Raw genomic sequence first — 43158 nt, forward strand, 5'->3', positions numbered from 1 at the left:
TGAGGTCGCCGTGCGGGCCGCACAGCGCGAGCCGCTCCGGGCGGGCGGCGGCGGGCGCGAGGACGGCGGCGGCGACGGGCATCAGCGTTCCCCTGAACGCAGCCGCTCCCGGCGCACGGCGGGGACGGCGTCGGGGTAGGCGCGCTGGGTGCCGCGCACCACGATCGCGGCGACCACGGCCTTGGCCACGTCGCCGGGCAGGAAGGCGGCGCTGAGCAGCGCCGCCTTGCCCAGCGGCAGCCCGGTGACCAGCGCCTGCACCGGGATGCCGAACAGGTAGATCGTCGCGACGCCGCCCGCCAGGCAGGCCGCGAGCAGCCGGACCACGCCCGGTGAGCGCCCGGCCCGCTCGACGAGCCAGCCGGTCAGCGCCACGCCGGGCAGCCAGCCGAGCAGGAAGCCCGCCGACGGGCCGACGAACACGCCGAGCCCGCCGCGCCCGCCCGCGAGCAGCGGCAGCCCGGCCGCGACGAGCACGAGGAGGACGGCGACGGCCAGAGTGCCCCGCCACGCGCCGAGCACCGCCCCGGCCAGCATGACGCCGAGGGTCTGCAGCGTGATGGGTACGGCGTTGCCGAACACGTTGAGGGCGCCCGGCAGGCCGAGTACGGCGATCAGCGCGGCGAACACGCTGATCCGGGCCAGGTCCGCGGTGCGGATGCTGGTTCTCATCCTGCGATCCCACACCAGTTCGTCCGGTTCCCCCACTGTGCCTTCCCACAACAATCCGACGGCCGTTCGATGGACAATCTATGCACACCCGGACCCGTACGATGAACGCCATGGTCGCGCACGGTTTCACACTCACCGCCGAGGGGCCGTTCGACTTCGGCGCCACCCTGCGTTTCCTGGAGGACTGGCCGGCCACGAGCGCGCTCCCGCACGACGGGCGCACGCTGCGGTTCGCCTACGCGGCCGAGTCCGACTGGCGGCCCGTGGGCGTCGCCGTCACCGGGGCGCCCGGCGGGGTAGAGATCGTCACGAACCGGGCGGCCGGTCCCGGCCTGCGGGCCGAGATCGCGCGCATCCTGTCGCTGGACGTCGACGGCCGGGGCTTCGCCGCGCTCGGCGAGAGCGACCCGGTCATCGGCGAGTTGCAGCGCCGCGACCCCGGGCTGCGGCCGGTGTGCTTCTGGAGCCCGTGGGAGGCGGCCTGCTGGGCGGTCATCGTGCAGCGCTCGTCCATGCTGGTCGCCGCCAGTGTCAAGCAGCGCATCGCCGAGCGGTTCGGCGCCGAGGTCGAGATCGGCGGGCGGCCGTTCGCGGCCTTCCCGCCGCCCGCCACGCTGGTCGAGGCGGGCGGGTTCGGGCTGCCCGCGCAGAAGGAGGAGTGGGTGCGGGGGCTGGCGCGGGCGGCGCTCGACGGGGTCCTCACCACCGAGCACCTGCGCGGGCTCGACCCGGAGGACGCGCTGGCCGAGTTGCGGGCGCTGCCGGGGGTCGGGCCGTTCACGGCGGGTCTGATCCTCATCAGGGGCGCCGGTGCCCCCGACGCGTTCCCCGGGGACGAGCCCCGCCTGTTCAGGATGCTGCGCGAGGCGTACGGGCTGGCCGAGGACGCGCCGCCGGGGGCCTACCGGCGGCTGGCGGAGGGGTGGAGACCGTACCGGAGCTGGGCCTCGTTCCTGTTCCGCGCAGCCGCCTACACCGAGCGTTAGACCAGGGTCTCCTTGAAGAAGACGCTGGCCCGCCTGGCGCCGGCGGCGCCGGAGGCGAGGCCGAAGCAGAGCTTCGGGGCGCCGTTCTCAAGCTGGATGGCCATGCCCTCCGGCTCACGCAGGTCGAGCGACTTGCCCGCCTGGGTGAGGAAGCGCTCGACCTGTGCGCCGGTGCGCATGTCGATGGAGGTGACGTAGGTGTCGCCGGGCGGCGGGTTGGTGGTGCTGTAGCCGTGCCCGTCGAGCGTGTACACGTAGTTGCCGTAGGCGGTGTAGCCCTGGAAGTTGGCCAGGTCCACGGCGAGGGGCTCGGCGAAGTCATAGAGCTTGTTGTCCGTCCGGCCCGCCTTGAGGTCGTCGAGGAGATAGACGGCGAAACGCGCCTGGCCGTTCATGCGGTGCCGCATGATCAGCCGGTTCGTGGACGGGTCGATCGCGCACGTCAGGCTGGTGGCACCGGCGATCGGGGCGTACTTCGTCAGCTCGGCGGACGCGGTGGTGCGGGTCGCGCCGTTGACGAAGCGGAAGCGCGCGAGCTTGCGGCCCCAGGCGTTCTCGCCGTCGCTGGCGCCGTCGGTCTCGGTCCAGAGGTAGGCCGTGGCGCCCACGGGCTCGACGCCGATCGCCACGCCGTGGCCGAATCCCTTGAGGATCATGTAGCCGAGCTTGGTGCCCGTGAGGCTCAGCTTGGTGATGACGAGGTCGCCGTTCTTCGCGGTGGTGCTGCCCGACTGCACCTGCGCGGTGTAGATGTGGTTGTTGACGTTGTCGAAGGCCAGTGACTGCAGCACGGTGACGTCGTGCAGCGGGTTCTTCCACAATCGGTTGTACGACGGGGTGTCCAGAAGGAAGCGGCCCTCCGGGACCGCCGCCCTGGCCTGCCCACCGGCGAAGCCGGCTGCCGTGGTCGCGGCGGCCAGTCCGGCGCCGAACTTCAACAGGCCCCTGCGAGAGAGGGCCTGCCCTGCACTTTCCTGCAATCCAGACATGTCACAACTCCTTGTTGCTCGGCGCTTCAAACCACACGGCGGAACACACCGCACGACGGCGTACGGTGTTGGAATTGGCTGTTCGATTCGCGGAATGCACCGGGGCACCGGCCTGCGAGACCGGTCGGCGGCGGTGGCGGCGGACGTGACGCCCGGGTCGGGGCGCCTTGTCCGAAGCCCACAACTGAAGTATCGCCGAAATCGCGCCAAGATCCTTAATCCGAGCTGGCAGCTTCCTGCCAGGAGAATCCACCGCTCAGAAACGAGCACTTCTGTCAAGGTGTATGGCCATGGACCCCAACGACGCCATCCGGTTGGCGCGAGCGCTCCAGAACCTCCTCCACGACGCGCACGAGACGATCGAAGCCTCGAAACCGGTTCCCGAACTCGTCGCCCGGGTCACCGGGCATCTCGGGTGCGAGTTCACGCACATCGTGAACGTGGTCGAGACCCTCCCCACGTGGGAACACGCCAACCTGCAGCGCGGCGTCGACGCCTACCTCGCCGCGCACAGTCCTCAGGCCGAGTGGTACGGCATCAGTGGCCAGGGCCGCGAGCACGATGACTTCGTCAACATGCTGGCCGGCGCGGCCAGGGGCTGGTCGCACTACGAGCCGGGCGCCGTCGACTACACGACCGTCGCGATCGGGCCCGATGAGAGCACCGAGGTGATCGCGCTCGGGCTGACCCTCACCCGCGCACCCGGCGGCGCCCCCGTGGTCGTCGGGATGCGCGGCACCCCGCAGTGCCAGATCGTGGTCCTGGCCGAGGAACGCGCCGACGCCACCGCCACCCGCGACGAGATCACCCGCCTGACCCGCGAGCACGACGTCTACCGGGGGCAGATCCTCTCCTTCGAGTGGAGCGAGCACCGGGGCAACGACCTGGTGACCTTCCTGCCCCGGCCGAGCGTTCGCGCCGAGCAGGTCATCCTGCCCGAGGACGTGCTGCCGGTGATCGAGCGGCACATCGTGGGGATCGGCGAGCAGGCCGTACGGCTGCGCGAGCACGGCCAGCACCTCAAGCGCGGCCTGCTCCTGCACGGCCCGCCGGGCACCGGCAAGACCCACACGGTGCGCTACCTGCTGAGCCGGATGAGCGAGTGCACGGTCATCCTGCTGACCGGCTCGGCGATCAGGTTCGTCACCCAGGCGGCCGGGCTGGCCCGGCGGCTCCAGCCGGCGCTGGTCGTGCTGGAGGACGTGGACCTGGTGGCCCAAGATCGGTCGGTCACCGAGAACGGCAGTCCGCTGCTGTTCGCGTTGCTGGATGCCATGGACGGGGTGGGAGCGGACGCCGACGTGACGTTCCTGCTCACCACCAATCGCGCGGACGTGCTCGAACGGGCGCTGGCCGACCGGCCGGGGCGGGTGGACCTGGCCGTGGAGATCCCCAAGCCAGACGCGCAGGGCCGCGCCGCCCTGCTCAGGCTGTATGCCGGGGATCTCCGGATCGAGGCCGACCTGGAACCGGTGGTGACCAGGACCGAGGGCGCGACCGCGTCGTTCTTCAAGGAACTGCTGCGTCGTGCCGTTCTCACCGCCCTGCGGGCCGACGACGGCGTCACCGCGCTCACCGACGCGCATCTCGGCCACGCCCTGGACGAGATGCTCGACGAGCGGGCGACCCTGACCAGGGCGCTGCTCGGTTCGGGAGACGGTCCTGAGACGTCCGACATCGTCTCCGGACCGGCCCTGGACGAGCCGCTCGATGTCGGCATCGCCACACCCGGGGTCGCCCCACCCGGTGTCGGCGTGCTCCGGTACGGCGGCTGAGCCCGCTACCGGCGGGCTCTGCGCTCCTCCTTCCGCGCCCTGAAGGCGCGGTTGGAGGGCGGTAGCCAGACGATGACCAGGGCGACCAGCATGGCCAGCATCCCGGTGGCGTCCAGGATCCGGAAGATCGCCGGGACGTCGTCGACGACGTCGATCAGCCACATCAGGAAGGCGATCAGCGCGAACGGGATCACCGTGATGCGTGCCCAGTTCATCCGGGCCCAGATGAACGACCCGAAGATGAGGAACAGCACCCCGACGAACCCGAGCACCGACGTCCTGGCGGTGACCACGCCCTGGGCCTCCTCCAGGGCGAAGTCCATCATCGGCCCCTCGACGAGGCTGGCGGGCGAGTCGCCGAATTCCCTGGCGAGCGCGCCCGCCACCGCCTCACGCAGCAGTTCCTTGCCGCCGACCAGGTTGGCCAGCAGGCTGCCGACACCGGCGACCCCCGCCAGGAGGACGAGAATCGCGCCCGCCTTCAGCGTCCCCGGTAACGCCGGTTTCTGTGGCTGCACCTGGGCAGGCGCATAGGCATACTGCGAATCCATGTTCTACTCCTTGCTGATGAATGCCGCGACTCGGCGTCCGCAAATCGGGGGAAACCCCCGTGCGGCGGGAGTAGTCATGTTCTATGTTTCGATGACCGATGTCCATCTGAATCCGAAATTATCTTCGGATCAGTTCACCGGGAAACACGACCAGTTTCCGCGAGAAAAAGAAAGCAAGGAGGCGAGCCGACCATGTCTGTGCCGCTCCCCGACCTGATGCCGCCGGAAGACCCGGTCAGCGAGCTCCTCAGGTGCCCGACCCCTCTGTTCGACACCACGTTGGACCAGCTCAGGACACTGATCGTGGTTCAGAGCACCGGCTCGGCGCTCCAGGCGGCACGACTGCTGGGCCGGGAGCAGTCCAGCGTCCAGAAGCAGCTCGACACGCTCAACCGTAATTTCCAGTCGCTCTGTGGTGAGACACTGGTGAGCAAACGCGGCCGCGGCCAGGATTTCGTGTTCACCGGCACCGGCGAGGTCATTGTCGAGGGTGCGCGCAGCATGCTCGCACGCGCCGTGGAAGACGTCAGTGAAAGCCGTCGCCGCATCGGCCGCACATTGACCGTCGGCACCACGGAATTCACCCTGTGGATTCTGTCGCGGGCGTGGGAGTCGTTGGCCGGAGAATTCGACAGCCGAGGTATCGATTTCCGGATCGCGCACGTCCGCACCAAGGATTTCTGGGCCCGGCTCGACGGCGGCCAGGTGGACGTGCTGTGCGGCAGCGTCGTCATCCCGGTCGGCGGTGACCCCACCCACGCCAAGTACGACGTCATCGAGTGGCGGCGCGGCAGCCCCGTGGTGCTGACGAACCTCCCGGACGGCGAACTGCCCGGCCCCGCCGTACCGACGAGCGCGCTCGGCGAGCTGCCGCTGGTCGTGCCCATGAGCGGGCTGATCGCCGACTTCCTCGTGCACTGGTACGGCCCGGCGTTCGCCGAACGCGTCAACATCGTGGCCGAGATCGAGGACCTCCAGTACGGCATCGCCCTGCTCCGCTCCGGTCTGGCGCGCGGCTGCATGATCGTGACCAGGACGCTGGCCGAGCGTGCGGCGCAGGACACCGGCCTGCGCGTCGTCGAACTGGAACACGACCTGCGGCCCCGGGTGGAGATGGTCTCCGCGGTGTTCGCCCGCAAGGGCGAGCGCGAGCGGTACAAGCCCGACCACCCGCTGAACCTGCTCTGGGAGGCGTTGCGCAGGGAGGCCGCGGAGACCGGCACCGCGTGAGCGCGCGTCGGCGTTTCCCCGACAGCGGCGCCGGGGCCGGATGAACGCCGGTCAGCGGGCGCCCACCAGCGTCATCAGGCCAGGGTCGCCGGTCAGCGCCGCCATCCGGCGGCTGCTCGCCGCCGTCTCCTGCGCGATGTGGTGCTCGCCGCGCTCGGCGAGCACCCGCCCCAGCAGGTGGACGGCCCGGACCACGGACGGCGCCAGGTCCGCCGACAGGCGCAGCACCTGCCGGAAGGCGGCCTCGGCCTGGAACGACTGGCCGTGCTTGGCCCGCAGCAGGCAGCCCGCGGCGGCGTGCGCGTCGCGGGCCGTGTCGGGCACCCGTCGCCAGGCGTCCGCCGCGGCGTCGAAGTCGCGGTCGCGGATCCGCAGGGCGCCGAACAGGAACCAGGCCCTCGGCATCAAAGCCGCGTGCCCCACCTGCTCCAGCCGTTCGATCGCGGTCTGGGCGGCGGCCATGCCGCTGTCGGCGTGGAACAGCACGGCGACCCCGGCCGCGCCGGCCGGGGCGTGCAGCGGGTGGCCGGTGTCCATGGCGCGCTCGTTCGAGCGCATCACGCCCCTGAGGTCGCCCTCCTCGCGGAACCTGTCGGCGGCGTCGAGGGCCCAGCGTCCGACGAGGTCGGGGTCCTGTTCGCCGGGCTGCACCCGCCATCGGATGCCCAGCAGCATCTTGCGCGCCGTGGCACGCTCCTCGTCCGTGCCGACCGTGAGCGCGAGCACGAGCACCTGGTCCGCGCCGTCGAGATCGCCCTGGCCGAGGAGCATCCCCGCGAGGTCGTGGGCGGCCCGGCCGCTCACGCTCTCCTCCCGCAGGTCGAGCGCCTGCCGGTAGGCCCGCCGCGCCCCGTCGGGATCGCCGTTCCGCTGCAGTTGGCGGCCGAGACCGAACTGCGCGCTCGCGGCGACGAGCGGGATCGGGCTGAGGGCCTGCCGCCGGAGCACGGAGATCCCCTCGTCGAGCCGTCCGAGATTCTCGGCGAGGATGACGGCGGCCTGGACCTCGGTGAGAGAGGGGAACGGGCCCTCGCCGCGCCCGCCGCGCCTGAGCGCGTCGATCGCCTCCTCGGGTTGCCCCAGGCCCCTGCGGATCCCGGCGAGTTCGAGCGCGGCCTTCGCCGCCATCTCCTCGTCACCTGTGGCGAGCAGCCGTTCCAGTACCTCGATGGCCCGGTCGGGCTCGCCCGCCGCCGCCAGCGCCGACCCCAGGGAGAGGAGAGCCAGGGGGACGAGGTCTTCCGGCACGTACTCCAGGGCGAGCTCGCCCGCCTCGACGGCCTCCGCCGGAGCCTGCGCCGTGAGCGCGTACCAGCTCCGGTTGAGCGCCACCCGGCCGATCACCTCGTCGACGGTGACAGGAACCTCGCGGGGCGGCAGCCCGGAGGCGGCCAGCTCGTCCAGACGGAGGCGGGCCAGGCCGGCCAGCCTGCCCTGGGCGTTGGCCGCGGCATGGGCCCAGGCGGCCTGCGCGGTCTCGGGGAAGTCCGCCGCGAGTACTTCGCCCAGGCGCGCGGCCACGTAGGGGGCCCATTCGGGCTCGCCCCCCTCCAGGACGAGGGTGAACCAGTCGAGGGCCTCGGTGGTGGAGCCACCCACGAGCAGGGTCTCCGCGCATTCGACGAGCGTCTCGGCGCCCGCGCCGGTGTCGGCGATGTCGGCGGCCATGGCCAGGAGCACCTGGGTGAGGTGGCTGTCCGGTGGCAGGTTCGGACTCCTGCCGATCTTGCGTCTCATGCGGATCCTCTACGCGCGTGACAACGAGGCAGTGAGGTTTCTACCAAATCGGGCAGGCACGAGATCGGTACTTACGGTGATTGCCGGGAGATCATGTGAAGTGTCCCGGCGGACACTGTTCGGTGCGGCGCGGGGACGTGTCGAACGCGCCGGCCTGACCCTCTCCGGTGCGCGCGGGGAGCGGGCAAAGGCCAGGGGCGAATCCTGGGACGCATCCGAGCCCGGAGAGCCGCAGGTCAAAGGCTCGGGAAAAGCGCGCCCTGCAGGATTCGAACCTGCGACCGTTGGATTAGAAGTCCAATGCTCTGTCCAGCTGAGCTAAGGGCGCCTGAAACGGGTGATTGAGCAGCAGTTTTACCGCTCGCGTGGCACACTAGCATAGCCGCGCACCGATGAAACAGCATCGGATTTGGAGTACCGCCAGATGGGTAGATCCCCACTCCTCTCGCAGCTGATTCCCTCGTGGAAACGGGACCTGGACGCCTCCGCCAAGTCCCCTGGCACCGTCCAGAGCTACCTGTATACCGCCCGCCTTCTGATCACATACCTCGATCAGCATGACATGCCTGGCCAGATCCATCGGATCACCGCGAAACACCTGTGCGGTTTCCTGTCCGCGCGCACCCACGGCTGCTGGCAGGACGACGACCGTACCCGCCCGTGCGCCTGCGGGCAGACCCGGGGGCACTCCGAGGGCGACACCCACAAGCATTTCCGCAACCTCCGCCTGCTGTTCAAGTGGCTCGCGAGCGAGGGCGAACTGCCGGGCGAGTCCCCCATGACCGCCGTCGCGGCGCCCGCCGTCGCCTCGGAGCCGGCCGCGCCGCTCACCGCGGACGAACTCGCCCTCATGCTCGCGACCTGCGCGGGCGCCACGTTCGCCGACCGGCGCGATACCGCGATCATGCGGATCCTGCTGGACACCGGCATCCGGGGCGCCTGCCTGGAGGGGCTGCGCTACCACCCGGACGATCCGGACCTGACCGACGTGTTCCTCACCCATCACGTCGTCCGGGTCCTGCTCAAGGGCGAGCGCATACACCTCGCGCCGATCGGCCGCAAGGCGGTCGCCGCGATCGACCGCTACCTGCGCGCCCGCGCCGGGCACGCGCACTCCGCCAGCCCCTGGCTGTGGCTGCCCGAGCGGGGCGTCACGGCCAGGGGCGGCGAGCGGCGGCTGACCAAGACGGGCATCCTGCAGATGCTCAAGCGGCGGGCGCGCGAGGCGCAGATCCCCGGCGTGCACACCCACCGGTTCCGCCACACGATGGCCGCCCACTACCTCGACGCGGGCGGCGACCCGTTCGACCTGATGCGCATCGGCGGCTGGAGCAGCCTCGCCATGGTGCAGCGCTACGCCGGGAGCGCCGGTGGCCGGGGCACGCCCGCCCGCCTGTCGCTCGGCGACCGCTACTGAAGCTCGGTCAGAGCGATGACCACCCACATGAACAGCGTGCCCGCCACCGTGGCGGCCAGGGTGAGCCCCGGGTGGCGGCGGCTCGTGTGCGCCTCGGGCAGGATGTCGGAGATCGCCAGGTAGAGCAGGAACCCGGCGAAGAACCCGAGGTAGGCGCCCAGCACCGAGCGCGGGATCGCGATCAGCGTCGTCAGGGTGGCGCCCGCGACCGGGGCCACGGCGTCGCAGGCGAGCAGGGTGACCGCGCGGCGGCGGGCGTTGCCGTACAGGGAGGTGAGGGTGTAGGTGTTGAAGCCGTCGGTGAAGTCGTGCGCGATCACTCCCACGGCGACCGCGACCGCGAGCGTCTGGCTGGTCTGGAAGGCGGCGCCGATGGCGGCGCCGTCCAGGAAGCTGTGCACGACCAGCGCGCTGCCCGCTGCCAGGCCGAGCCCCGCGTGCGTGTGGCGGTGGGCGGCGTAGTCGCCCTCGCGGGCGTCGTGTACGGCGACCGCCCGCTCCACCGCGTGCACGCCGAGGAAGGCAAGCGCGAAGGTGAGCATGGGCAGCGGCACTCCGTACAGTTTGTACGTGTCCAGTGCGAGCGCCTCGGGCAGCACGTCGAAGGCCACCACGCCCAGCATGACGCCCGCTGCGGCGCCGAGGACGAGGTCCCTGCGCTCCCGCACGTGGTGCGCGACCAGCCCGCCCACCAGCGTCATCAGGAACGCCGCCAGGGACAGCAGGATCGGCATGTGCCTCACGCTACGGCTCACGGGCGCGACGACGGGTTTTCAACACTCCGAAACCCCAGGCGGGAGCGACACAAACGCGGCTAAGATGCGGTTGCATGGTCGCGACGCTCCTGCATGAGGTTCCCCTGCAGGGCGGGGATGTGACAGACGGGGTGGTCCGGGTCGGTGACACCGTCCGAAAACCGATGAGCCCGTCGGCGCCCGCCGTGCACAGTCTCCTCCGGCATCTCGAAGCCGCCGGGTTCGCGGGCGCCCCGCGCGTACTCGGGGTGGACGAGTTCGGACGTGAGATCACCAGCTACGTCCCCGGCGCGTGCGGGCTGTCGGCCCACTCCGCCGGCGAGGGGTCGCTGCGGGGGCTGGCCGAGTTGCTGCGGGGCTTCCACGACGCGACGGCGGGTTTCCCGCTGTCCACCACGGGCTGGGAGGACGGTTCCAACGACGACCGCGCCCCCGAGGTCATCGGCCACTGCGACCTGCGCCCGGACAACGTGATCTTCCACGACGGGGCGCCGGTCGCGCTCATCGACTTCGACCTGGCCCGCCCGACCACCAGGCTGTTCGACGTGGTCACGACGCTGCGCCACTGGGCGCCGATCGCCGACCCGATCGACCGGCCGCCGCTGCTGCGGCACGCCGACGTGGGGGCGCGGCTGCGGGTGTTCTGCGACGCGTACGGCCTGCCGCCCCGCGACCGGCGGCGCCTGCTGGAGCTGTCGCGGACCCGTTTCCACCGGTCGTACGAGGTGATGCGGGCCCGCGCGGCCCGTGGCGGCGGCTGGGCCCGCATGTGGGCCGACGGCGCGGGCGAGCGGATCCGCCGGGCTGCGGCATGGCTGGATGTCCACGAAGATGAACTTCATGCACATTTGGTCAGATAACACCCGGCGCACCTGGTGAGGATTCGCACCACCCGGCCCGCCGAGGGCGGAATCCTCGCGCATACGGGAACCCGGCCGCCCGCAATCGGACTCCCTTCAAGCGCGGGACTCCGGGCGGCCGGGAACAGGCCACGCGCGGGAAGCCGGGCGACCGGACTCGGACTCCTGTCGCGTGTGGGGAGCCGGGCGGCCGGGATCGCGCTCGGGGTCGCGATCGACGCCGTCGTCGGCGACCCGCGCGCCGGACATCCCGTCGCACTGTTCGGGCGGACCGCCTCGGCGCTGGAACGGCGGACGTACGGCGACGCCCGCGCACGCGGCGCCGCGCACGTCACCCTGCTGGTCGGTGCCGCGACCGGCCTCGGCGTCCTGGCCGAACGGGCCCGCCACCCGCTGGCCCGCACCGCCCTGACGGCGGCGGCCACCTGGGCGGTCATCGGCGGCACCACGCTCGCCCGGGAGGGCGCGCACCTGGCGCGGGCCCTGGAGGACGAGGATCTGGCGCGGGCCAGGGCCCGGCTCCCCCACCTGTGCGGACGGGATCCGTCACAGCTGGAGGAGCCCGAGCTGGCGCGGGCGACGGTGGAGTCGCTGGCGGAGAACACCTCGGACGCCGTGGTCGCCCCGCTGTTCTGGGGCGCGGTGGCCGGGGTTCCGGGGTTGCTGGGCTACCGGGCGGTCAACACGCTGGACGCCATGATCGGTCACCGTTCGGCCAGGTACGAGCGGTTCGGCTGGGCGGCGGCCCGGCTGGACGACGCGGCCAACTGGGTGCCCGCCCGCCTCACGGGGCTGATCACGGCGGCGGTCGGGCCGGACAGCGGGCGGGCCCTCGCCGTACTGCGCAGGGACGGTCACCGCCACCCGAGCCCGAACGCCGGGCGCTGCGAGTCGGCCTTCGCCGGAGCATTGGGCCTGACTCTGGGCGGCACGAACGTGTACGGCGGCCGCGTGGAGCACCGCCCCACGATGGGCGACGGCCGCGCGCCCGAGGTCGCCGACATCCGGCGCGCGGTGAGGCTGACCAGGGCCGTGGGCCTGACCGCCGCCGCCCTGTCGGTGCTGGGCGCGGGCGCGGTGTCACTGCTGCGCGCCGGAAGAACACGCTGACCGCCCCCGGGCGCGAAATATCCGTTATATGTGAAAAACTGCCGCGATGACGGGGGCGCTGCTGGTCGCTGGGACCACTTCGGACGCGGGCAAGAGCGTGGTGACGGCGGGCATCTGCCGCTGGCTGGTCCGGCAGGGGGTGCGCGTGGCCCCGTTCAAGGCGCAGAACATGTCGCTCAACTCCTTCGTCACCGCCGAGGGTGCCGAGATCGGGCGGGCCCAGGAGGTGCAGGCGCGCGCCTGCCGGCTGGAACCGGTCGCCGACATGAACCCGATCCTGCTCAAGCCGGGCAGCGACCGCCGCAGCCAGGTCGTGCTCATGGGCGAGCCGCTCACGGACGTGGACGCCATGGAGTACGGCGCGCTCAAGGACTTCCTGCGGGAGCAGGCCCTCGCCTCCCTCGACCGGCTGCGGGCCGCCTACGACGTGGTGATCTGCGAGGGCGCGGGCAGCCCGGCCGAGATCAACCTGCGCAGGGGCGACATCGCCAACATGGGCCTGGCCCGCGCGGCCGGACTGCCGGTCGTGGTGGTGGGCGACATCGACAGGGGCGGCGTGTTCGCCGCGTTCTACGGCACCGTCGCACTCCTGGACGCCGCCGACCAGGCGCACGTCTCCGGCTTCATCGTCAACAAGTTCCGCGGCGCCGTCGAACTCCTCCAGCCCGGCCTCGACACCCTCCGGCGGCTCACCGGGCGGCCGACCTACGGCGTACTCCCCTGGCTCGACGGGCTGTGGCTGGACGTCGAGGACTCCCTCGCCCTCGACAACCGCAAGGTCGCCACGCACCGGCCGTACGGGCGGCAGAGCCTGCGCGTGGCCGTGGTGCGCCTGCCGCGCATCTCCAACTTCACCGACCTCGACGCGCTCGCGGCCGAGCCCGGGGTGCTGGTCCGCTTCGTCACCGATCCGGGCGAACTCGACGACGCCGACCTGGTCGTCCTCCCCGGCTCCCGGGCGACGGTCTCCGACCTGGCCTGGCTGCGCGAGCGGGGGCTGGCGCGGGCCGTCCAGGAGCGGCGGGGGCCGGTGCTCGGCGTGTGCGGCGGGTTCCAGATGCTCGGGCGGACGATCGACGACCCGGTGGAGTCCGGCGCCGGGACGGTTCCGGGGCTGGGCCTGCTGCCGGTCGAGGTCCGGTTCGGGCGCTCCAAGGTGCTCGGCCGTCCGGAGGGGCGGGCCTACGGGCACCCCGTGCGCGCGTACGAGATCCACCACGGCGTCGCCACCGTCACCGGCGGGGAGCCGTTCCTGGACGGCTGCCGCGTCGGCGACGTCTGGGGCACCACCTGGCACGGCGCGCTGGAGAACGACGGCTTCCGCCGCGCCTTCCTCGCCGACGTCGCCGCCCGCGCGGGCCGCGACTTCACCCCGCACCCGGAGACGAGCTTCGCCGCGCTCAGGGAACGGCACCTGGACGCGCTCGGCGACCTGGTGGAGCGGCATCTCGACACGGCCGCCCTGATGCGTCTCATCGAGCAGGGCCCGCCCGCTGTCCCGCTGCTGTCGGGCGGGCTGCTGTAGGCGGTCGGTAAGCGGCGCTTGCCGACCGGTTGGCACATCGCCGTTGATCGTCCGCCGAGCCGGAAGCCAGGCTGGAGCCAGACACCCCACGACAGGAGTACCAGTGCCTGGCGACAGCGACCCAGAACCGTCACCCATAGTGAATATAAAGCAACTCTCCGCTTCCGTCGATCCCCGCGCCACCCTCGTGGACGCGCTACGCGACCGGTTCGGCCTCATCGGCACCAAGAAGGGCTGCGACCGGGGCGAGTGCGGCGCCTGCACCGTCCTGGTGGACGGCCGCCGCGTGCTGGCCTGCATGACGCTCGCGCTCACGGCGGCGGGCCGGACGGTCACCACCGTCGAGAGCCTGGCCGGGCCCGGCGGCGAACCGCACCCGATCCAGGAGGCGTTCCTGGACAACGACGCCTTCCAGTGCGGTTTCTGCACCCCCGGCCAGCTGATGTCGGCCGTGGCCTGCATCGCGGAGGGCAACGCCTGCTCGCGCGAGGACGTCAAGGAGTGGATGAGCGGCAACATCTGCCGCTGCGCCGCCTACCCGCAGATCGTGGCGGCGGTCGAGCAGGCGGCGGAGGCCATGCGATGAGAAGCTTCACCTTCGCGCGGGCGGGCAGCGTGCAGGACGCGCTCGCCGCGCTCGCCGAGCTGGGCACCCGACTCATCGCCGGCGGCACGGAGCTGGTCAACTGGCTCAAGGAGGGCATCGAGCGGCCCAGCCACCTCGTCGACATCAACGCGCTGCCGATGGCGGGCATCGACGTCGGTCCCGACCGGCTGCGGCTGGGCGCGCTGGAGCGGATGAGCGACGTGCAGGCCCACCCCGAGGTACGGCGGCGCTTCCCGGTGATCGCCGAGGCGCTGCTGCGTTCGGCCTCCGCGCAGTTGCGGAACATGGCCAGCGTCGGCGGCAACCTCATGCAGCGCACCCGCTGCTCCTACTACCGGGCCGACGCGGAGCTGCCCTGCAATGGGCATCGGCTCGGCCGTGCACCTGGCCGCGGCCGAACTGATCGCCAAGCTGGAAGCGGCGGGCGGTGTGGACGGCCTGCGCGCCTCCGGGATCCCGTGGATCGAGGCGGCGGGCGCATGGGCGCCGGAGGCGTCGGCGAGCCCGACGGGCGGCTCCCGCGACTACTCGATCCAGGTGTACGGGGCCTTCTTCTGCGAGGTCCGGGTGGACGCCGACCTGGGGCTGGTGCGGATGAGCCGGTGCGTCGGCGTGTACGGCGCGGGCCGGATCATCAACCCGCTGGCGGCGCACAGCCAGCTCACGGGCGGCATCATCTGAGGCCTCGGCCAGGCGCTGCTGGAGCGGTCGGTGATGGAGAGGGGCAGGGGCCGCTTCCTGGACAAGAACCTGGCCGGGTACGTGGTGCCGGTCAACGCCGACATCGGCGACATCGATCCGGATCCACGATCTGCTGTGAGGGAGATCATGGCGCCGACGGTCCGCATCCACGCCGCCTGAACGGCCCTGATGGCCGCCGCCGCACGAGAGCGTCGCGATCGTCTTGCGGCGGCGGCCGGACCGGGGTTGCCCGGCGCCGTGTGCCCCCCAGTACCCGGCGCCGAGATCTCATGACCGCTGAATTTCGGCGGTCCCCATTCTTGCCGATAAAACACCTATCCAGCGGCGAAAATGCAGCATGTTGCCCAATTCGGCAGCTTCCTGCCACTGACCGGTAAGTAGGGCTTACCGGTGGTTAATGGCTTCCCCGCTGATCCGGGCAAGCGGCCCGGCCAATCATCGGGGCGGCGCATTCATCGGCGGAATTCTACGTGATCGTCAATTCGACCTGGCAAGGGGCCTTCCATGTTCGCCGACCCCACGCAGCGCGGGTCGCCGTCGGCATCCGGGCGGGCGGCATCTCCGTGGGCACCGGGCTCGGCCCCGTGATCGGCGGCTCTACTCGGTCATCGCGCCGTCGATGGCACTGACAACGGACCTGGTCGCCGGCTCGGTGCCGCCGCAGAAGGCGGGCGCCACCTCCGGCCTGTCCACCACCTGCAGCGACCTGGGCATCTCCCTCGGGATCGCGATCATCGGCAGCGTGGGCGCCGCCGCCCGCGAGGCGTTCACCGGCGGGCTCAACGTGGCCGCCGCCTGCTCGGCGGTGATCGCCGCGACGGCCGCGCTCGTCCGGCTGCGCCACGTCCCCCCGGTGAAGGCGCCGACTTCATGATCCCCCGCGAGCGAGGACACGAGCCGGCGGAGGAGAGCGGATGAGCCTCAACGGGATCGGCCTGACCGAAATGGAGGAGTACACCTACCGCGCCCTGCTCAGAACCCCCGGGACCGCGCCGAGCGGGGAACCGTCCGAGGTCGGCCCCGCGCTCGCGCGCCTGGTCGACCTCGGGCTGGCGGGCATCGACCTGGAGGGCAGGCCCCGGGCCGTGGAACCGGAGGTGGGTCTGAGCCGCCCACAGCGAACTGCGGCGCGTCTCGGCCGCGTGGGAGACGCTGCGTTCGCTGACCTCGGAGCAGCGGGTCACCCACCCCGACTGGGCGGAGCTGATCGAGGACCCCGTCCAGGTGCGGGAGGGGGCGTGGTCGCTGTCGGCGGACGTGCAGGAGGTACTGGCCGTGCATCCCTTCCCCCGGCGGCCGGACTCCGCCGTCCTGGACAGACCCGCCGAGTGCGTGACCCGGCGGCGGCCTGGTGGCCACGCTCACGCGCCTGTTCGAGCAGGTGTGGGCGCACGCGGCCGACCTCGGTGGCGGCGACGACCTGCCGATCCAGGAACGGCAGGTGCTCTGTCTGCTCAGCACGATATGGAGCGGGGGCTGGTCTGAGACGAACTCAGCCGGTTCTGCGCGCCGGGGGGCTGAACACCCACAGCAGTGTGGTGTCGTCGGTCGGCGACGGGTTGCTCCAGCCGAGGACGCCGCCACGCGGGATCATCAGGGACTCGCCGGCGGCGAGGGCGTGCTCGATGCCTTCGACGGTGAGGTCGAGCACGCCGGCGAGCACGTGGACGAAGTGCACGAAGCCGGGGTCGCAGGCCGACCCGCCGTCGCTGTGGCCTCCCGGTTCGACGGTGGTGTGCAGGACCTGGAAGGCGGCGAACCCATGGGGGGTGAGCAGCCGGTTGACGGTGCCGACGCCGTCCATCGATGCGGACGGCGCGTGGTCCGCCACAGTGTCCGGCTCAGTGTCCGGCTCGTCGAGCAGCGCGCTGAGGCTGAGGTCGAGGGCCGAGCAGATGCGCCGCAGCGAGGCCAGCGACGCGCGGCTGAGCCCGCGTTCGAGCTGGGAGATGAAGCCCTTGGTGAGGCCGGAGCGCTCGGCCACCTCCGACAGGGTCAGGCCGGTGTCCATGCGTGCCTGCCGCAGCCGGGTTCCGATGCATCGATCGGAGCCCGGCGCTCCCTGATCGCGCTTCACCCGGTCAGGGTACAAGCCGTTTCCCGAATCGGCATACAGGGTGCGGTGCCGAAGAATTATTGAAATCTCCCCGGAAAATCACCATAAATAGCCCGACTTTTCCGCGACATATCAGCACGGCGGAATTACACCCAGCCGCGTTCCTTGGCCAGGATGGCGGCCTGGAAGCGATTGGAGGCGCCGAGCTTGCGCAGCAACTGGGCCACGTGCCTGCGATAGGTGCGCAGGCCCACCCCCATCTCCCGGGCCGCCGCCACGTCCTTCTCCATGGACGACAGCAGGAACAGCACCTGACGGTCCTGCGGGCTCAGCCCGTTGTCGACGGAGACGTCGAGTTCACTGGCCCGCTCCCAGAGCCGCTCGAACAGTTCCACCAGCGCCATCACGATCCCGGACTGCTTGATCATCAGCGCTCCGGAGCCACGCATGTCGGGCACGGTCGGCAGGAAGGCCGTGACCCGGTCGATGATGATCATCCGCTGGACGGAGCCGTCGGTGACGCGGTGCCGGTCGCCGGCCAGGTGCAGCTTCAGGGCGTACTCGAACAACTCGGGACTGGCGAGCGTACGGCGCGGCACGATCGTGCGCCACTCGACCCCTTCGCCGAGCCGGCCGAGGTACTTCGGCAGGTGCTCGGTGGCGCGCTTGTCGAAGGGCTGTACGGCCAGCACCTCTCGGGCGTCGTTGACGAGCGACCAGACCCGCGAATTGACGACCTCCGGCTCCTCTATGCGCTCGACCATCTCGGCGGGCTCGGTGTCCCGCTGCCGGGTGAGGGTTCGCACGGCCTCCCAGGCACCGACCACCCGGCGCATCTCGGCGTTGGCCTCCTCCATCCGCTGCTTGATCAACCGGGACAGGCCCAACTCCGGCTCGGTCGGCGCCACGGTGCCGTCGCCTTCGCGGTAGGCCAACCCGAGGTCGACAAGACGGTCAAGTGCGGTGTCAACAGGAGCCCGGGAATCGGACAGAACCGCCACACTTCGATTGAGAAGAGCCCGGTAGACGTACTCCTCGAAAGGGGACAGCCCCACGCCGCTGAGGTTCACGCTGCTCTCCCTGGGTCACGTTGGCCCGAGCCGATCGCCCGTGATCTCCAGTTTAGTGGCGGTAAACACGATGATTCCGGTAGATCGCAAAGGCTGGGGCAGAATGCCCGATTTCACAAGGTCAGCGTATGCGTCGCGAGCCGTGCGGAGATATCGCCCCGGTGGAGGGTTTCGGTCACACCACACCATGACCGAGGTCATGGTTACGGCGGGCCAACCGCCCGGTGACCTCACGCGAAGAAGCCCGGTGACCCGCATGAAGAAGCCCGGTTCCCCGGACCGGCAAAGGGGCCGATTCCCCCCTGGGAATCGGCCCCTGATCGGGGAGAGGATCAGCCGAGGCCGCTCCTCATCGAGGTGATCAGTTCACCGCCGGTGGTGTCGCCGCTGAGTTCCCAGAAGAACGCGCCGCCGAGTTTCTCGTTCTTGGAGTACGTCATCTTCCCGCCGATCGTGGCCGGGGTGTCGTAGCTCCACCACTGGTTGCCGCAGAAGGCGTAGGCGGTGCCGCCGACGGTCCCGGTGGCCGGGCAGCGGGTCTTGAGGACCTTGTAGTCCTCGATGCCCTGCTCGTAGGTTCCGGGCGCGGGTCCGGTCGCGGTGCCGCCCGGCGCCGACTGGGTCACCCCGGTCCAGCCCCGGCCGTAGAAGCCGATGCCGAGCAGCAGCTTGGCCGGATCGATGTTCTTGCTCTTGAGCTTCTGGATGGCCTTGTCCGAGTAGAACCCGGGCACCGGGATCGGGGTGAAGTTCGTCAGCGGGGAGTGCGGGGCGGTCGGCCCCTGCGCCGCCCAGGCGCCGAAGAAGTCGTAGGTCATCACGTTGTACCAGTCCACGTACTGCGCGGCGCCCGCGTAGTCTGCGGCGTCGATCTTGCCGCCGTCGTTGCCGTCGGCCGTGATGGCGGCGGTGACCAGGTAGTTGGGGCCGAAGCGGTTGCGCAGTGCCTGCATCAGGTTCTTGTAGGAGGCGAACCCGCTGGTGTCGCAGGTGAGGCCGCAGGCGTTCGGGTACTCCCAGTCGATGTCGATGCCGTCGAAGACGTCGGCCCAGCGCGGGTCCTCAACCAGGCGGTAGCAGGACTCGGCGAAGGCCGCCGGGTTCTGTGCGGCCTGTCCGAAGCCGCGCGACCAGGTCCAGCCGCCGAACGAGAAGAGGATCTTCAGCTGCGGGTGCTTGGCCTTGAGCTTGCGCAACTGGTTGAAGTTGCCGCGCAGCGCGCCCGGGTCCCAGGTGTCCGACACGCCGTCCACGCTCTCGCCGGCGCCGTAGAAGCGGTCGTAGTCGGCGTAGGGGTCACCGATGGCGCACTGGCCGTTGGTGACGTTGCCGAAGGCGTAGTTGATGTGGGTCAGCTTGGCCGCCGAGCCGCTGGTGTCGATGTTCTTGACGTGGTAGCCGCGCTGGTAGATGCCCCACTGGACGAAGTAGCCCATGAGCTTGTTGCCGCCGCCGCCGGTGCCCGTGGTGGTCACGGTCACGGCGTTGCTCGCGCCCGAACGGTTGCCCGCCGCGTCACGCGCCCGGATCGTGTACGTGTACGACGTGTTCGCCGTCAGCCCCGAGTCGGTGTAGCTCGTCCCGGGCTCGGTGGTGACCAGGGTGGTGCCCCGGTAGACCTCGTAGCCCGTGACGCCCACATTGTCGGTGGAGGCGTTCCACGCCAGCCCGACACTGGTGGAGCCGACGCTGGTCGAGCGGGCGTTGCCCGGCACGGACGGCGGGATCAGGTCGTCGCCGCCACCACCGGAGGTGCTGACCGTCACGGCGTTGCTCGCGCCCGAACGGTTGCCCGCCGCGTCACGCGCCCGGATCGTGTACGTGTACGACGTGTTCGCCGTCAGCCCGGTGTCGTTGTGGGTGGTCCCGGTCACAGTGGTGACCAGGGTCGTGCCCCGGTAGACCTCGTAGCCCGTGACGCCCACATTGTCCGTGGAGGCGTTCCAGGCGAGCGCGACGCTGTTGCTCGTGACCCCGGTCGAACGGGCGTTGCCCGGCACCGACGGCGCGATGGTGTCGCCGCCGCCGGTCACGACCTTCCAGAGGGCTGCGACGTTCGGGGGCTCCCACCCGGTCTGGGAGGTGTGGGGCTGGCGGCATTCGTACTCGACGCCCTGGTAGGTGACGCGGGTGCCCGTCGTGTAGGCGACCCCAGGCGCCCATTCGGCTAAGGCCGCCTGCGAGGCGGCCGAGCGCGCAGACTGCGCGCTGGCTGGGGTGGTGACCGCTGCGGTGAGCGGGAGCAGGAGGACGGCTGCTGCCGCCACGGCCTTGCTCAGCATGCTGATTCTCATCGTGCTCCGTCATCCGGTGATTGGGGGGTGGGATGGGAGGAGGCAAAAGGAAACAGATAGGAAAGTTTCCTTTCAATTACTCGCGACGGTAACCCCTCGCCGCATCCGCGTCAACACATTGACGCCGAACTCGCACAGCTCCTATGGTTCATTAGTGGAGTAATGAACCACAGAAGCAGGTGCCATGTTCGATGACCGAAGTCCCATCTACCGGCAGATCGCCGACCGGATCAGAACCGAAGTGCTCAACGAGTCGCTCGGGGCCGACGAGCAGGTGATGTCCACCAACCAGTACGCGGCCTTCTACCGCATCAACCCCGCCACCGCCGCCAAGGCGTTCCAGCAACTCGTCGACGAGGGCGTGCTCTACAAGAAGCGAGGAATCGGCATGTTCGTCAGCCCGGACGCCCGGGACAGGCTCAGGACCGGACGCCGGGAGAAGTTCTTCTCCGACGTGGTCGCCCCGATGGTCGCCGAGGCCAAGGCCATCGGCATCTCCCTGGACGAGATCGTCGCCCGCATCCAGGAGGAGCGATGAGAGTCGACGTCGAAGACCTCGTCCTTCGCTACGGCACGGTCACCGCGCTCGACCGGATGTCCTTCGGCCTGGAGGGCGGCAAGATCTACGGCCTGCTCGGCCGCAACGGCTCCGGCAAGACGAGCCTGCTGTCGCTCCTCGGCGCCTTCCGCAAGCAGACCTCCGGCCAGGTGCGGGTCGGCGGGAGCCCGGTGTTCGAGAACCCCGCCGTCACCCCCGAGATCTGCCTGGTCAGGGAGAGCGGCGAGTGCACCGACCTCGGCAGCGCGGAGGACGCCTTCTACTTCGCCGAATGGCTGCGGCCCAACTGGGACGGCGACTACGCCAGGTCGCTGCTCGACCTGTTCGGCATCGACCCCAAGACCAACGTCAAGTCCATGTCCAAGGGCCAGCGCTCGGCCATGGGCGTGGTCGTCGGCCTGGCCTCCCGGGCCCCGCTGACCATGTTCGACGAGTCGTACCTCGGCATGGACGCCCCCGCCAGGCAGGCGTTCTACGACGCGGTGCTCGCCGACTACATGGCCCACCCCCGCACGATCATCCTGTCCACCCACCTGATCGAGGAGGTCAGCGGCCTGTTCGAGGAAGTGCTCATCATCGACGGCGGCAAGCTCCTTCTCCACGAGGAGAGCACCACCCTGCTCTCGCGCGGGCACGCCGTCACCGGCCCCGTCGGCCGCGTCGAGGCGTTCACCTCCGGGCTCACCGTCCTCGGCGAGAAGACCCTCGGCCCCACCCGCTCGGCGATGGTGTACGGCGAACTCGACGACGAGCGCCGCCGCGCCGCCGCCGCCACCGGGCTCGACCTCGGGCCCATCGCCATGCAGGAGCTGTTCATCCACCTGACCGGAGGCCCCCGATGAGATTCCCCTCCCGCCTCCTGGCCGCCACCACCGTCATCTTCCTCGCCTCCTGGGCCGCCTTCACGGTGGTGCTGGTTGCCGTCACCCTGGCGGTGCACTTCTTCGGCGACCTCACCCACAGCGCGTGGGAGGCCGCCGCGACCGTCCCCCGCTGGTACATGGTGATCAACGGCGCCATGCTGATCCACTCGTTCCTGCCGCTCTACATCGCCCACGGCCAGACCCGCCGCCAGTTCGGCGCCCAGGCGGCCGTCGCCGCGCTGGTCTTCGTGCCCCTCGTCTCCGTTGCCATGACGCTCGGCTACCTGCTGGAGTCCGGCCTGTACGCGCTGCTCGACCGGCCCCAGGTGCTGCGCCAGTCCCACCTGTTCACCGAGCCGTCACAGGTGCACCTGGTGCTCCTGGAGTACGTCGTCGAGTACCTCGCCTGCTTCGCCGCCGGCATGTTCATGGGCGCCGGGTTCTACCGCTGGAGCGCGGGCGGCCTGCTCACCATCCCGTTCGGCGTCGGCCTGATCGTCCTCGGCCTCAGCGCCGCCGGCTCCGACTTCTCCCTGCCGCTCAGCAGCTTCGCGCTCGGACTCGACCTGCCCAGGGGGCCCGGGTTCGCGGCGCTGACCGCGGTGGTCGCCTTCTCCGTCGGACTCGCCCTGACCTGGGGCGTCATCCGCGACGTACCACTTCGGAACAAGGTGTGACATGGCCGTCTTAACAGTCGACGGACTGCGCAAGACCTACAGGGATCTCGTGGCGGTCGACGGGCTCGGCTTCGCCGTACGGGAAGGGGAGACCTACGGGCTGCTCGGCCCCAACGGCGCGGGGAAGTCCACGACGATCTCCATCGTGGTCGGCGTCCTCGCCGCCGACGCGGGAACGGTCCAGGCCCCGCCCAAGGAGCGGATCGGCTATGTGCCGCAGTCCCTCGCCCTCTACCCCGACCTGACCGGGCGGCAGAACCTCCGCTTCTTCGCGGGCATGTACGGCCTGCGCGGCGCCGGGGCCAGGTCCAGGACCGAACAGGTGCTACGGCTGGTCGGCCTGCGCGAGCGGGCGGACGACGCCGTCGGCGCGTACTCCGGCGGCATGGCACGGCGGCTCAACATCGCCGTCGGCCTGCTCAACCGGCCCAGCCTGCTCGTGCTCGACGAGCCGACCGCCGGGGTTGACCCGCAGAGCCGCACCGCGATCCTCGACAGCGTTCAGCGCCTGACCGGCGAGGGCCTCGCCGTGCTGTACACGACGCACTACATGGAGGAGGCCGAGCGGCTGTGCGACCGGGTCGGCATCGTCGACCGGGGCCGGATGCTGGCCGAAGGCACCCCTGCCGAACTCGGCGACCCCGATCTGGAGGCGGCCTTCCTGCGGCTGACCGGCAGAGAGCTGAGGGACTGAGGTGCTGCTCATCCTGGTCAAGGACCTGCGGCAGCGCGCCGCCGACAGCACGTTGCTCGTCTTCGCGATCGTGCTCCCGCTCGGCCTCGCGTTCCTGCTCGGCCTCACCTCGGCGGGCGGCCCGCCCCCTGCCGCCGAGTACGGCGTGAGCGGCCCCTCGGCCGCCGAGTTCGCCCGGCGTACCGGGCTGAGCGGGCTGCGGCCCGTGGCGGACGCGGGCGAGGCGCGGCGCCTCGCGGGCGGCGGCGAACTCGACGCGGTGTTCGTCGTGTCGCCGACCGGCGTCGAGGTGATCGGCAGCAAGGACGCCCCGATCGCAGTGCAGGTGGCCCGCGAGGTGGCCGAGTCGTACGCGCTGCCGCCCGCAGCCAGACCCGTGGAGATCGTCCAGGACGCGACACTCGGCACCCGCGAACTCGACGCCCGCACCTACCAGGCGGCGGGCACGGCGGTCTTCTTCCTCTTCTTCGCCATGATGTTCAGCGTCACCGGGATCTTCGAGGAACGCCGGCTCGGCACCCTCGCCCGGTTGCTGTCCATGCCGGTCTCCCGGGCGCGGATCCTGTGGGCCAAGCTGCTCGGCAACGTGATCGTCGGCCTGGCCGGGGCCTCGGTGATCGTCACCGTCTCCACGCTGGTGCTCGGCGCGTACTGGGGGCCGCCGGCGGCGGTCGCCGTCCTGGTCCTGGCCTGCGTGCTCGCCGCGGCGGGGCTGACGACCCTCGTGGCCTCCTTCGCCCGTACCGCCGAGCAGGCCGCCAACTGGCAGGGGGTGCTCGCCTCGCTGTTCGGCCTGCTCGGCGGCTCGTTCTTCCCGGTGGCGCCCGAGATCGGCAGGTTCACCCCCCACCACTGGTTCCTCCAGGGCCTGGCCGAACTGCGCGGCGGCGGGCCCGTGTACGAACAGCTCGCGCTCCCCGTGCTGGTGCTGCTCGGCATCGCCGCGCTCACCCTGCCCGTCGTCGTGGCCCGTGCCGGAAAGCTGGTGACCCCGTGAAGATCGCCCTGATGGCCGGGCTCACCCTGCGGCGGATGGCGCGCGAGCGTACCAACCTGTTCTTCGCGGTCGTCGCCCCCTTCCTGCTCATCCTGGTGCTCGGCCAGACGTACGGCGGCGGCCAGGAACTACGCCTCGGCGTCGTCGCGGCCGCCGAGCCCGGCGCCGAGCGCCTGGCGGCGGCGCTGGCCTCCGGCACCCGCGTGACGGTGGAGCGGCTGCCCGACGAGGCCGCGTTGCGCGCCGCCGTCGAGCGCGGCCGGCTGCACGCCGGGCTGGTGATCCCACCCGGGTACGGCGCCGCCGGCGTCCCCCTGCGGCACCTGGTGCGCGCGATCGACCCGAAGAGCCACGACACCGGCACCTGGATCCGCTCGATCGTGCGCCAGGACGCGGCCGGAGCCGCCCCGGCGCTGCCGGTGCGCGTCACCACGGCGGGTGCCACGGACTTCCCCGAAGGGCTCAACGCCTACGCGGTCTCGGCGCCGCCACTGCTGCTGATGTTCACCTTCCTCACCTCGCTCACGGCCGCGCTCGGCGTGGTCGAGAGCCGTTCGCTGGGGGTGACCGCGCGCCTGCTGGCCGGGCCGACCCCGGTCAGGACCATCGTCCTCGGCGAGGCCGCGGGGCGGGTCGCGGTGGCGCTGGCGCAGGCGCTGCTGATCATGCTGGGGGCGACGGCGCTGTTCGGGGTCTCGTGGGGCGACCCGCTGGGCGCGGCGGCGGTCGTCGCGGCCTTCTCGCTGGCGGGCGGCGGGGCGGCGATGCTGCTCGGCGCCTCCTTCCGCACGCCGGGGCCGCCGCTGTCACTGGCGATGGTGCTGGGCCTCGGCCTGTCGGCGGCTGGCGGGACGACGGTGCCGCTGGAGTCCTTCCCCGACGCGCTGCGCACGCTGGCGCACCTGACGCCGCACGCGTGGGGTTACGACGCCTTCGCCGCGCTGATCCGCCACGACGCCACGCTCGTGGACGTGCTGCCGCAGGTCGGCGTCCTGTCGGCGATGGCCGCCGGCCTGTTCGCCCTCGGCGCCCGCCGCCTGCGCCGCACCCTCACCGGCGGCTGAGCGTCACACCTCCACCGTGATCTCCTCGCCCAGCCGGTGGCCGAGCAGCAGGCCGAGGTCGTCGCCGCTCCAGAAGCGGCCGGGGTCGTACCAGTTGGGACGGCGGCCGGTCGGCAGCAGGCCCATCTCCTCGTAGGTGACCGCGACGACCTCGGCGCAGTAGGCGCTCTCCGCCGTGACCTCCTCCACGGGTTCCACCGGGCGGGACCTCCGCCGCAGCCTGGGCAGGCGACCGCGTGCCCATCGCCCGGCCAGCCGGGCGGTCGAGGGGAACGGGGTGCCGTCCAGCCGCGCCACCGCGCGCAGGGCGGCGTCCTCCATCTCGGGCGTCGCCTGCGGTTCGAGCTGGCGCAGCCAGGCCCGCTGGCCGTACCGGTCGGACCAGGTCGTGACGGCGGCCCGCAGATCGTGCAGTTGCACGCCCCGCTGATGGGTTCCCGACCACAGGTCCGGCAGGGAGCGGCCCAGTTCGGCGTGCCACATCATGGGCGGCAGGTCCTCGACCACGAGGGCCATGCCCACGTGGTTGACGGGGCTGTTGGTCACCGTCTGGATCGCCCGGTCGGGCACCGAGCGCCCGCGGAACACCCACAGGTCGCCGGTCCTCGTGACGTCGACGGCCGCATCGAGAGTCAGCACATTGTTAGCCTAAGCACATGCGATGGTGGAAATGGCTCGGACTTGCCGGAGTCGCCGGAGTCGCGGCCACCGGTGTCGTGATCGCCAGGGCCGAGCGGCGGCGCCGGGCCTACACGCCCGAGGAGATCAGGCAGCGGCTGCGCGAGCGGGTCGAGGAGCAGGACGACCGGCCCGGCGAGGACCACACGCAGGGTTAGGCGACCGGCCGTCAGTACTCCACCGCGACAAGGGGCTAGGCCGCCGGGCGCAGGTCGTAGACGAACACCACGTCCGGGTAGGCCGGGTTGTCGTCGTAGCCCGCGACCGTGCCCAGGTAGGCCCGCTGGTAGCGCACCACCCACGGGAACACCGCCACCGTGCGCTGGTCGAGCAGGCGCTCGGTCAGGTCGGCGACGGTCTCCTCGGCGGCCGAGCGGTCGGTCACGCTCAGGATGGGCAACTGGTCGATCTGGTTGTCGGCCACCTGGTCCTTCAGGTACGTCAGGTTGAACACCACCGGGTCCTTGCTGCGGAAGACGTTGCCGAGCCAGGAATAGCCGTCGGCGTAGTCCGGCCACCAGTACATGAAGAAGATGTCCTGGTCGCCCTTCTTGCCGCGATCCCACTGCTCCAGCCACGGCATCGCGTCGGCGTCCAGGGTGACGTTGAGTTCCTTGAGCGCGGCCGTCAGCATGCTGACGAGCATCTGCTGGTCGGCGTCGCCGTCGGCGTACGTGAGAGTGAGGGTGAGGGGCCGCCCGCCGGGACCGTGTCCCGCGTTCTGCAGGAGAAGGCGGGCCTGTTCGAGGTGCTGGCGCGGCACCCGGTTCCTGACGTGGCCGGGCAGCCCGGCGGGCACGATGCCGCTGGTGGCCGTGCCCGCGCCCCTGAGGGAGGCGATCACCCTCGGGTAGTCGATGACGCGCTGGACGGCCTTGCGCACACGCGGGTCGCGCATCGGCCCCTCGCGGGTGTTGAACAACAGCATCGCGGTCTGGAACGACGGCGTGGCGGCCACGCGGACGCCGGGTGTGCGCCGGGCCTCCGCGAACAGCCGGGGACTGAGCCGGTCCACGAAGCTGACCTGGCCGTTCTGGAGCAGTTCCCAGCGGCGTTCCGGCTCCGGGACGACGCGGTACCTGATCGAGCGGTAGTGCGGGCCGTCCCAGCCGCCCCAGTAGCCGTCGAACGCCTTCAGCGTGACCTGGTGCTCGCCGCCCTTGTCCCAGTTCGCGATCGTGTACGGCCCGGACCCGGCGTCGGTCTTGCCGTCGCGGACCTTCTCGACGACGGAGGTGTCGTAGATGTAGGCGGCGTAGGCCGCGGAGGCGGCCAGGTCGAGCGGCGCCGCGTACTTGAGCCCGAAGGTGATGCTGTGGGGGTCGTTGACGCGGATGGTCTCGACGGCGTCCCAGACGTAGGAGGCGCCCTGGCCGAGCTTCATGGTCCGTTCGATCGCCTGCTTGACGGCGGTGGCGTCGAGTTCGCGGCCGCTGTGGAAGCGGACGCCCTGGCGGAGGTTGAAGGTCCAGGTGCGGCCGTCCGAGGTGGCCTTCCAGGAGGTGGCCAGCCGGGGTCCGGCCTTCTTGTTGACCGGGTCCCAGATCGTGAGCGTCTCGTAGACGTTCTGCAGGACCTTGACCTCGTTACTGTACGACGTCGCCGGGTCCCAGTCCGTGATCACGTCGAGGTGCTGGGCGTAGACGAAGGCGGACTCGCCCTTGGCCGCGCTCGTGGGTATCATGCCCACTTCGTCGGCCGGGGCCGAGCACGCCGCGACCGACAGTACCGCTGCCAGCGCGATCGCGGCGAGACGACGGCGCAATGCATCCCCCTGTGACCGTTGGTGCGCATGAAACTACTGCAAAATCCCGTGACGAACCCTCGAAAGTCCTGAAAAATAGGGAATTCTGCTGATCGAATTGCTATCCTCAAGGCTTGTCCCGTCCGGGGTTTCCAGCAGGGGACCAGCCGGAGTGAGGTGCCATGGCCCGCAGCAGAAGAACGATCAGGACGAAGATCGTCGGCTTGTTGCTGGTCCCGCTCTTCTCGATGGTGGTGCTGTGGGGCGTGATCACCTCGGTGACGGCCAGCGAGAGCTTACAGCTCAAGCAGTACTCCACCCTGTGGACCAACCTGCGCCTGCCCACGTACGGGCTGATCGCCGAACTCCAGCGCGAGCGCCTCGGCTCGGCGATGCTCATGCACCGCAGGGGGCTGCCCCGGGACTCCGGCAAGAACTCCGCGCTCAACGCCCAGCGTTCGCGCACCGACCACGCCGTGGACAACTTCCGCCGCCTCACGGCACTGTCCATGAACTACTCCCCCTCCATCGCCTCCAAGGTGAAGGGGGCGCTGGCCCAGCTCGGCAAGCTTGACTCGCTGCGCGGCGAGATCGACGTCCACCTGGTGCCCAGGCTGACGGCCGTCGAGACCTACAACGCCGTCATCGACTCGCTGTTCGGCCTCCACCGCAGGGTGGCGCTGATCGACGACATCCCGATCTACGAGCAGTCGTCCATCATGATCGACGTCGGGTTCGCCAAGGAACTGCTCACCAGGGAACAGGCCATCGCCTCCGGCAGCCGCGTCAGCGCCGACGAGCGCAGGGTCTTCACCCAGCTCGTCGGCAACCGGCGCTTCCTGATCGACCAGGCCATCGCCGAGCTCGACTCCGGGCTGCGCGAGCCGCAGGTCGCGCTGCTCACCTCGGCCGACTACCAGCGGATGCGGGTCATGGAGGACCAGATCATCGCCGGGCGCGTCCCGGCGGGCTGGCAGTCCACCGCCGACGCCATGGCCAAGTCCTTCGAGGACCTGCAGATGGCGGCCAGCACGCTGCTGGTGGCCGAGGCGGAACCGGTCGCGAACCGGGTGATCGAGCGGGCGCTCATCCTCGGCGGCACCGGCCTGGTGCTCGTCGTGGTGTCGATCGCGATCTCGCTGCGCGCGGGCACCCGGTTGTCGAAGGAACTGGCCGCGCTCCGCGAGGCCGCGCGCGTCGTGGCGACGGACCGGCTGCCCCAGGTGGTCGCCAAGCTGCGCGCCGGGCAGGACGTCGAGGTCCGCGAGATCGAGGTGGCGAGCACCACCACCGAGATCGACGACGTCGGCCAGGCGTTCTCCACCGTGCAGCGCACGGCGGTCGAGGCGGCCGTCGGGCAGGCGCAACTGCGCGAGGGCGTCGGCCACGTCTTCCGCAACCTGGCCCGGCGCAGCCAGACCCTGCTGCACCGCCAGCGCATCCAGCTCGAAGGCATGCAGCACAAGGCCACCGACCCGGACGCGCTCGAAGACCTGTTCCGCCTGGACCACCTCACCACCCGCATGCGGCGGCACGCCGAGGGCCTGATCATCCTGTCGGGCGCGACGCCCGGCCGGGGCTGGAGCAAGCCCGTGCCGCTGCTCGACGTGGCGCGGGGCGCCGCCGCCGAGGTCGAGGACTACCAGCGGGTCATGGTCGAGAACATGCCCAAGCACGCGCTGCTCGGCCCGCTGGTCGGCGACGTGATCCACCTGATCGCCGAACTCATCGAGAACGCCACCGTCTACTCCCCTCCGCAGACCCCCGTCATCGTCCGAGGCCAGGCCGCCGCGCGCGGCTTCGCCATCGAGGTGGAGGACCGGGGCAAGGGGCTGAAGGCCGAGGAGCAGGCCGAGCTCAACGCCAGGCTGGCCGACCCACCCGAATTCGATCTGGCGGACAGCGACCGGCTCGGCCTGTTCGTCGTCTCCCGCCTGGCTGCCAGGCATGACATCCGCGTGACGTTGCGCGGTTCACCATATGGAGGGACCACCGCCATCGTGCTGATCCCGGCAGAGCATGTGACCCAGGAGCATGCACCCCAGCAGAACGGAGCCCCGCTCCGCAAGACGGACCGCGTGATGAAGGTGGTGCGCGGTGAGTGACGAGCGCTGGCTCGACGAGGACGCCGGGCCGATCGTGCCCGCGTACCTCCTGACCGGAGGGCGCACCGTCCCCTCCGGGGAGGCCATCGACCTGATCGCCGTCATCATCACGGCGGGCGGTCTCGCCATGCCCGTCGGCCTCGGGCCCGAGCATCTGATCATCCTCCAGAAGTGCACGAAGCCGACGCGGCTCGTGGACGTGGCCGCCGAGCTCGGCCTGCCGATCGGCGTGGTCCGCGTGCTCGTCGGCGACCTTCAGGCCAAGCAGTTCGTCCAGGTCGAGCACCCGCCTCCCGCGCCCGACGCCCGGGTCCTGCTGGAGGTGATCAGCGGCCTCAAGGCGCTGTAGCGCCGCCCAGCAGGTCCTCGGCGCGGTGGCAGGCCACCGTCCGGGGCCGGGGGCGGCCCGCCAGCACGCGCGGCTCGGGAAGCTCCTCGCACGCCGGTACGGCCAGCGGGCATCGCAGCCGGAACGGGCAGCCGGACTCGGCCGCCGGCGCGCTCCTGCCCGGCTCCGGGGGCGGACCGCCCAGCGTCGGCACCGCATCGCGCAGCGCCTTCGTGTACGGATGGGCCGGGGCCCGCAGCAGGTCCGCGGTCTCCCCCGACTCGACCACCCGCCCGGCGAACAGCACATGGCTGGTACGGCACAGCCGCTCGACGACCGCCAGGTTGTGCGTGATCAGCAGCCGGTCGGCGGCCAGCCCGGCAAGCAGGTCGAGGATGCGCGCCTGCACGGTCACGTCCAGTGCGCTGGTCGGCTCGTCCAGGACGAGCAGCCTCGGCTCGACGGCCAGCGCCCGCGCGATGACCACCCGCTGGCGCTGCCCGCCGGACAGCTCGTGCGGCCGCCGCGCCGCCAGCTCCGGGTCCAGGCCCACCTGTTCGAGCAGCGCGCCGACCCGGTCGCGGGCACCGCGCGGCAGCGCCTCGGCGACCGAGGCGCCGATCCGCATCCTGGGGTCGAGGGACTCGCCCTGGAAGACCGGCTGCACGTCGCGGCGGAAGGCGCGCCGGTCGGCCTGCCTCAGGTCGCGCCCGGCGTAGACGACCTGCCCGCCGAGGGGCTTCAGCAGGCCGAGGAAGGCGCGGGCGAGCGTGGTCTTGCCGCTGCCGCTCTCCCCGATGAGCCCGGTCCCGCCCTCGGTGAGCTCCAGCGTGACCCCATGCACGACGGGGCGCCGGCCGTAGCCGAGGACGAGGTCGCGGGCGGCCAGGATCGTCACGGCGTGGCCTCCAGCAGCTCCCGCGTGTACGGATGGGACGGTTCGGACAGCACCCGCGCGCACGGGCCGCTCTCCACGACCTCGCCCGCGCGCATCACCAGCACACGGTCGGCGACGGCGGAGACCAGCGCCAGGTCGTGGGAGACCAGCAGCAGCGCCAGCCCGCGCTCGGCGCGCAGGCGGCCCAGCACGCCGATCACCTCGGCCTGCACGGTCACGTCGAGGGCGCTGGTGGGCTCGTCGGCCAGGATCACCTCGGCCCCGAGCGCGACGGCGAGCGCGATGGCGAACCGCTGGGCCTGGCCGCCGGAGATCTCGTGCGGGTAGCGGCGCAGGATCGCCCGGTCGAGCATCACCGCCTCGACGGCCTCCGCCGGGTCCGCGGTGACGCCGTGCAGCTTGAGCGCGCGGCGCATCAGCGTGCCGAGCCGGGTGGTGGGGCTGAGGGCGGCCTGCGGCGACTGCATGACCAGCGCCGCCCGCGCGCCCCTGATCGCGCGCAGCTCACGCGGCCCGGCGCGCAGCACGTCGACGCCGCACACCCGCACCTGCCCGGTGACCTCGGCGTTCTCCGTCAGGCCGAGCAGCGCCATCAGGGTCGTGGACTTTCCCGAACCGCTCTCTCCCACGACGGCGACGCACTCGCCCGCCGCCACGTCGAGTTCGGGGACGTGGGCGACGCTGCGGCCGCCGTACCGGACCCGGAGGTCCCTGACCTCGATCATCGCACCGTCCTTCTGGGGTCGAGCGCGTTGCGCAGGCCCTCGCCGAGCACGTTGCAGGCGAAGGCGGTCAGCACGATCGCCAGGCCCGGGAAGGTGACCACCCACCAGTTGGTGGTGAACAGCGTCTGCCCCGCCTCGACCATCAGCCCCCACTCGGCGGTCGGCTCGTGGGCGCCGAGCCCCAGGTACGACAGTGCGGCGGCGACCAGGATCACGCCGCCGGCGTCCAGGCTGAGCTGGACCAGCACCGGCGTGAGCGAGTTGGGCAGCACGTGCCTGACCACGATGACCGGTGCGGGCACGCCGAGGCAGCGGGCCGCGTCCACGTAGGGGCGGGTGGCGACGGAGGCGGCCACGGACATCGCCAGCCGCGCGTACCAGGGCCACCAGGTGACCGCGATGGCCATGATGACGGTGGTGACGCCGGGCTGGAGCACCGCCGCCAGCGCCAGTGCCAGCAGCAGCGCGGGGAAGGCGAGGAAGACGTCGGTGATCCGCATGATGACGTCTCGAAGCCAGCCGCCCGCGTATCCGGCGACCAGGCCGAGCGTGACGCCCACCGTCGCCGACAGCGCCAGCACCGATGCCGCGATCAGCAGCGAGGTACGGGCGCCGTACAGGAGCTGGGTCAGGACGTCCCTGCCGACCTGGTCGGTGCCGAACCAGTGGGCGCCGCCCGGCGGGAGCAGCGCGCGCAGCGGCTGCGGCTGGTTGTCCGGATAGGGGGCGATCCAGGGCGCGAGCAGCGCGGCCAGCACGATGACCGCGAGCAGGACCGCGCCGACGGCGGCCAGGCGGTCGGTTGGTCGGGCGGGCAGGCGTGGGAGCGTCCGCCTCAGCTCGCCCCCGCTCATCCGGCCTGTGCTCATCCGGCCCTCGCCCTCGGGTCCACGACGCCCTGGAGGAGGTCGACGGCCAGGTTGGCGAGGACGTACACGATGGCGACGAGCAGCGTGACACCGGCGATGGCGGGGGTGTCGAGCGAGCGGATCGCGTCGGCCGCGTAGCGTCCGAGCCCCGGCCAGTTGAAGACCGCCTCCACCAGGAAGGCGTTGACCATCGAGTACGCGAACACCAGCGCGATCAGCGACAGCACCGGGTTCAGCGCGGCGCGCAGGGCGAACCGGGTGAGGATCCTGGACTCGGAGAAGCCGAGCGCCCGCTCCAGCCGGGTGTGGTCCTGGCCGCTCTCCTCGATGAGGGCCGCCCTGGTGAGCTGGGCGATCACCCCGGCCGGGTAGGCGGCCACGACCAGCGCGGGCAGCACAAGGTGGTGCAGCGTGCTGGTGAGGATGGGCCAGTTGCCGGTGATGAGCGCGTCCACGACCGTGATGTTGGTCCACAGCGTGAGCGGGCTCGTGGTGTCGAGTTCGCCGTCGTACTCCCCCGCGACGGGGAACCAGCCGAGGTTGCTCGCGAACACCGTCTGCAGGGCGAGCGCCAGCCAGAACACCGGGACGGAGACGGCCAGCATCGACCCCACCCGCACCCCGACGTCGGGCAGCCGCCGTTTGAATCGGGCCGCGAGCACCCCGATCGGGACGCCCGCCGCGACGGCGAGCACCAGGGCGGCGCCCACGAGTTCCAGTGAGGCGGGGAAGACCAGGGCGAGGTCCTCTACGACCGGCCGCCGGGTGTGCAGGCTGGTCCCCCAGTCCCCGGTCACCAGGTCCCTGACGTAGTTCCACAACTGCACCGGGATGGGGTCGTCCAGCCCGAAGCGCGCCCGCGCCGCCGCCAGTTCGGCCTCGGACGCCTTCGGCCCGGCGAAGGCCACCGCCGGGTCGCCGGGCACCAGCCGCATGATCACGAAGGTGAGCGTGATCACGCCGGCCACGACCAGGAGGGCCTGGCCGAGCCGGCGGGCCAGATACCCGGCCATCAGATCGACAGATCGTGGAAGAACACCACGTTCGGGTACGCCGGATTGTCGATGTACCCCTTCACCTGCGCGCTGAGGGCGCGCTGGTAGGTCTGGACGTACGGCACCGCCGCCGCGAACCGCTCCTGGAGGATCGTCCGCTGCAACTTGCCGTAGGACTGGAGGGCCATGTCCTTGTCGGTCGCGGTCAGCGCGGGCAGCGCGTCGATCGCCTTGTCGATCTCGGCGTCCTTCAGGTACGACAGGTTGAAGTGCGGCTTCTCGGCGCTCTTGAAGACGTTGACGAACCACGAGTAGGCGTCGGCGTAGTCCGGGTACCAGTACATGACGAAGATGTCCTGGCCCTTCTTCTTACCCTGGTCCCACTGCGCCTCCCAGGCCATCGGCTTGGCCTCAAGGCTCACGTTGAGGTTCTTCAGCGCCGCCGTCAGCAGCGTGACCAGCAGCTTCTGGTCGTCGTCGCCCTGGGCGTAGGTGAGCTTGAGCTTGAGTTCGGCATGGTCGGGCCCGTAGCCCACCTGGGCGAGCAGTTCCTGCGCCTTGGCCTGGTCGTGCACCGGGGCGAGGCCCGGGTGGTGGCCGAGCAGGCCCTCCGGCACCAGGCCGCTGCTCTTGGAGCCCGCGCCCTTCAGCGCCCCGAGCAGGCCCTCGTAGTCGATCGCCAGTTGCAGCGCCTGCCGGACCTCCGCCGTCTTCAGCGGGCCGGACTCGGTGTTGAACAGCATCAGCAGGTTCTGGAAGGACGGCCGCTCCGAGGTCTGCACCCCGGTCGTCGAGCCCGCCTGGGCGAACAGCTGCGGGTTCAACCTCGGCACGAAGTTGACCTCGCCGCGCTGCAGGAGCTGCCACGCGGTGGTGAGCTGCGGCGTGACCCGGAAGGCGACCTTCTTGTACTGCTCGGGCTTCCAGCCGCCCCAGTAACCGTCGAAGGCTTTCAGGGTCAGCTCGGTCTCCTTGCCCTTCTGGAAGTCCTCGATCGTGTACGGCCCGGTGCCGCCGTCCTTCTTGCCGTCCTTGTCCACGCCGTCCACGTCGTAGATGTAGGCGGCGTAGCCCGCGGAGGCGGCCACGTCGAGCGGGGTGGGGTACTTGAGCGTGAACTTCAGCGTGGTCGGGTCGGGAGCCTCGATGGTCTCGACCGCGCTCCAGATGTAGGCGGGGCCGCCCTTCATCTTGATGGTGCGCTCGATGGACTTCTTCGCGGCGGCCGCGTCCATGGGCGCGCCGGTGTGGAACTTCACGCCCTCGCGCAGGGTGAAGGTCCACTCCTTGCCGTCCGGCGACGAGGTCCACTTGGTGGCAAGGCGCGGCTCCGGCTTCTGGGTGCGGGCGTCGTACCTGGTCAGGCCCTCGTAGATGTTCGACATGGCGACCAGTTCGTTGGAGTAGGCGGTCGCCGGGTCCCAGTCCGTGACGACACCCAGGTTGGGGGCGTACACGAAGGTGCCGGTGTTCTCCGTCGGGGCGGCGCTGCCGCTCGTGCTCGGCTTGGGTGTTCCGCCCGTGCCGCGCACCTGGCCGCCCGCACACGCGGAGGCGGTCAGAGTGACGGCACCGGCGACCCCGGCGACGACGAGTCGCTTGGGCCATTGCATGGTGGGGGGTCCTTCCCAGAAGTACAGTTTTCCGGCAAATGCCGCGCGGCAAGATCGTAGCGATCCTGCCTGACGGCGCGGAGAGCATGTGATGAACTCGTCACCCGAGTTCCACAGTGCGCCCTTTCCGCCTGCCCGACCAGATCCGCTCAGTCACTCGGCGTCACCAGCGGACCGGCCGCCTTCACCTGGAGGCGGGCGGCCGGCTCGGCCAGGTAGCTCAGCGGGACCTCGTGCACGTCCACCACCTCCACCCGGTCCGGGTCGGCGCCCGCCTTCACCGCGCGGGCCGCCGCCTCGCGCCTGGCCTCCTCGATCGCCGCCGCGCGGCCCGCGCCCGCCGGGATGACGGTGTCCACGCGGCCGCTGGCCAGGGCGATGGCGGCGCCCACCGCGTTGGCCACCTCGGCGTGCTCCGGCCTGATCACCTCGCTGACGCCGGGCAGGGTGCCGGGCAGGAGGAACGCGCCGCCGCCGACGACGACCAGAGGGCGGTCGGTACGGCCCAGCGTCATCCGGTCCACGGCGTCCTCGGCCATCTCGTCGGCGACGGCGAGCGCCCGGACCAGCCACGCCTCGGTGGTCTCGGTGCCCTGGTGGGTTTCGAGGCTTTCGCGGAGGTTGTCGTGCCAGCCGTCCGGGACCTCTCGCATCCGCCCGCCGTGCACGGCGGCGTCCGTCATCGTGGCCGACCGGCCGCCGGACACCAGGGCGGCCTGCGCCAGCCGGAACCCGACGGAGTCCGGCCCCAGCACCACCCCGTCGCCCCCGTCGCCGCGCACCCGGGTACCGCCGCCCAGGGCGATGGCCAGGACGTCGGGCATCCGGAAGTTCGTCAGCACCCCGCCGATCTCGACCGCGGCGGCGGACTCCCGGGGAAAGCCGCCCACCAGCACGCCGAGGTCGGTGGAGGTCCCGCCGACATCGGCCACGATCGCGTCCGGCACCCCCGACAGGAACGCCGCCCCGCGCAGCGAGTTCGCCGGCCCGGAGCCGATGGTGGAGACGGGCAGCCGGGCGGCGTGCTCGACGGTCATCAGGGTGCCGTCGTTCTGCGCGATGTACGGCGTCGCCCGGAGCCCCCGCTCGGCCAGCGCGGTCGTCAGCGCCTCGGTGACGGCGGTGGCGACGCCGTACAGGGCGGCGTTGAGGACGGTGGCGTTCTCCCGTTCCAGCAGCCCGAGCGAACCGATCTCGTGGCTCAGGCTGACCGGCAGGCCGTACTCGCGCTCGACCAGGTCCCGCACCCGCAGTTCGTGCTCGGCGTTCGCCGGGCTGAAGACCGCCGTGACGGCGACCGCGTCCGCCTCCCGCTCCAGGAAGCGCCGGATCGCGTCGAGGTCGGGCGGGGCCAGTTCGCGGCCGTCCACGTAGTGGCCGCCCGGCACGATCGCCTCACCCGCCGACACGGCCGCGCGCAGGTCGTCCGGCCACTCCGCGAGCGGCGGCACGGACGTCGTGGCGGGCGCCCCCAGCCGCAGCACGGCGACCCGGCCGAGGTTACGGCGTTCGAGGACGGCGTTCGTGGCGTGGGTGGTGCCCAGCATGACCCGGCCGATCCGCGCGTGGTCGGCGGGCTCCAGCGCGGCGAGCACCGCGTCGAGCGCGGCCCGCAGACCACCGGTCACGTCGGCGGTGGTGGGCCGCTTGGCCTTGGCGATCACCCGGTCGCCGGCGTCGAGCACCACCGCGTCGGTGTTGGTGCCGCCGACGTCGATCCCGACTCGCAGGCTCATCCGCGTCCCTCCAGTTCCTCGACCGGCACGGAGTCGTGGCCGAAGGCCGAGGCCCCCGCGGTCTCCAGTTCCTCGACCGGCACGTATTCGTGGGTGTAGCCGAAGGCCGAGGGCCCTGCGGTCTCCAGGCCCTTGGCGGTACGCCACAGCGGGTCGCAGGCCCAGGCCAGCACCGTGACGCGCTGGCCGTACCTGAGCGCCTCCGTCTGGACGGCGCCCGCCGTCTCGGTGTCCACCACCGTGATCAGGTCCGGGACCACGGCCCTGACTCGGCCGCCCTCCAGCGCGACCAGGTTCTCGTTCTGGAGCTCCAGGCGGAGGGTGCGCCCCCGGTCGGCGCCGGTCCCCTCGATCGTGGCCGAGCCCCGGACGAAGCCGCCGGTGGTGCGGCGTTCGACGTCGGTGAGCTTGCCGGTGATCAGCCGGGCCGCGCCGAGTTCGGCCGTCAGCGCCCGGAGGGGATCGGCGGCGCCCTCCGTGGCGCGGCCGATGGACAGGGCGCGGGTGACCGTACCCTCGATGACCGCCCCGTGCGCCCGCTCGGCCGTGAGGATGTAGTCGGCCATCAGCGCATGAGAGCCGGAGGCGACGCACACGGCGCGGGCCAGGCGCTCGGACCAGAGCCCGTCCACCGGGCGGATCGTGACCACGTTGCCCGCGACGTCCGACATGACGACGACGTCGGCGGGCAGTCCGGCCACGTACATGGAGACCATCTGGACCTCGGGGAATGCCCGGCCCATGCCGTCGGCGTCGAGGAGCGGCAGCCCGAGCCGGGCGGCCCAGGCGACCGGGGAGACGCCGTTCTCGCCGCCGATCTCGGCGGACATGATCGCGGACGGGGGGCGGCCGAACAGCCGCTCGACCTCCTCGGCGATCCGCTTGGGCTCCTCCTCGCTGTGGATCATCTCGTGGCCGACGGTCGGCGCGCCGATGCCGGACAGCGGCAGGATCAGCGCGTCGCCGGGCAGGGTGTCGAGCCGTACGAGAGGGACCGGGCCGTACGCCCTGATCGCCCCTTTCGCGGCGAGCACTCCGGTGCGGACGTCTCCGCCGCCTCCGGTGCCCAGGACCGCGCATCCGCGCGCCAAGGCGGGGACATCATCCTCATTGATCACCACATCCGCCACCGTAGCGCCCGTTTCCACCACAAAACACCGCCTGATCCGGCGATCGTCGCTTTTCCCCGTGAACCGCCGTTCGACCTGTGCGAACGGGCGCCGGATGACACGCTGGTGGGTGATGTCCCCCCTCGCGTCATACCACCGCCTCGCGGCCCTCGTCGCCGAGCACGCCGCCGATCTCGACGCCGCCGCCCGGCTCGCCGCCGCGCACGCCTGGGTCGGGGGCGGCGCACCCCACTTCGCCGCCGCGCTCGCCACACACCGCGCGTCGGTACGCTCCGCGCTGACCGCCGCCCTGTCCACCGCCGCCGACGAACTGACCCGGCGCGGCGAGCCCGCCGATCCCCCGGCCGACGCAGCGCACACCGACGACGCCCCCGCCCACACTGTCGCCCCTCCTCCCGGCTCCGCCGCCACCGCTCTTACCCCCACCGCCGCGCACGGCCCGGTCCGCGGCGTCGACGTGCGCGCCATGACGTCCCTGATCGCCTCACTCGACGCGGCCGCCCTCCGGCTGGCCCGTGCCGGGACACGGCTGCGCACGGAGCTGACCGCGCTGTCACTGCCCGCCTCGCCCGCCTGGACACTCTCCCGGGCCGGCGAATGGTCCGCCACGCAGACACCCGACCTGCGGCGGCGACTGGCCCGCATCAGACGCAGGCACGGCTGGATCGTTCCAGCGGGTACGATCGCCTACGAGCTGTTCGCCGGCCACGCCGCCCCGGTCGGATCGCTTCTCACCCGGCTCTCGTCGGGCGACGCCGACGCGCTCGGACAACTGCTGACGCTGCGCGACTCCGCGCTGCCCGTCCGGGTGCACGCCTGGTGGCGGACCCTGTCCCCGGCGCAGCGGCGGCGGCTGGTCGAGCAGGCGGGTTTCGGCCTGCTCAACGGACTGCCCGCCGCCGTACGCGACCGCGCCAACCGCCACTTCCTCGCCGCCGAGAAGTTCCGCCTCCTCATGGCACTGACGGAGCCGAACCCCGTGGACGCGGCAGACCCCTGGGCAGACCCGAGCGCTTCCCTTCCCCTGAAAGACACGAGCGCGTCTCCTGCCTCGGGAGACCTCGACGCCCCGCTCGCCTTGGACGAACCGGCCGTTCCCGCCGCCCTTGAGGACTTGAGCGCGTCCCTCGCGTCGGGGGACCTGAACGCCTCCTTCACCCTGGCGGAGCTGGCCGCTCTCCTGGCTGCGGAGGACCCTTCCTTCACCCTGGACGACCCGTCCCTCGGCTGGGACGCCCCCTTGTTCGCCACGGAGGGCCCGGTCTCTCCGTCCGCCGCCGAGGGCCCGGTCTCTCCATTCACCGCAGCGGATCTGATCGACGTCTCCCAAGAGCAGATCGTCCGCGACTTGGGTGCCCTCGCCGAGGTCGAGCACGCGCTCGCCGGCGGGGGCACGCCGGGCAACCCTCCGGCGTACCTGCTGGCCTTCTCCCTGTTCGCCGGCCGCGTGATCGTCTCGTGGGGCGATCCGGACAGCGCGGACATCACCGCCACCTACGTCCCCGGCCTCGACACCGCGCTCGGCGGCATCGCGGGCGGCATCGACCGCGCCCGCGCCCTGCGGGCCCAGGCGCAGGCGACGGCGGGCGCGCGGCAGGTGGCCGCCATCGCGTTGCTCGGCTGCGACGCCCCGCCGCCCGAGGACATCTGGGAGCCGGGCGACACGATGGCCGAGGACGCCATGGCGGCGTGGAGCGCGGCCGAACTCGCCGCCTTCGCGGACGGTCTCGCTGCGGCGGGCGCGAACGAGCGCGAACACGTCGTCATCGGCCACGGTCGCGGGTCGCTGGTCGTGGGCAAGGCGGCACTGCTGCGTCCCGGACGGCTGGCCGACGACCTGGTGTTCGTGGGGAGCGCGGAGGTCGGGGTGGAGCACGCCGCCGACCTCGGGGTCCCGGAAGAACGGGTGTGGGTCGGAGAGGATCCGGAGACCGGCCCGGACACCGCCGCCGCCTTCGGCGCGGGCCGTTTCCCCGCCGACGGCGCCCTCAGCCGGGAGGCGTGGACCCCGGGGTCGGCGCCGCTCGCCCGGCTGGGGCTGATCGTGACGGGCGACGGCACGTCCGCGCCCGAGCCGCAGCGCCTGACCCCCATCGACAGGGCCAAGGGATAGCAGGCCGTCCCGACGGCCACCGCCGACAGGGCGAAGGGCGGCAAGCCGTCCCGACTGCCACCGCCGAGGGTGAGCCGTGCCTCCTCCAGTTCGCGGCACGGTGTCGCCTTTCGCGTTCACGAGATCGAACCCGGCGAATCAGTACGCTTTTCCGGTGACTGACCTTAGGTGCACACATTGTGGGACGCCCGGGCTGGAAGCGGGCTTTATCCAGGATTCAGGACAGGGTGCGAACGGATTCGCGCGCTGGGTCCAAGGGGCCCTGGAGCGCGGGTTTCTCGGCGGCGCCCGGTTAATGGGACGCCCCAAATGGGAAATCGCAGCATATCGCTGCCCACGCTGCTTCCACTTGGAACTGTTCACGGCCGGAGAATCCTGAATCCTCGCCCAGGACCCCGGAAATCGTCGGTCCCGGCCTCTAGGGTTCTGCCGTGACCTCGACACCTCCTCTGCCTCCGCGATCAGCGGCGGAAGTCCGCGGGCGGGCCGGCCACGCCTCATTGGCGGCCGCCCGGTTCACTCGCGCACAGCGGCAGGTGGCGGCCCGCACGCAGGCGTCCCATGCTTGGAGGCGGGCAGCGGCGCCAGGGTGGCAGCGCGGCGACGAGGCCGGAGAGGTACGGTCTCGCGGTGGGAGACCAGGCCGATCCGATGGACGGCGCGGCCGAGGCCGGGGTGACCCATCCCTCTTGTTCACTGGTCATGAAGGACGGCGTGGTCCTGCACAATTGACCGGCGGGGACCATCGAAAGGCAGGCAAGTGCTCTCTATTCACCAGCGGATCGCGGAAGAGCTCGGCGTACGCGAGGGGCAGGTGCAGGCGGCGGTCGATTTGCTCGACGGCGGCGCCACCGTGCCGTTCATCGCCCGCTACCGCAAGGAGGTCACGGGCACGCTCGACGACGTCCAGCTGCGCGCTCTGGAAGAACGCCTGCGTTACCTGCGCGAGCTTGAGGAGCGCCGGGCGGCGATCCTGGAGTCGATCGAGTCGCAGGGCAAACTCGACGACGAGCTCAGGGCGCAGATCCTGGCGGCCGACACCAAGGCCCGCCTCGAAGACATCTACCTGCCCTACAAGCCCAAGCGGCGCACCAAGGCGCAGATCGCCCGCGAACTCGGCCTGGAGCCGCTGGCCGACCGGTTGCTGGGCGACCCGGCGCTGAGCCCGCTGGCGACCGCCGAGGGCTTCGTGGCCGAGGGCGTGGCCGACGCGGCGGCGGCGCTGGAGGGCGCGCGGGCGATCCTCATCGAGCGCTTCGCCGAGGACGCCGACCTCATCGGCGAACTGCGCGAGCAGCTCTGGGGCCGGGGGCAGTTGGCGGCCAAGGTCCGCGAGGGCAAGGAGGAGGCGGGGGCCAAGTTCTCCGACTACTTCGACTTCGCCGAGCCGTTCACGAAGCTGCCCTCCCACCGCATCCTCGCGATGTTCCGCGGCGAGAAGGAGGAGGTGCTCTCGGTCACGCTGGAGCCCGACGAGGCCGTCGACTACGAGATGCGCATCGCCTCCCGCTTCGGCGTCTCCGACCAGGGCCGCCCTGCCGACCAGTGGCTGGGCGAGACCGTACGGTGGGCCTGGCGCACCCGCATCCTCGTGCACCTCGGCCTCGACCTGCGCATGCGGCTGTGGCAGGACGCCGAGGAGGAGGCCGTCCGGGTCTTCGCCGCCAACCTGCGCGATCTGCTGCTGGCCGCTCCGGCGGGCACCCGGGCGACCATGGGGCTCGACCCCGGCCTGCGCACGGGCGTCAAGGTCGCCGTGGTCGACGCCACCGGCAAGGTCGTCGAGACCGCCACCGTCTACCCCCACGAGCCCAAGCGGCAGTGGGACCAGTCTCTGGCCGTGCTCGGCGCCCTCGCGCAGAAGCACGGCGTCGAGCTGATCGCCATCGGCAACGGCACGGCCTCCCGCGAGACCGACAAACTGGCGGGCGAACTCGTCAAGCACCTGCCGGCGATCACCAAGATCGTGGTGTCCGAGGCGGGTGCGTCGGTCTACTCGGCTTCGCCGTACGCGTCGCAGGAGCTGCCCGAGCTCGACGTGTCGCTGCGCGGCGCGGTCTCGATCGCCCGGCGTCTGCAGGACCCGCTGGCCGAGCTGGTCAAGATCGATCCGAAGTCGATCGGCGTCGGCCAGTACCAACACGACCTGTCGGAGACCAAGCTCTCCCGCTCGCTCGACGCGGTCGTCGAAGACTGTGTGAACGCCGTCGGCGTCGACGTCAACACGGCTTCGGCGCCGCTGCTGACCCGGGTGTCCGGCATCGGCTCCAGCCTCGCGGAGAACATCGTCCAGCACCGCGACACCAACGGGCCCTTCCGCGACCGCGCGGCGCTCAAGGAGGTCGCCCGGCTCGGGCCCAAGGCGTTCGAGCAGTGCGCGGGCTTCCTGCGCATCCCCGGCGGCGCCGACCCGCTCGACTCCTCCAGCGTGCATCCCGAGTCCTACCCCGTCGTACGGCGCATCCTCGGCTCGGTCGGCGGCGAGATCAAGGCGCTGATCGGCAACACCGCGACGCTGCGCGGGCTCAAGCCGCAGACGTTCGTCGACGAGACGTTCGGGCTGCCCACGGTCACCGACATCCTGCGCGAACTGGAGAAGCCCGGACGTGACCCACGGCCGGCCTTCAAGACGGCCACGTTCAAGGAGGGCGTCGAGAAGATCTCCGACCTGACGCCCGGCATGATCCTGGAGGGTGTCGTCACGAACGTCGCCGCGTTCGGCGCCTTCGTCGATGTCGGCGTGCACCAGGATGGGCTCGTCCACGTTTCGGCGATGTCGCACACCTTCGTGAAGGATCCGCGTGATGTGGCCAAGCCCGGTGACATCGTCCGCGTGAAGGTCCTCGATGTGGACATTCCACGCAAGCGCATCTCCCTGACCCTGCGCCTCGACGACGACGCGACCGACTCCGAGGCGGGCTCCGGCCGTCGCGGCGGCCGTGGGGACGGCCGCAGTGACGGCCGCAGTGACGGCCGTGGCAGGCCCGGCGGCCGTGACGGCGGCCCGCGCGGCGACGGCGGCGAGGGACGCGGC

39 protein-coding genes, 1 tRNA gene and 1 pseudogene are annotated in these 43158 nt (G+C 71.4%); 23 read left to right on the forward strand and 18 right to left on the reverse strand.

The window, feature by feature from the left end; translation table 11 throughout:
• Nucleotides 1–81: 81 nt before the first annotated feature.
• Nucleotides 82–672, reverse strand: coding sequence for a biotin transporter BioY (locus ABD120_RS04420; RefSeq protein ID WP_343948381.1), 591 nt, complete (start codon nt 670–672; stop codon nt 82–84).
• An 80-nt stretch (nt 673–752) separates the two neighbouring features.
• Between ABD120_RS04420 and ABD120_RS04425 the strand changes: the two genes are divergently transcribed.
• Nucleotides 753–1658, forward strand: coding sequence for a DNA-3-methyladenine glycosylase family protein (locus tag ABD120_RS04425; RefSeq protein WP_343948382.1), 906 nt, complete (start codon nt 753–755; stop codon nt 1656–1658).
• Here ABD120_RS04425 and ABD120_RS04430 read toward each other — a convergent pair.
• Nucleotides 1655–2647, reverse strand: a complete 993-nt coding sequence (locus ABD120_RS04430; RefSeq protein ID WP_343948383.1) for a phage baseplate protein — start codon at nt 2645–2647, stop codon at nt 1655–1657. The genes ABD120_RS04425 and ABD120_RS04430 overlap by 4 nt on opposite strands.
• Before the next feature lie 290 nt (nt 2648–2937).
• On the opposite strand from ABD120_RS04430, the gene ABD120_RS04435 reads away from it, so the two are divergent.
• Nucleotides 2938–4422 carry an AAA family ATPase gene (locus tag ABD120_RS04435; RefSeq protein WP_343948384.1) on the forward strand — a complete coding sequence of 495 codons (1485 nt, stop codon included), beginning with the start codon at nt 2938–2940 and terminating at the stop codon, nt 4420–4422.
• Nucleotides 4423–4427: 5 nt separating this feature from the next.
• Here the strand turns inward: ABD120_RS04435 and ABD120_RS04440 are convergent, their stop codons facing one another.
• Nucleotides 4428–4973 (reverse strand): hypothetical protein, encoded by a 546-nt coding sequence (locus tag ABD120_RS04440; protein ID WP_343948385.1) that lies wholly within the window; start codon nt 4971–4973, stop codon nt 4428–4430.
• 192 nt (nt 4974–5165) lie between these two features.
• On the opposite strand from ABD120_RS04440, the gene ABD120_RS04445 reads away from it, so the two are divergent.
• The gene (locus tag ABD120_RS04445; protein ID WP_343948386.1) at nt 5166–6203 is read left to right on the forward strand and encodes a LysR family transcriptional regulator; all 1038 of its coding nucleotides are present in this window, start codon (nt 5166–5168) and stop codon (nt 6201–6203) included.
• A gap of 51 nt (nt 6204–6254) precedes the next feature.
• Here ABD120_RS04445 and ABD120_RS04450 read toward each other — a convergent pair whose 3' ends face one another.
• Both ABD120_RS04450 and ABD120_RS04455 read right to left on the reverse strand, forming a co-directional pair.
• Nucleotides 6255–7940: a tetratricopeptide repeat protein gene (locus ABD120_RS04450; protein WP_343948387.1), complete on the reverse strand. Its 1686-nt coding sequence runs from the start codon at nt 7938–7940 to the stop codon at nt 6255–6257.
• A 254-nt stretch (nt 7941–8194) separates the two neighbouring features.
• A tRNA-Arg gene (locus ABD120_RS04455) sits at nt 8195–8268 on the reverse strand.
• Nucleotides 8269–8502: 234 nt separating this feature from the next.
• On the opposite strand from ABD120_RS04455, the gene ABD120_RS04460 reads away from it, so the two are divergent.
• Nucleotides 8503–9357, forward strand: a complete 855-nt coding sequence (locus ABD120_RS04460; RefSeq protein WP_343948388.1) for a tyrosine-type recombinase/integrase — start codon at nt 8503–8505, stop codon at nt 9355–9357.
• Here ABD120_RS04460 and ABD120_RS04465 read toward each other — a convergent pair.
• Nucleotides 9351–10091, reverse strand: coding sequence for a ZIP family metal transporter (locus ABD120_RS04465; protein ID WP_343948389.1), 741 nt, complete (start codon nt 10089–10091; stop codon nt 9351–9353). The two genes, ABD120_RS04460 and ABD120_RS04465, sit on opposite strands and share 7 nt — an antisense overlap.
• A 95-nt stretch (nt 10092–10186) precedes the next feature.
• Here ABD120_RS04465 and ABD120_RS04470 point away from each other — a divergent pair, with 95 nt between their 5' ends.
• From ABD120_RS04470 to ABD120_RS04505, 8 genes and pseudogenes are all read left to right on the forward strand, one after another.
• Nucleotides 10187–10972, forward strand: coding sequence for a phosphotransferase (locus ABD120_RS04470; protein WP_343948390.1), 786 nt, complete (start codon nt 10187–10189; stop codon nt 10970–10972).
• A gap of 174 nt (nt 10973–11146) precedes the next feature.
• On the forward strand, nt 11147–12082 hold the full coding sequence (locus tag ABD120_RS04475) for a cobalamin biosynthesis protein (RefSeq protein WP_343948391.1): 936 nt from the start codon (nt 11147–11149) through the stop codon (nt 12080–12082).
• Nucleotides 12083–12128: 46 nt separating this feature from the next.
• The gene (locus tag ABD120_RS04480; RefSeq protein ID WP_343948392.1) at nt 12129–13607 is read left to right on the forward strand and encodes a cobyric acid synthase; all 1479 of its coding nucleotides are present in this window, start codon (nt 12129–12131) and stop codon (nt 13605–13607) included.
• A gap of 139 nt (nt 13608–13746) precedes the next feature.
• Nucleotides 13747–14193, forward strand: a complete 447-nt coding sequence (locus ABD120_RS04485) for a (2Fe-2S)-binding protein (RefSeq protein ID WP_343948393.1) — start codon at nt 13747–13749, stop codon at nt 14191–14193.
• Nucleotides 14190–14528 (forward strand): annotated as a pseudogene (locus ABD120_RS04490) (FAD binding domain-containing protein); the annotation flags it as partial. The gene ABD120_RS04485 and the pseudogene ABD120_RS04490, both read left to right, overlap by 4 nt.
• Before the next feature lie 46 nt (nt 14529–14574).
• Nucleotides 14575–14895, forward strand: coding sequence for a molybdopterin cofactor-binding domain-containing protein (locus ABD120_RS04495; protein ID WP_343948394.1), 321 nt, complete (start codon nt 14575–14577; stop codon nt 14893–14895).
• A gap of 33 nt (nt 14896–14928) precedes the next feature.
• A complete protein-coding gene (locus ABD120_RS04500; RefSeq protein ID WP_343948395.1) occupies nt 14929–15075 on the forward strand; it encodes a hypothetical protein in 147 nt (48 codons plus the stop codon).
• Between the two features lie 460 nt (nt 15076–15535).
• Complete coding sequence (locus ABD120_RS04505; RefSeq protein WP_343948396.1) at nt 15536–15790, forward strand: hypothetical protein; 255 nt, start codon at nt 15536–15538, stop codon at nt 15788–15790.
• Nucleotides 15791–16408: 618 nt separating this feature from the next.
• Here ABD120_RS04505 and ABD120_RS04510 read toward each other — a convergent pair.
• From ABD120_RS04510 to ABD120_RS04520, 3 genes are all read right to left on the reverse strand, one after another.
• The gene (locus ABD120_RS04510) at nt 16409–16993 is read right to left on the reverse strand and encodes a helix-turn-helix domain-containing protein (RefSeq protein ID WP_343948397.1); all 585 of its coding nucleotides are present in this window, start codon (nt 16991–16993) and stop codon (nt 16409–16411) included.
• A gap of 125 nt (nt 16994–17118) precedes the next feature.
• A complete protein-coding gene (locus tag ABD120_RS04515; RefSeq protein WP_343948398.1) occupies nt 17119–18042 on the reverse strand; it encodes a helix-turn-helix transcriptional regulator in 924 nt (307 codons plus the stop codon).
• Between the two features lie 332 nt (nt 18043–18374).
• Nucleotides 18375–20336, reverse strand: a complete 1962-nt coding sequence (locus ABD120_RS04520; RefSeq protein WP_343948399.1) for a glycosyl hydrolase family 18 protein — start codon at nt 20334–20336, stop codon at nt 18375–18377.
• A 184-nt stretch (nt 20337–20520) separates the two neighbouring features.
• On the opposite strand from ABD120_RS04520, the gene ABD120_RS04525 reads away from it, so the two are divergent.
• From ABD120_RS04525 to ABD120_RS04550, 6 genes are read left to right on the forward strand one after another with little or no spacing between them, the layout of a single operon-like run.
• Nucleotides 20521–20874, forward strand: a complete 354-nt coding sequence (locus ABD120_RS04525; RefSeq protein WP_343948400.1) for a GntR family transcriptional regulator — start codon at nt 20521–20523, stop codon at nt 20872–20874.
• Entirely contained in the window at nt 20871–21737 is an 867-nt protein-coding gene (locus ABD120_RS04530; RefSeq protein ID WP_343948401.1) for an ATP-binding cassette domain-containing protein, read from the forward strand. Before ABD120_RS04525 ends, ABD120_RS04530 begins: the two co-directional genes overlap by 4 nt.
• A complete protein-coding gene (locus tag ABD120_RS04535; protein WP_343948402.1) occupies nt 21734–22435 on the forward strand; it encodes a hypothetical protein in 702 nt (233 codons plus the stop codon). Before ABD120_RS04530 ends, ABD120_RS04535 begins: the two co-directional genes overlap by 4 nt.
• Before the next feature lies 1 nt (nt 22436).
• On the forward strand, nt 22437–23129 hold the full coding sequence (locus ABD120_RS04540; RefSeq protein ID WP_343948403.1) for an ABC transporter ATP-binding protein: 693 nt from the start codon (nt 22437–22439) through the stop codon (nt 23127–23129).
• A 1-nt stretch (nt 23130) separates the two neighbouring features.
• Nucleotides 23131–24126, forward strand: a complete 996-nt coding sequence (locus ABD120_RS04545; protein ID WP_343948404.1) for an ABC transporter permease — start codon at nt 23131–23133, stop codon at nt 24124–24126.
• On the forward strand, nt 24123–25190 hold the full coding sequence (locus ABD120_RS04550) for an ABC transporter permease (protein ID WP_343948405.1): 1068 nt from the start codon (nt 24123–24125) through the stop codon (nt 25188–25190). Before ABD120_RS04545 ends, ABD120_RS04550 begins: the two co-directional genes overlap by 4 nt.
• A 3-nt stretch (nt 25191–25193) precedes the next feature.
• On the opposite strand, the gene ABD120_RS04555 is transcribed toward ABD120_RS04550, so the two are convergent.
• The gene (locus ABD120_RS04555) at nt 25194–25826 is read right to left on the reverse strand and encodes a hypothetical protein (RefSeq protein WP_343948519.1); all 633 of its coding nucleotides are present in this window, start codon (nt 25824–25826) and stop codon (nt 25194–25196) included.
• A gap of 20 nt (nt 25827–25846) precedes the next feature.
• Between ABD120_RS04555 and ABD120_RS04560 the strand changes: the two genes are divergently transcribed.
• Complete coding sequence (locus tag ABD120_RS04560) at nt 25847–26026, forward strand: hypothetical protein (protein WP_343948524.1); 180 nt, start codon at nt 25847–25849, stop codon at nt 26024–26026.
• Nucleotides 26027–26061: 35 nt separating this feature from the next.
• On the opposite strand, the gene ABD120_RS04565 is transcribed toward ABD120_RS04560, so the two are convergent.
• Nucleotides 26062–27552, reverse strand: coding sequence for an ABC transporter substrate-binding protein (locus ABD120_RS04565; RefSeq protein WP_343948406.1), 1491 nt, complete (start codon nt 27550–27552; stop codon nt 26062–26064).
• A gap of 242 nt (nt 27553–27794) precedes the next feature.
• On the opposite strand from ABD120_RS04565, the gene ABD120_RS04570 reads away from it, so the two are divergent.
• Both ABD120_RS04570 and ABD120_RS04575 read left to right on the forward strand, forming a co-directional pair.
• On the forward strand, nt 27795–29717 hold the full coding sequence (locus ABD120_RS04570; RefSeq protein WP_343948407.1) for a sensor histidine kinase: 1923 nt from the start codon (nt 27795–27797) through the stop codon (nt 29715–29717).
• Complete coding sequence (locus ABD120_RS04575) at nt 29710–30066, forward strand: DUF742 domain-containing protein (protein WP_343948408.1); 357 nt, start codon at nt 29710–29712, stop codon at nt 30064–30066. The genes ABD120_RS04570 and ABD120_RS04575 overlap by 8 nt, the downstream gene beginning before the upstream one ends.
• Here ABD120_RS04575 and ABD120_RS04580 read toward each other — a convergent pair.
• The 7 genes from ABD120_RS04580 to ABD120_RS04610 form a co-directional block, all read right to left on the reverse strand.
• Entirely contained in the window at nt 30053–30943 is an 891-nt protein-coding gene (locus ABD120_RS04580) for an ABC transporter ATP-binding protein (protein WP_343948409.1), read from the reverse strand. The two genes, ABD120_RS04575 and ABD120_RS04580, sit on opposite strands and share 14 nt — an antisense overlap.
• Nucleotides 30940–31668, reverse strand: coding sequence for an ABC transporter ATP-binding protein (locus ABD120_RS04585; RefSeq protein ID WP_343948410.1), 729 nt, complete (start codon nt 31666–31668; stop codon nt 30940–30942). The genes ABD120_RS04580 and ABD120_RS04585 overlap by 4 nt, the downstream gene beginning before the upstream one ends.
• Nucleotides 31665–32537 carry an ABC transporter permease gene (locus ABD120_RS04590; RefSeq protein WP_343948411.1) on the reverse strand — a complete coding sequence of 291 codons (873 nt, stop codon included), beginning with the start codon at nt 32535–32537 and terminating at the stop codon, nt 31665–31667. Before ABD120_RS04590 ends, ABD120_RS04585 begins: the two co-directional genes overlap by 4 nt.
• Nucleotides 32534–33550 carry an ABC transporter permease gene (locus ABD120_RS04595; protein WP_343948412.1) on the reverse strand — a complete coding sequence of 339 codons (1017 nt, stop codon included), beginning with the start codon at nt 33548–33550 and terminating at the stop codon, nt 32534–32536. The genes ABD120_RS04590 and ABD120_RS04595 overlap by 4 nt, the downstream gene beginning before the upstream one ends.
• On the reverse strand, nt 33550–35145 hold the full coding sequence (locus tag ABD120_RS04600; RefSeq protein WP_343948413.1) for an ABC transporter substrate-binding protein: 1596 nt from the start codon (nt 35143–35145) through the stop codon (nt 33550–33552). The genes ABD120_RS04595 and ABD120_RS04600 overlap by 1 nt, the downstream gene beginning before the upstream one ends.
• A gap of 149 nt (nt 35146–35294) precedes the next feature.
• On the reverse strand, nt 35295–36881 hold the full coding sequence (locus ABD120_RS04605; protein WP_343948414.1) for a hydantoinase/oxoprolinase N-terminal domain-containing protein: 1587 nt from the start codon (nt 36879–36881) through the stop codon (nt 35295–35297).
• The gene (locus ABD120_RS04610; RefSeq protein ID WP_343948415.1) at nt 36878–38002 is read right to left on the reverse strand and encodes an S-methyl thiohydantoin desulfurase family protein; all 1125 of its coding nucleotides are present in this window, start codon (nt 38000–38002) and stop codon (nt 36878–36880) included. The genes ABD120_RS04605 and ABD120_RS04610 overlap by 4 nt, the downstream gene beginning before the upstream one ends.
• A 121-nt stretch (nt 38003–38123) precedes the next feature.
• On the opposite strand from ABD120_RS04610, the gene ABD120_RS04615 reads away from it, so the two are divergent.
• Together ABD120_RS04615 and ABD120_RS04620 are read left to right on the forward strand one after the other, a co-directional pair.
• Nucleotides 38124–40124, forward strand: a complete 2001-nt coding sequence (locus tag ABD120_RS04615) for an alpha/beta hydrolase (RefSeq protein WP_343948416.1) — start codon at nt 38124–38126, stop codon at nt 40122–40124.
• 760 nt (nt 40125–40884) lie between these two features.
• Nucleotides 40885–43158 (forward strand): Tex family protein (locus ABD120_RS04620; RefSeq protein WP_343948417.1); only part of this gene is annotated, 2274 nt, incomplete at its 3' end.

Source organism: Nonomuraea longicatena (assembly GCF_039525605.1).
In the GTDB taxonomy this organism is placed as follows: Bacteria; Actinomycetota; Actinomycetes; order Streptosporangiales; family Streptosporangiaceae; genus Nonomuraea; species Nonomuraea longicatena.

What these genes read in the sequence shown, in the direction of transcription:
- ABD120_RS04430 (WP_343948383.1), bottom strand. Translation starts at nt 2,647, where the DNA reads ATGTCTGGATTGCAGGAAAGTGCAGGGCAGGCCCTCTCTCGCAGGGGC.
- ABD120_RS04535 (WP_343948402.1), top strand. Translation starts at nt 21,734, where the DNA reads ATGAGATTCCCCTCCCGCCTCCTGGCCGCCACCACCGTCATCTTCCTC.
- ABD120_RS04460 (WP_343948388.1), top strand. Translation starts at nt 8,503, where the DNA reads ATGCCTGGCCAGATCCATCGGATCACCGCGAAACACCTGTGCGGTTTC.
- ABD120_RS04435 (WP_343948384.1), top strand. Translation starts at nt 2,938, where the DNA reads ATGGACCCCAACGACGCCATCCGGTTGGCGCGAGCGCTCCAGAACCTC.
- ABD120_RS04605 (WP_343948414.1), bottom strand. Translation starts at nt 36,881, where the DNA reads ATGAGCCTGCGAGTCGGGATCGACGTCGGCGGCACCAACACCGACGCG.
- ABD120_RS04560 (WP_343948524.1), top strand. Translation starts at nt 25,847, where the DNA reads ATGCGATGGTGGAAATGGCTCGGACTTGCCGGAGTCGCCGGAGTCGCG.
- ABD120_RS04525 (WP_343948400.1), top strand. Translation starts at nt 20,521, where the DNA reads ATGTTCGATGACCGAAGTCCCATCTACCGGCAGATCGCCGACCGGATC.
- ABD120_RS04440 (WP_343948385.1), bottom strand. Translation starts at nt 4,973, where the DNA reads ATGGATTCGCAGTATGCCTATGCGCCTGCCCAGGTGCAGCCACAGAAA.
- ABD120_RS04425 (WP_343948382.1), top strand. Translation starts at nt 753, where the DNA reads ATGCACACCCGGACCCGTACGATGAACGCCATGGTCGCGCACGGTTTC.
- ABD120_RS04565 (WP_343948406.1), bottom strand. Translation starts at nt 27,552, where the DNA reads ATGATACCCACGAGCGCGGCCAAGGGCGAGTCCGCCTTCGTCTACGCC.
- ABD120_RS04570 (WP_343948407.1), top strand. Translation starts at nt 27,795, where the DNA reads ATGGCCCGCAGCAGAAGAACGATCAGGACGAAGATCGTCGGCTTGTTG.
- ABD120_RS04615 (WP_343948416.1), top strand. Translation starts at nt 38,124, where the DNA reads ATGTCCCCCCTCGCGTCATACCACCGCCTCGCGGCCCTCGTCGCCGAG.
- ABD120_RS04480 (WP_343948392.1), top strand. Translation starts at nt 12,129, where the DNA reads ATGACGGGGGCGCTGCTGGTCGCTGGGACCACTTCGGACGCGGGCAAG.
- ABD120_RS04470 (WP_343948390.1), top strand. Translation starts at nt 10,187, where the DNA reads ATGGTCGCGACGCTCCTGCATGAGGTTCCCCTGCAGGGCGGGGATGTG.
- ABD120_RS04450 (WP_343948387.1), bottom strand. Translation starts at nt 7,940, where the DNA reads ATGAGACGCAAGATCGGCAGGAGTCCGAACCTGCCACCGGACAGCCAC.
- ABD120_RS04445 (WP_343948386.1), top strand. Translation starts at nt 5,166, where the DNA reads ATGTCTGTGCCGCTCCCCGACCTGATGCCGCCGGAAGACCCGGTCAGC.
- ABD120_RS04600 (WP_343948413.1), bottom strand. Translation starts at nt 35,145, where the DNA reads ATGCAATGGCCCAAGCGACTCGTCGTCGCCGGGGTCGCCGGTGCCGTC.
- ABD120_RS04590 (WP_343948411.1), bottom strand. Translation starts at nt 32,537, where the DNA reads ATGAGCACAGGCCGGATGAGCGGGGGCGAGCTGAGGCGGACGCTCCCA.
- ABD120_RS04585 (WP_343948410.1), bottom strand. Translation starts at nt 31,668, where the DNA reads ATGATCGAGGTCAGGGACCTCCGGGTCCGGTACGGCGGCCGCAGCGTC.
- ABD120_RS04495 (WP_343948394.1), top strand. Translation starts at nt 14,575, where the DNA reads ATGGGCATCGGCTCGGCCGTGCACCTGGCCGCGGCCGAACTGATCGCC.
- ABD120_RS04465 (WP_343948389.1), bottom strand. Translation starts at nt 10,091, where the DNA reads ATGCCGATCCTGCTGTCCCTGGCGGCGTTCCTGATGACGCTGGTGGGC.
- ABD120_RS04595 (WP_343948412.1), bottom strand. Translation starts at nt 33,550, where the DNA reads ATGGCCGGGTATCTGGCCCGCCGGCTCGGCCAGGCCCTCCTGGTCGTG.
- ABD120_RS04420 (WP_343948381.1), bottom strand. Translation starts at nt 672, where the DNA reads ATGAGAACCAGCATCCGCACCGCGGACCTGGCCCGGATCAGCGTGTTC.
- ABD120_RS04500 (WP_343948395.1), top strand. Translation starts at nt 14,929, where the DNA reads ATGGAGAGGGGCAGGGGCCGCTTCCTGGACAAGAACCTGGCCGGGTAC.
- ABD120_RS04530 (WP_343948401.1), top strand. Translation starts at nt 20,871, where the DNA reads ATGAGAGTCGACGTCGAAGACCTCGTCCTTCGCTACGGCACGGTCACC.
- ABD120_RS04540 (WP_343948403.1), top strand. Translation starts at nt 22,437, where the DNA reads ATGGCCGTCTTAACAGTCGACGGACTGCGCAAGACCTACAGGGATCTC.
- ABD120_RS04520 (WP_343948399.1), bottom strand. Translation starts at nt 20,336, where the DNA reads ATGAGAATCAGCATGCTGAGCAAGGCCGTGGCGGCAGCAGCCGTCCTC.
- ABD120_RS04505 (WP_343948396.1), top strand. Translation starts at nt 15,536, where the DNA reads ATGGCACTGACAACGGACCTGGTCGCCGGCTCGGTGCCGCCGCAGAAG.